Raw genomic sequence first — 48614 nt, 5'->3', positions numbered from 1 at the left:
AACGAATCTGGTCGAGGGAATCAACAACAAGATCAAGGTCATCAAGCGCGTCGCCTACGGATACCGAGACGACGCCTATTTCTTCCTCAAAATCCGTGCAGCCTTCCCCGGAGTTGGGTGAAGAACCCTTTTTTTGCCCGCCATCCAGCGCTATACGCGATGCCGCAGCGCGGCGGCACCTGCCAGGCTGGCAAGTGGCAGCAGCAATCCATAGGCCACCAGCGGCCACACGGTATCGCCAGGTAGCACGAGGGTAACCAGCGTGCCTATGCTTGCCACGATCAGGCTCTGCACCGCGTAGTACAGGGCCACCGCCGTACCCGACGCATCGGCGAAATCACGCAGCGCACCGCTTGCAGCCACCGAAACCACCATCACCAGCCCCACCGCGATGCCCCACATGGGCAGCACCACTCCGATGAACGAGGGAGGCCACGCTGCGGCCAACGCCATCAGCAGCACCCCGGCCACCATCACCCACAGGCCGCGCAGGAAGGTACCGCGCACGCTCCAGCGGGCAATGCACACGTTCGCTATCCGCGCCGTGACGATCATCACCAGCGCCACCGTGGCGAAGGCCAGGCTGAACGACAGCGGCGAATACTGCATGTGCCCGACCAGCAGCCGGGGTGCAACCGAGAAGAACACGAAGAACGTGCCCATGCCTGCACTGAAGCCCAGCGTGTAGATCCAGAACGCGCCGCTGCCGAGGATGCGTCGTACCGCGGGTCGCGACGCGTCCTGGCACTGCGGGCGGGTTTCCTGCCAATGCCATACCGCGCGCATGCCGGCGATCATGCCCAGTACGCCGAGCAGAACGAAGATCGCACGCCAGCCGACGGCGCCTGCCAGCAGTGCGCCGAGGATTGGTCCCAGCGCCGGCACGAAGGCCAGCATCGAGGCGAACAGCCCATACAACGACGCGCCTTCGGGTGTATCGGCATACACATCACGGACCGTGGCAAAGGTCGCCACCAGCGCCGCCGACGCCCCCACCGCCTGCACGGTTCGCCAGGCCAGGAATGCTGCGCCGCTGCTGGAAATGGCCAGCGCAAACGACGCAAGTGCGAACAGCAACGCCCCCAGCAACAGGACCGGCCGCCGCCCGATACGGTCGGACAACGGGCCGAACAGCAACTGGCCCAGGCCGAGCACCAGCAGGTAGATGCTCAACGTCAGCTGCACCAGCGCCGGTGATGTCTGCAGTGCCTGCGGCATCACCGGCACCACAGGAAGATAGATATCCATGGCCAGCGAGGCCAGGAGGTCGAACGGCGCCATCAGCACAATGGCCGATGGCAGCGGGTGGGCCCAACGCGGGGCCTGTCGATTGAACATGGGAAGTCTCCGCCCAGAGTGAATCCGGCGGTGATCCATCCACTTCGCGTGCATCGCAGGGATGACCACCGCAACAACGTCTGCATCGTTGTTGCGGCTCAGCGAACTGTCTGCGGACCGTTCCCGTTGTTCATGATGTCCATCGAATGCGAATGCAGGTGGCGCAAGTGTAGCAATCGTCCATCTGCCGCGCGGCCTTCAGGCCAGGGGCAACATGTCGATGCGCCTGCACGGCGTCTCCTTCACCTGCTCGATCAGCCGTCGCACCACGGGCGAGGTCTCCGCCCGCCGGTACTGCACAGCGATGGTCGAGACGATGGTGGGGCCGGCCAGTGGCAGATAGATCATTCCGGGCAGCACCAGCGTGCGTTGCAGTACCGATGGCACGATCGCCACCGAACCAACGCCGACCGACACCTCGGCCAACACCGCCGCCAGATGCCCGGGCTGGGAACGGATACGTGGAATGAACCCGCCGCGGCGCCCGACTTCCATTGCGCCCACCGGCTGCTCCGGCATGACGAAGCCTTCCCGGGCCAATGATGCCGGCTGTACCGGCGCCCGGGCCTGCGCCAGCGGATGGGTTTCCGGCAGGGCCACGCAGAACTGGTCTTCGACCAGGGTGTGTTCGCCGAAACTGTCGGGCACATCCATCGGAGGCCGGCAGAACACCACATCCACCCGTCCTTCCTGCAGCAGCTGCGGGAGCTCGCCCATCGGCCATTCGCTCACCTGCAGTTCCACGCCCGGGTAGCGGCTGCGGAACCGGCTGAGCTGATCCTGCAACGCACCGGCATACAGCGCCGAGCCGACGTAGCCGATCTCGATCTTGCCGATCTCACCCCGCCCGGCGCGCCGGCCCAGGGTTTCGGCCTGTTCGAACCGGCGCAGCACATCGCGGGCTTCTGCCAGGAACACCTCGCCTGCGGAGGTCAGCAGCACTTCGCGCCGGCTGCGGTCGAACAGGCGCGTGCCGAGGCGACGCTCGATGTCCTGGATCTGCACGCTCAGCGTGGGGGTGGCAATCCCCAGCCGCAGGGCCGCACGACCGAAGTGCAGTTCCTCGGCCAGGGTGACGAAGTACTCCAGGTGACGGCGTTCCATGGGCGGCATTTGGTTAGGTTCAAGCTAACGTAACCAGAAAACACCGAGAATGAAACAAACACCGATCATTGCTGGAATGGCCGTCCTCCCCTTCCTGCGAGTGACCGGTGCCGCACTCCCCTCCCTCTTCGCCTGCACGGCACACGCTGCCTGACGCGGTCCTGCTGGTGGCCTCGCTGGGCTGCACGATGACCGTGCTGGAGACCAATGCCGTAGCGGTCGCACTGCCCAGCATCGCGCGTGACCTGCACGCCGGATTCGCCGATATCGAGTGGGTGATCAGTGCCTACATCCTGTCCTTCACCTCACTGCTGCTGCCCGCCGGTGCTGTCGCCGACCGCTACGGCCGCCGCCGGGTGCTGCTGATCGGCATCAGCCTGTTCGCCCTCACCTCTCTGCTCTGTGCACTGGCGCCCGGTGCCGCCCTGCTCTACCTGGCGCGGGCACTGCAGGGCATCGGTGCTGCGTTCCTGCTGGCACCCTCGCTGTCGATCATCGGCCACACCTACCACCAGGGGACGGCCAAGGACACCGCATGGGCGTTCTGGGGCACCGCCATGGGCGTGATGATGGTGCTCTCGCCACTGATCGGCGGCCTGCTGTCCGCGCTCTGGGGCTGGCGCGCGGTGTTCGTCGCGATCCTGCCGTTCCTGGGTCTGCTCGGCTACGGCACGCTGCGCTGGATACCCGAGTCGTCCGACAGCGTGGTCCGCCCGCTCGATCCGCCCGGCATCATCACCTTCAGCGTTGCCATCTTCGGCATCGTGTTCTTCCTGGTCGAAGGACTGGCAAAAGGATGGTCATCGGCCCCAGCGCTGAGCGGGCTGGCCCTGGCCATCATCATGGCCGCCGCCTTCGTCATCGTTGAACGGGCGCGGTCACATCCCATGGTCGATCTCGGGCTGCTGGCCAGTCCGCGTTTCGTCGGCGCACTCATTGCCATGGTCGGCTATTCGGTCAGCGCACAGGTGATGGCGTCGATGCTGCCGCAGTACCTGCAGAACGGCATCGGCCTGAGCGTACTGGCTGCGGGTGCCGGCATGCTTCCGTTCGCTGCGGCGATGCTGCTGTTTCCCAGCGTGGGCCGGCGGCTCGGTCGCCATCTGACCAGTCCGGCCGTGCTGGCGATCGGGCTGTCGATCACCGCCGCGGGCAATGCCGTGGCCGGACTGGCCGCGTGGCAGCATCTGCCGTGGCTGGCACTCGTCGCAATGGTGGTGATCGGTGCCGGTGGCGGCATCCTCAATGGCGAGACCTCCAAAGCCATCATCGGCGCGGCACCGCGCGAGCGGGCCGGCATGGCCTCCGGCATCAGCGCGACCACGCGCTTTGTCGGCATCCTGCTCGGATTCACCGTGCTGTCCAGTGCCTTGAGCCTGGGCATCCGCAACGCACTGTCGGCTGTGGTTCCCGCGCGCGATGTACTGCCGATGGCCGATGCGATCGCTACCGGCACCTTCGCCGATGCGCGCACCGCCGCCTTCGCACAGGCGATCTACAGCTACGGATTTGCCAGTGCATTGTGGACGTCGGCCGTCGCCGCACTGCTGGCCAGCCTTGCGGTGTTGCTGCTGGGCCGCAGCCGGTCTGCGGCGGACGCACCGTCCCTCCCGCAACACCCGGAATCGCGCGCATGCGACTGAACCTACCCCTGATCCTGTTGCTGTTCGCCATGCCGGCAGCCATCACAGAGGCAGCATCGCCCAATCTCCCCGTCGAGCCGCCACGTGCAGCGCTGCTCAGCCAGATCGACCAGGGCATGGCGAATGCAGTGGCCTGGGAGTACGCATTCAATGCCATCGCCTCCTGCGATGTCGCACGGATCGACCACACCCTGCGCAACCAGCACGACAGCCATCCCGTGCAGGTCCAGCCGCTGCTGGACGCAGGCTACACCGCGACCTTTCGCACGGCCGAACCCTATCCAGCCCTGCAGGACCGGCTGGCCACGCTGCGCGATGCGGAGATCGCCTGCATGGCCGTTGCCGATGGCCGCAGCCACGCCAATGTCATCGACCGTGCTTCCGCACTGCTGGCCTACATCGCCGGGCAACCGCTGTAACCACTGTCTTGATGCCTCATCGGATGCGCACCCCCACCATGGCGCCACGCCGCACGCGTGCCCATGACTTCCGCCGCCGCTACCGCCTGACCTGCGCCGCACTGGCCATACTGGCGGGCCTGCTGCTGGCGCGAGCCGCCGACGTCCAGATCGTCCATCATCACTTCTACCGGCACCAGGCCGAAGCACGGATGCTCCGCCACCATCCGCTGCGCGCGCATCGCGGCACGCTGTACGACCGCCACGGCATCGTCATTGCTGGATCGGCTCCCGTGGCATCGCTGTGGATCGACCCGCGCGCCTTCTTCGACGCATCAGGTTCAGTCGAGCAGCTGGCCTCGGTGCTGGATACCGATGCGACGGCGTTGACCAGACTGCTGGCGCGCAACCGGCAGCGACGCTTCATCTACCTGCCGGGCTTCCGTCGCGGCGATCCAGCCCGCCTTGAAGCACTGCAGGCCAGGGCGCCGATCGGGGTCCACCTGCAGCAGGAGTTCAAACGCTTCTACCCACAGTCGGAACTGTTCGCGCAGACCGTCGGCGTCACCGATATCGAAGGTCATGGCCTTGAAGGCCTTGAGCACCTGTTCGACGCGCGCCTGAGCGGAGAGGCCGGCTACCGTGAGGTCATCGTCGATCGCAAGGGTCGCCCGGTCGAGCTGCGCGACCGTGGCCGTCCGGCGCATCCCGGCGAGGACATCGTGCTGTCGCTGGACAGCCGCATGCAGCACGTCCTCCATGCTGGACTCGGACCGGCAGTACAACGCCACGGCGCTGCTGCCGCCAGCATCGTGGTGCTGGAAGTCGGCACCGGCCAGATCCTGGCGATGGTCAACTGGCCCACCTACAACAGCAATGCGCCCGGCACCGGCGCCGCCGATGCACGCCGCAACCGTGCGGTGACCGATGTGTTCGAGCCCGGCAGCACGGTGAAACCCTTCACGGTGGCTGCGGCGCTCGAGGCCGGCGTGATCACGTCTGCCAGCACGTTCGACACCCACCCCGGCTGGATCCGCAATGGGCGCTTCACCACCCGTGACTATCGGGATCTGGGCGTACTGGATACCACCGGCGTCCTGAAGAAAAGCTCCAACGTGGGCATCTCGTTGATTTCGCGCCGCCTGAGCCGGGAACAGCTGCACGCCATGTTTGCCGCGCTGGGCGCCGGGCATGTCTCGGGGAGCGGATTCCCCGGCGAGCGCAACGGCGTACTGGCCGCTCCCGCTGCATGGAGTGGCACCAGCAAGCAGACCCTGGCCTATGGGTACGGGCTGTCGATGACCACGCTGCAGCTGGCCAATGCCTACGCGACGCTGGCCAACCATGGCCTGCGCGTACAACCGACCTTCGAGCATGGCCGCGCAACAGTGGTGAGCCGTGCCATGCCCGCAGACGTGGCCGACCAGGTGCTGGACATGATTGCCACTACCAGCGAGCCGGGTGGCACCGCGACGCGGGCCCGCATCAACGGCTATGCCATCGCCGGAAAAACCGGGACCGCGCGCAAGGCGGCTGCCGGCGGATATGCGCGCCACTACATGTCCCTGTTTGCCGGGGTCGTACCGGCGCAACATCCACGTTATGCGGTCGCCGTGGTGGTGGACGATCCCGATGCACGGCGCGGAGGCTACGGTGGCGGAGCAGTCGCCGCCCCCATCTTCAGCGAGCTGATGGGGCGGGTGCTGCACCTGCAGGACATCGCGCCCGATGCGCCACGCTGAGTCCTGCACGCCGCCTCGAAGTTGGCCGGGGCAGCCACGCTGCCCCGACCGTGGCGGCCCCGGGGAGAAGGCCGCCGATGATCGTCAGGCCGCCTTCATGGCGTGCTTGCGCGCACGCATCACGTTGTGGCACTCCTGCACTTCAGGCAGCAGCTGGGTGACTTCCTGGCGCACGGCCGGCGGCAGCTCGTTGTCCTTCAGCACGTCCTTGAATGCGCCAAGCAGCCGGTCTTCAGACTCTTCCAGCTCGGCCACGTAACCATAGTTGGTGTCGCCGAATGCAGCGCGCACCTTGCCATAGAACTGCTGCATCGACCCGACCATGGTGCCGTGCTCGGCGGGTTTGCCACCACTGGCGGCGACCGAACTGCTCAACGCGGCGACGATGCGGCCCTTGACGCCGGCAATGCGGGTGAACAGGGCCGACAGTTCGGCATCCTTCACCTTGGTCGCAGCTTCTTCGTAGAACGACTTTCCGTCCCGGGCAATCTCGATCAGGTCGTTGAGGCGATGTTCGATGGTGGACTGGGTGCTCATGGAATCGCTCCTGTGTGCTCGATGGTCTATGGAGAATGACAGCGCGAGTGCGTTGCCTTCGGGACCACTGTGGAGGTTTGGATGTGCCGGTTGGGTGAGTACGAATTGATGCACGCATCACCACCCTCAACGCGTCCTGACTCCTTCATCCGGTCGCATTTCCGCGTTCACGGTGACTGAGCAGAACGCCCACGATTCACCATGGCGCGATGACGATGATCAGCGTCACCAGCAGTGCGATGGCAAGCACCAGCAACAGTACATGCCACTGCTTCCATGTGGGTTTGGGTTTGCCCGGGGTATTCATCGGATGTCTCCTGGAGTCTGTCATCAGCCCGCAGCCAGACTGAAGCAGAGCGCCCTTGGTGCGCGTCGCGGTTTCGTGCATGGCCTGTGCATGAATGCTGTATCCGGCGCGCGACGATAACGCGTCCATAACGTAATCGAGTTGTAAACGGAGTGTTAGGTTCCTTCCGATTCCGCACAGCGGAGTTTCAGATCGGTTTCCACGCAGCGATGCGGAAACCCATTCAACTGGATTTGGAGAGAGCCAAATGCATTACAAGTACACCCTGCTTTCCCTGGCAGTGGGCACGGCCTTGGCCGCCGCCTGGTCACCGGCCGCGCATGCGCAGGATGACAGCGATAAAACACCGAAGAACCTCGATCGCATCCAGGTTACCGGCTCGGCCATCCGCAGCGTGGATATCGAAACGCAGCAGCCGATCATCGCCATCACCCGCGCGATGATCGAGCAGCAGGGCTTCACCACCATCGCCGACCTGCTGCAGAACCTGACCTCCACCGGCGCACCGACCATCTCGCGTGCGCGCGCGTTGGCGTCCGGCGAAAACGTCGGTGGCTACTACGTCAACATCCGCAATCTGGGCGCCACGCGCTCCCTGGTTCTGGTCAACGGCAAGCGCCTTGGCGCCACCACCAGCGGCCTGCAGGATCTGAGCCAGATTCCGATGAGCGCGGTCGAGCGCATCGATGTGCTGAAGGACGGCGCCTCCTCGCTGTACGGCTCGGATGCAATCGCTGGCGTGGTCAACATCATCACCCGCAAGAACTACGAAGGCCTGGAAGTATCCATGCAGCACGGGCAGTTCAGCCAGGGCGATGGCAAGGACAGCACGTTCTCGCTGGTCACCGGTGCCCGTGGGGAGCGTGGCGGATACACCCTCGCACTGGAATACCAGAAGTCGGACCCGGTGTTTGCCCGCGACCGCGAGTTCTCCCGGTACGGCGGCGCCGGCCCCAACTACCCGGGCGCGGACTGGAGCAACATCAGCCAGAACGGTTCGTGGTGCGACCCGGCGCTCTACAAGTGCAATACCGGTGACGCCGTATTCAAGACCCTCAATCGTGGCGGCGATCCGAAGAACCCGAACGACTACCACCCGATCACGCCGGCCGAGTTCGCCAACGGCAACGACCAGATGCACCTGCAGACCGGCATCGAGCGCCGCTCGCTGTTCCTGAGCACGGACTACGCGCTGACCGACCAGATCAAGTTCACCGCCGACATCGGCTACAACGAGCGCACCACCGACCAGCAGATCGCGGGCTACCCGTACCAGTCGACCAAGTTCGGCACGCCCCTGGATGCGGCCAGCGTATTCAACCCGCTCGACCACAGCATCGCGTTCAATCGCCGCCTGTGGGAAGTGCCGCGCACGACGGAAAGCAAGCTGAAGTCGCTGCGGATTGCACCAAGCCTGTCTGGCTACTTCGAGCTGGGCACCAAGACGTACGACTGGGAAGTCGGCGCATTGTTCAACCGCAATGAAGTTACAAAAACGGGCCGTGGCGACATGAGCCTGATCGCTTCCCGGCAGGCATTGGGGCCCTCCTACCTCGATGCCAACGGTGTGGCCCGGTGTGGCACGGCGGCATCGCCGGTCTCGGGTTGCCTGGCCTGGAATCCTTTGCTGCCGTTCGGGGTCGCGGGGGCTGGCTCTCTCTCCGATCCCGAACTGCAGCGCTTCTTGTTCCCGACGTTCAACGATACCGGCATCACCAAGACCCGCAGTTACTTCGCCAACATCTCCGGCCCGGTGATCGAACTGCCTGCCGGTGACCTGTCTGTCGCCCTGGGGTATCAGTACCGCAAGGAAGAAGGCCGCTTCGTGCCCGATGCCTTCGCCCAGTCGCGCCAGAGCACTGCACTGGGCGCCTCCACCACCGCCGGTGACTACAGCCTCAACGAGTTCTTCGCCGAGGTGAACGTGCCGATCCTGCGCGACCTGCCGTTCGCCAAGGAGCTGACCGTGAACCTGGCCACGCGCTACTCCGACTACAGCAACTTCGGCAGCACCACCAACTCCAAGGCGAGCTTCGCCTGGCGTCCGATCGAAGAACTGATGATCCGCGGCACCTTCGCCGAAGGCTTCCGCGCGCCGAGCATCGCCGATCTGTATGGCGGCCTCGGGACCAGCTTCGAAACCTATGTCGACCCGTGCGGCATCGGCGCCACCAACAGCGTCAACGGCAATGCCGCCTGCAACGCCGCCGGCGTCCCGCTGGGCTACCAGCAGCTGAACCAGAGCCTGAAGCCCTGCGCCAGCTATCCGTGCGCCACGCCTGACGAATTCACCACCGGCTCCGACCCGAAGCTGCGCCCGGAAGAGTCCAAGAGCAAGACCGTGGGCGTGGTCTGGAGCCCGCGCTGGGTCGACGGACTGGACATCAACCTCGACTGGTACAGCTACAAGATCACCAACATGATCATCGAGGACAGCGTCGACCGCATCCTGCGTGACTGCTACGTGCTCGGCAACGCCTCGCGCTGTGGCAGCGTCAAGCGCGCTGGCGATGGCCACATCACCAGCATGTTCTACGGCCTGGCCAATCTGGGCTCGATGGAAACCGAAGGTTGGGACCTGGGCATCCGCTACCGCCTGCCCGAGTTCTCGTTCGGCCGCTTCACCATCGACCTGCAGAACAGCTATGTCTCCAAGTACGACGAGGAGAACCAGAACTCGGCCGGCGATACGATCATGATGGGCCGGATCGGCCAGCCGGGCATTTCCCGCCTGCGCTCGAACCTGGGCGTGAACTGGCAGCTCGGCAATTTCAGCACGCAGTACACGGTGCGCTACTACTCCGGCATGGCCGAAAGCTGCGTGCCCAACCGTCCGTGCTCCCTGCCGGACCGCTATGCCTACGGTGAACCGGACGCGCTGCGCAAGGTTGGCTCCAATGCCTTCCACGACATCCAGGTCAGCTACAAGCTGCCGTGGGACGGCACCGTGGCGCTGGGTTCGAACAACGTGTTCAACCACCAGGGCCCGATCATGTTCTCCAAGCCGGCCAGCTCCTTCCCCTACTACGGCGGCTTCGATATCGGCCGCACCGTGTACGTGAAGTACTCGCAGCGCTTCTGACGGTCATGTCCGTGCTCGTGGCCGGCGGAAGGGGAGTCCGCCGGCCACGATGCACACCGCCTCCACCCAATCTCCATCGTTTTTCGACGGAATCTCCAAGGTTCCCGGCAACACTTGATGTCATGACGGCAAAGGAGCAGGACCGCATGGATCGCCACGCGCCCCGACACTGCACACCCGTCTCCAGGTTCACCACTGAATGTGGCGGTGTGGCCGGGTTCCGATCCTCCGGACATGCCGCCGCAAGGGAAGTACGAGATGACGACGGCAGTTCGCACCGGCCTGACCGACCTGGTCGCTGACGCGCAGCGGTACCTGCGCAGGATTCTTCCCGGGCTCGCCTCGGCAGTGCATCCACTTGCTTCATTGCATGCCATTCCCCACGCGATGGCATCGCGCTACCACCTCGCCGGACTGATGCTGTACGGGGAAACCCCCGCCATGCTCGCCGTGGCCCGCGAGCCCGGCGAATCCAGCACCCGCGTGATCCAGGACGTACGCTGCCTGCGCTCCGCAGCGAATGCACTGGTGCTGTACGTTTCGCCCTATCTCACGCCGACCCAGCGCCGCTTCCTGGTCGAGAACCACATCGACTTCGTGGTCCCGCACACGCAGTTGTTCGCACCCAGCCTGGCCATTGAGTTCCGCGACGACCCCGATCATGAGAAGAAGGCCATCTCGCTGCTGCCTTCGGCGCAGGCCGTGCTGATCCACGTGCTGCTGAGCGGCCAGACGCGCTGGTGGTCGGCGCGCGAGATCAGTGCTGCCGCCGGCTACACCTCGATGACAGCGTCGCGCCTGTCTGCCGAACTGGTCGGTCGCGGCCTGGTTGAACGCTCCACCGGTGGCCGCGAGCGCTTCCTGAAGCTGGCCGGCAACCGCGACGAGGTCTGGGCCAGGGCACAGCCGTTCCTGCGTTCTCCCATCCTGAAGGAAGTGGATGTCTGCTGGGGCCCGACCGCCGAGGTGCTCCGCGATGCCGGGCACCCGGCGCCGACCGCAGGCCTGGACGCACTTGCTGAAACGTCACCGCCCGCGATCGGTGGCACCCGTGCGCTGCACATCGATGCGTGGCGGTTGCTGGGCGCCCTTCCCATGCCCGGTCCGGACTGCGTCCAGAGCGCACGGCTGCAGATCTGGGCCTATCCGCCGGCATTCACCAGCGTCGGCGATGTGGTCGACCCGCTTTCGCTGTATCTCAGCCTGCAGGGCAAACGCGGCCATGATGCAGACGCGCTGGAACAGCGGGTGGAACAGGCGCTGAGCGGGGACACCTAGCCCGCATGACCGAAGCCCTATGCGGGTTGCTCGCTGGGCACTGCAGCGGCGCGCCTGGCGCTGTACTCGGCGAACACCACGCCGGACACCGCCAGCAGGCCACCGCCCAGTACCCAGCCACTGAGCGTTTCACCCAGCAGCAGCACGGCCAGCGCGGCGGTCACGATCGGCACCAGGTTGAAGAAGCCTGAGACGCGCGCAGCACCCAGGCGCGACAGGCCGGTCATCCAGGTCAGCGGCGCCAGGATCGAGGCGCACACAGCAGCGAAACCGATACACCCGACCGCCGTCAGGTTGTTGACCCCGGTGCCGATCAACAGCTGCACCGGCAGCAGGATCAGCGACGCAGCCGTGGCCTGCAGGAACAGCGATTCGAGCACCGACAGCGGAATCTTCCAGCGCTGCATCAGCACGTTGTAGGCGGCGAAGGCCAATGCGCCGATCAGCATGATCGCGTCGCCGCGGTTCAGGCCCTGCGCGGCCAGCCGTGCCAGGTCGCCCTGCGATACCACCGCCACCACACCGGCGGTGGAGATCACCGCGCCAAGAATGGAAGTGCCACGCACCGGATGGCCCATGAACACGCGCGACAGCGCCAGCGCGATCAGCGGAATCAGCGCCTGGATCACCCCCATGTTGGTGGCCGAGGTGAAGTGCGCCGCATAGTAGGCCAGGCACTGGTACATCACCCCGCCCAGGCAGCCCAGCACCAGGAAGCGCCCGAGGTTGGCGCGCACGGTCGGCAGATTGCCACGCAGCCGCGGCAGCGCGAATGGCAGCAGGACCACCGCCGCGACCAGCCAACGGAAGAAGCCGATATCGATGGGACCGACCGAGCCCGAAGCAAGCTTGGTAACGATGGTGTTCGCGCCCCACAGCAGGCAGGCGAGGATCGGGAAGAGATAGTTCACGCGTGTAGGTGTACGTAGGGGAATGGCCAGCGTACGCTTGGCGCATATCGAGGACATCCCGAAAATGCGCCACCCCGCCCCCGGCTTGCGGCAACCGATGGAGCCGATTCCCACCTTCCGCCAGCTGCCCGGCCCGATCTACTTCCGGCAGGGCGCAATGGAGCCCACCGACTGGGGCACGCACAGCCATCCGTGGGGTCAGTTCAACTTCGTCGCGCAGGGTGTGATGGAGATGAAGATCGACGGCGAGTGGATGGTGTCCCCGCCGCACTACGCGATCTGGATTCCACCAGGAATGGCCCACTATTCGCGCAACCGCTCGCAACTGGCCTACCGCTCCGCCTATCTGTCGGCGGCACTTTCACGCCGGCTGCCCACGCGTTGCAGTGCGCTGGAAGTCAGCCCGCTGCTGCGCGAACTGCTGCATGAACTGGCACGACAGGGCGTGACCGATCCGCACACACCGGCCCAGCGGCGCATGGCCACCGTGGTGATCGACCAGATCGTCAATGCCGCAGTGCTGCCCAGTTTCCTGCCGATCGCCAGCAGCGATGCGCTGAAGCAGGTGATGGCGTACATGGAGAAACACCTGTCGATGGCCGAATCGGTTGCCGAAATCGCGCAGCGCCACCACATGAGCGTGCGCAAGCTCGAACGCCTGGCACGCAGCGAGCTGGGCATGTCGCTCGGCGACTGGCGTGGACGGGTGAAGTTCGTGCGCGCCACCGAGGCGCTGTGCACCCGCCGGCCGATCAGCCTGATCGCCGAGGAGCTGGGCTATTCCGGCGTCAGCGCCTTCGCCGAGATGTTCAAGCGGCACGCGCAGTGCACGCCGGATCAGTACCGGAAGCTGCATCGGGCGGGGTGAGCGACGCAGCGGGCGCTGTCGATTTCCCGCCTCCCCGTTCGTCGGAACAGGAAAGGCCGCCCCTTCGGCCTGCAGGAGTGCCACGATGTGCCCGATCCTCACCGCCTTCGCCACCTCCCCCGACCGCGGCCAGGGCCTGGCCCGTGACATGCGCGTGCGCTGGGCGCTGGAGGAACTGGCCGTGCCCTATGACGTGCAGCTGCTCAGCTTCGCCGAGCTGAAGCAGCCCGCGCACCTGGCGCGCAACCCTTTCGGGCAGATCCCCACCTGGCAGGACGGCCACCAGGTCCTGTTCGAATCCGGCGCGATCGTCCTGCACCTGGCCGAACAGCATGCCGGCCTGCTCCCCGCTGATCCGGATGCACGCATGCGCGCGATCATGTGGGTGTTCGCTGCGTTGAATACGGTGGAGCCGCCCATCGTCGAGCGCTCGATGGCCTGGGTCCTGGAGCGCGAGCAACCCTGGTATGCACAGCGTCTGGCGATGCTCGATGAGCGCGTGCGTTTGCGGCTGGCGCAGCTGTCAGCGTGGCTGGACAAAGCACCATGGCTTGACGGCGACTTCAGCGTGGGCGACCTGATGATGATCTCGGTGCTGCTGCGCCTGAAGAGCAGCGGCCTCCTCGACGAGTACCCGCAGGTGGTCACCTACGTGGGCCGTGCAACGCAACGCCCCGCCTACCAGCGTGCGTTTGCTGCGCAGCTGCAGGTGTTCCGGCAAAGCGCAGACGCGGCATCACCGGGGGATGACTGAGACAGCCTTCTTCGGCATTCGAAGGTCCCCGGCCGCACGGGAAACCGGAAGGCAGCCGTGCCGTGTATACACGGGCTTCACTGACTGTGAGCTCCGATCGCGTGGGTCGGACTCCCTCAAGGACTTCACTGTGAGCACTTCCTCGCACTCGCTCGCTTTCCTGCTTGCGCGCATCCTGCTGATGGCACTGTTCCTGGTCTCCGGCTTGGGCAAGCTCGGCGACCTCAGTGGTACCCAGGGCTACATGGAAGCAATGGGGGTGCCCGGCATCCTGCTGTGGCCAACCATCGCCTTCGAGATCGGCAGTGGCCTGTGCATCCTGCTCGGCTTCCAGACCCGGCTGGTATCGATCGTCCTGGTGGGCTTCAGCCTGGTCACCGCCTTCATCTTCCACCACAACTTCGGTGACCAGACCCAGCAGATCATGTTCCTGAAGAATCTGGGCCTGGCCGGTGGCTTCCTGCTGCTGGCCTGCACCGGAGCCGGGCGCTACAGCATCGACGGCCGGGGCCGTCGCGCATAGGTACCCGCCAGCAGGCTCCCTACGCTAGCGACGGAGCTCCGCCTCCGGTGCCAGCGTTTGGATCACCCTGCCCTGCGCATCGAGGAACTCGATCGCCCCGTAGCCTTCCGGCGTGACCGTCAGCCGCAGGCGCGGGCGGTCCGCCTTGTCATTCAGTGCAATGGCCGGCGTTCCATCGGCGCCGACCACCAGGCCGATGCGGGTTGGCGCCTGCACACCGGGAATCAACGCATTCCCGAGCGCGGGCTCGCGGATCAGCTTCGGCGCCTGGTTGATCGAGAAGCTCACCTGGCCATCAGGAGATACGCGCCATCCGATCGCATCCATCGCCGGATGATCCAGCGCCAGCACCGCCATGCCGCCGTCGACATCGGCGGTGCCGAAACCACCGCGCTCGCTGCCCTTGTCGTCGTACAGCACCATGCCGGCCACGTTGAAGGCGCGTTTGTACTGGATGCCATCGATGATCGGCGCCGGCGTCTTCCCGGACAGCGTCATGCGGATCACGCCCTGGTCATCGACGATATCGATGCGACGCGCGGTGATGCGTTCGCTGTCGGGCGTCGCGATCCGCGTCTGCGGAGCCTTGTCCACGATCAGGCGCTGCAGGGTTTCCACCGAAGGCCGCTTGGGCGTTCCGGCATCGTCGGCCGCACGTGCCGGATTGCTGTAGAAGGCGATGAGCAGGACCATCGTGCAGGCAGCGCGCATCATGCGGCCTCCTGAGGGGCGTGCACCGGGCGCCGGCAGGCAGCCTGCACCAGCATCAGCTGTGCCACCAGGATCAGCATCGCGCACCCGGACAACAGCCATGGGTCGATGTACCACTGGGCATTGAAGCTGAATTCGCCGGCAGAGATACGCTTCCAGCCGTTGAAGTGCTGCATCGCCGCGACCACGAACGCGAAACCGCCCATCGCGTTCGAAAGCCAGGGCACGACGATGCCGCCCGGCCGTGCAACCATCATCAGCAGACCCAGCACGCCGATGACGGTGCGCTGCACGCGGCAGTAAGGGCAGACATAGGCCAGCCCACTCCATTCCACCGACCAGGCCAACAGGCTGATCAGCACCGCTGCCGCCCCCGCGATGTACAGGACCCTCGGCGCGATCGCCGTGCTGCCGTTGTGTGCCATTGCGTGCCTCCCTCCAGTGCGGACCCATGCAGGGTAGCCTGAAGTGGACGCGGGCGCGGCAGGCGTTGCCTTGCGGGCCTCAGTCCTTCTTGAACAGGGTGCGTTGGCCGATCGGGCTGCCCTTGCGGGCGGTCGGACGGGCCAGGCCGGGAATCAGGAAGTCCGTCACCTTGTGGCCCTTCTGGACCTTGGCGGCCAGCCAGCGTGGCATGCGCCCGCGGCCGGACCAGGTCAGGCGCTTGTATTCCGGATCGCGATATTTGGCAGCAACCTTGCCTGCTTTGCGGCGGCTGGATTTCCTAGGCGTTGCGGGTTCTTCGACGGACGCATCGCCAAAGAGTTCTTCGAGCGTATAGCCCGCTTCGGCGGCCGCCGCCTTCAGCATGCGGCGCACCACGCTGGCCGGACGGCGGCTGGAAATAAGCTGCCTGCGCTGTTCAGCGGCAACCACCAAGGCGCCCAGCTCCCGCAGGCTGAGCGATTCGATATCGATAGTCATGCCGGGAAAGGTCCACTCCGGCAGGGTGGTCTGTCAAGAGCGCTGAACTGCCGACGCAGCTCAACCCGGGAAACGCCGCCTGATCCGGAAGTGATCGCGATACGCGGACGGCGACATGCCGACAACGCTCTGGAATGCCTTGCGGAATGAAGCCGCGTCGTCATAACCCAGGCGCGAGGCCACCTGTGCGATGGGAAGATCACCGAGCTGCAGCGCGTCCCTGGCCTTGGCCATCCTGGCCTGGCGGATGTAGTCGGCGGGATTGAGTTCCGTGGCCTTCTGGAAGCGCCGGATGAATGTTCGTTCGGTCAAATGGGCACGTTGGGCAAGCCCGGCCACGGTGTGGCGCAGCCCAGGTTCTGCAAGGATCAGATGCTGGGTCGCCAGGATGGCGGCATCATCGTGATCGAGCCTGGGCAGGAATCCCTGCAAGGGACGCTGGTCCTGCCGGATGCCGTCACTGAGCATGAAGCGGGCCGTGGCCAGCATGACACTGGGGCCCATGACGCGATCGACGATCAGCAGGCCGAGATCATTCCACGCGAGAATCGCCCCTGACGTAATGACGTCACCGTCATCGATGACGACATTCTCGGTCGTCACCTGGACATCAGGATGCGCGCTGGCGAGCAGCCCTGCAAAGGCCCAGTGGGTGGTAACCCGCCGTCGCGCAAGCAGGCCGGTCTGGGCCAGCACGAACGCCCCTGCGCAGACCGAGCACATGATCGCGCCGCCGGCATGGAGTTCCTTGAGCCACCGCGCCTCGCGCGGCATCGCCGACATCCGCTCGGGCATCGCGACGCTGGGCGGCGAGATCACGAACGTGGGGGCGTTCACCTCGCCTGGATCGCTGTCCCAGCAACATTCCATTTGCGCCGACGCCGGATTCAGCTGCCAATGCGTCACCCGCAGGGAACACCGCCGGTCATCTTCGTGGGGATATGCCGCCCACTCATTTGCAATCCGGAACAGATCCGTCAGGCCATGGATCGCCGCCATCTGGCAATCCGGATAGATCAGCAGAGCCACTTCGACCCGCTTGTCAGTTTCGATACCCATGAATGTCACCTCCGCCAATTTCAATTGATGCAGCGCTTCCTAGAATGGATTCGGACGGAGTGATGGCCGCCTCAGGATAGAAGGAAATGCTGCCCTGGGGCCACTCCTGCAACACGCACTGACAGCGTCCTTCCTCCTGCACCGATGCAAGGTCGCCGGTACGCAGGACGCCCCCCAACCCCAACTGCGAGGAACCCGGAAATGGCTACGGTTACTACGAAAGACGGCGTCGAAATCTTCTACAAGGACTGGGGTCCACGCGACGCCAAGGTCATTCATTTCCATCATGGCTGGCCCCTCAGCGCCGACGACTGGGACGCGCAGATGCTGTTCTTCGTCAACAAGGGATATCGCGTGGTTGCCCACGACCGCCGCGGGCATGGCCGCTCCAGCCAGGTATGGGACGGCCACGACATGGACCACTACGCGGACGATGTTGCGGCGGTGGTCGAGAAGTTGGGCACCCATGGCGCGATGCACGTGGGCCATTCCACCGGCGGTGGACAGGTGGTCCGCTACATCGCTCGCCACGGCGAGAAGAACGTATCCAAGGCAGTGCTGATCAGCTCGGTGCCGCCGCTGATGGTGAAGACCGCGGCAAACCCGCAGGGCACGCCCAAGGAGGTCTTCGACGACTTCCAGGCGCAGCTGGCGGCCAACCGTGCGCAGTTCTATCACGACGTGCCGGCAGGCCCCTTCTACGGTTATAACCGGCCCGGCGCGAAGCCTTCAGACGCGGTGATCTGGAACTGGTGGCGGCAGGGCATGCAGGGTTCGGCCAAGGCGCACTACGATGGCATCGTGGCCTTCTCCCAGACCGACTTCACCGAAGACCTGAAGGGCATCTCCATCCCTGTACTGGTGATCCATGGCGACGATGACCAGGTGGTCCCGTATGCCGACTCGGGTGTTCTTTCCGCGAAGCTGGTAAAGAACGGCACGCTGATCACCTACGAAGGTGCGCCGCACGGCATCCCGACCACGCACGCCGACCGCATCAACGCCGACCTGCTGGCGTTCCTGGAAAGCTGATCGTGAAGGGTCCGGGAAGTGCTTCAGGCATTTCCCGGACCGTCCGGCAAGCGGATTCCATTCGCGGCGGCGAACACACGGGACGCATGCCAGTAGTCCGGTGATGGCATCTGCAGCTCAGGTTTGGACCAGTAGTCATCGATGTGCAGCACGCTCATCACATCGACCCATGCAGCGCGCGCATCGTGGACGCGCATGCGCCAGCGATGATGCGGCGGAAAGTATGCGTAGTGCTCAAGCGCCTGCCGCTGTGCCTGCTCTTCGGCAATGCCCGCCTGCTGCATCAGCGTCCACGCGTGCATGTGACGCGCATGCGCAAGGGCGCCGAGGTACTCGTCCTCATCCAGCAAGGGAACCGACTCACCGCGAGTAAGGCACAGCGCGTCCGATTCGGTGTCGTACTCCAGCGAAGGCTGCGCCAGTTCCGGGTGCTGCTGCCAGTACCCTTCGCCCTTCATGTGCAACATCGCCCAGTGCCAGGGCTCATCGTGGAAGAGCAGTGCGTGCTCGTATTCGTGGCCGGCGGTCTGGTCGGGATAGCGTTGGCGTGCCTGTTCGACTGCCAGCGGCTCGGGAACCTGGCCATAGCGCATCAGGCACCAGGCGAACAGATGCCGGCTGTCTTCGATCTCGGTGGTGAAGTCTTCCACCGGGGCATGAGGGTTGGGCATGTCTGCTCCTTGTACCTGCGAACGCCATTCCGGGCTCCAGACCCGGGAGATTACCGACACCTCCACGTGAAAGCACATGTGCACATTCAGACCGTGCATGAAGACACCTCCGACTCACATGCCGGAGGCACCTTGTCCACGATGTGACTCCAATCAGCCCAGGTACTTCTTGAACCAGGCCAGCATCAGGGAAGGATCACGCTGGAAGTAGAGATAGCCATCCCAGCGGCGGGTGGTGTTGCGGATCCAGTGCAGCTGCTTCTCCTCCGTGGCGATGCCGTCGAAGATCGCCTGCACGTCGGAAGGCGTGGTAAGCAGATCGTCATGCACCTGGTACAGGAACGTCGGCACGTGGTTGCTCTTCACCGCCTCCAGTGGTGTCATCTGATCGAGCTTGAATCCGGTGATGATGAAGATGCGCTGCTCAATCTCCTCGAGGCGATCATGGATTCCCAGGAGCTTGAGCGAGGCATCCATCGTCGCCCGCAACGACACCGGCTGAGGTGCCACCAGGCAACGCACGTCCTGGAAGTACTCCGGGTACTTCTCGATGGCAAAGAAGGTTGCGTTGGCGCCCATGCAACGGCTGAACAGTGCGATGTCCATGCCCTTCAGGTCTTCGCGGGAGCGGACATAGTCCAGGGAGCCGATGACATCGCGGGCTTCAAAGATGCCATTGCTGCCCACGCCTCCATTGGCCGCGCCGCTCCAGCCGAAGTTGCGCAGGTCATACGCCAGCACGTTGTAGCCGGCGTCATGAAGGATCTTGTAGTCCTTGAGGAAGTTGAACTCGAAGTCGTTGCCGGCAACGCCGCCGATCGACTTCCAGGGTTCCAGGTGTGCCGGCATGCCGGTGCGGCTGGACCAGAGCGGATGATTGCAGATCACCACCTTGTCCGATCCTTCGCAGGGGATGAACCAGCCTTCCAGCGGAACACCGTCCTGCGAGGGGAACGTGACCTCTTCGAAGGCGAGGCCGAAGTCGCTGGGGCTTCCGATGACCGGTGCGCGGAACGGACGGCCAAACGTATTCACGATGCCTTCGACGATGGCATCGGCTTCTTCACGGGACGGCTTGATTGCTTGAGTCGACATGTTCAGGGGCCTTTTGAATGCTGTGGGTAGAGAGGGATTCACAAGCGGCGTGGGTAGCCACCGCTTGGAAGCCAATCTATCCAGCTGCCCCCGATCGATCAGGACCACACAATCGAACGCATCGTTACCACCCGGAAGAACAATCGCCCGCCGCTGTCCGCAGATGGCCCAGCGGGCAACGTACGGATCTAGCGTTGGTCGCGGATCAGATGTGGCTCGAACAACGCCTCCACCCACGCCATGAACGCCCGCACGCGACGTGACAGGTTATGCCGATGAGCGACGACCAGCCAAAGATCAATCGGCTCAGGCCTGGAATCGGGCAGGATTTCGATCAGGCGTCCACTCTGTAAATGCTCGGCCAGGCCAATCAGTGGCGCCTGCATGAGACCAGCCCCCGCCAGCCCCGCCGCGAGATAGGCCTGCACGCTGTTCACGGTGATCGCCCCTGCCATCGGCAGGAACGCATATCCACTGCCCTGCGGATACTCCCAGCCAAACGGCGCATTACCCAGGTGGGAGACGTAATGGATCATCCTGTGCCCCTGGCTCTGGAGATCTTCCAGTGACATCGGCGTTCTGGCGCTTTGCAGATAGGCGGGACTGGCAAAATTGGAAACCGGCATTTTTCCGAGATGCCGCGCGATGAGCGTGTCATCGCCCAGGACTCCTGCACGGAGCACGCAGTCAAACCCCTCCTGCACGAGGTCCACGCGCCTGTCCGTGCACGAGATCTGCAGCTCAAGGCCGGGGTGCGAGGCCAGGAACTCCGGCACGGCAGGCATCACGATGCTGCTGGCAAGTTCAGTTGGCAGATCTACCCTCAAGCGCCCCTGAAGTGACGCTTCACTGTCGGAGAACATGGTTTGCAGTTCACCGAAGGCACCGAGCAGTTCATGCGCCCTGTCGTAGAGTGCACGCCCTTCTTCCGTCATCTGCACCGCCCGCGTTGTCCGGTGCAGCAGCCGTGCACCGAGGCTGGTCTCCAGATTTCGTATGACCAGCGACACCCGGCCCTTGCGCAGGCCCAGATCGTCGGCAGCACGCGTGAAACTGGCCGTCTCGGCCACGCGAAGGAAAACCCGCAGGGTGTCCAGATCATGCATGTGGAGGCGCCGGTGCCGTGGAAGCGTGGGCTATTAGAGCGCCGGGAAGGAAGCTCTGGTCAAGTCGACGGCAATGGAGCACTCAGCGTGACGAGCGGTCTCCGGGGTCTCATGAGGAGTTGGACCCAAGAACCGCAGCCGGGTCCATGACGTGCGCGACTGCCTGGGCGCCAATGTGGTGGCCCACCAGGATTCGAACCTGGAACCAAGGGATTATGAGGCTCCACATTCATGCTTGGAAATCAACGGGATACATGACGTATTTTTCCCGGCGCATCCCCGTGAAACTCGCATTGCAGCGCGGCCCCTGAGGCAATTTTCCCGGCGATCCTTCGCCTTCGCCGGCACCACTCCCATCGATCGACAGCGCTGCAGCCGTTAGCACCCGGCTACCCCTCCCAGCCGAACGGTGGCTTGATGTGCAGCTTGGCCAACCTGTTCGCACGTACCGCCTCCCGGTATGCCTCGATCTTGGCCACATCCTCGCGCAGGCGAGCCTCATGCCTGGTCACCCACATCTCGGCGCCGGCACGGCCCTGCACGTAGCTGGTACACCAGCGGAACGGCCCGCCAGGGCCATGCCGATGTCGGTCAAGATTGGCGATCCAGATCCCGTCGCCTACCCGTTGTGTCATCGCTACTATCCACACGCCGCTGCAAGCGATGACCGTCGATGCATCGTTGGGGAGGCTGGCAGAACGTGTCGTCCAGTAGAAGTCGGCGGGCAGCGGCATGGCCGGCAGGATACGGCTGGACGTCGCAATAGCTGCGACGGGTCGATGGTGGCCAGGCAGCTGAGAAGAAGAGCGACGGCGGAGCGAGGGCAGGACTCGGGTTGCCGTCCTCCCCTTAACTAGGAATTTATGCCGCGCCCATCGGAACACCGCAATTTCTGCAACCAGACGTTTCAGGCTAAAATTAATTCAATAAAAACAATCACTTAAGTAAATTTCCCAATAGCAACAATAGGGCAACCTTAGAGCAACCAGATTGCACAATCCGACCGCAACCGGGCGGCAGAAAAATGTCCTTATAAATCAATTACATTGCATTACGCCCTCCAGAAAATTGCCCTAAATTATCATCCACTGCAATCTCTCTTTTCATATAAATTCAAACACTTACACAGCATGCAAAGGTGGGGTCGCAGAAATTGCCATTCTCCGGACACCCCGCTTCCCCTAAACGGGAAGCACGGGTAACACAACGCCCTCACGGCGCTGCGGAATCGGCCCTTTACGCGCAGGGAACCGCAGGGCCAGCCAGTGCCTGGGAGCCCGGGAGAACGCTATACAGGGCCGAGGCTGGGCCGTTCCGCAGGGAGTGCAGAAAAGGCGCCCTATGAAGTGCGCAGGCGTGGCGGGGAGACGAGTGCGCTCGCGAGGGCCATAGCCACGATTACGTACGCAACCTGACGAAATCGTACGGAGTGACCGACACTGTACAATTTCGCCCCGCAATGACCATGTAGGTCGACCACATCGCAAGGAATGCTAGATGGCAACCCAATCAGACATCGCGGAAGTAATCTCTCGGATCAATGATCGTTGGGCGATTCCGAAGGCCAGGAACGGGCATTTCGGCAATGTCTTGAAGTCGCTGACTATCAACAACGTCCGCGGTGTGACCGAGAAGATCGAGTTCACCTGGCCGGTCACCGCGATAGCCGGGACCAACGGCAGCGGAAAAACAACGTTGCTGCAACTCTGTTCCGCCGCCTACGTGAAGGAAACAGGCGGGCGCGTCTACAAGATCGGAGACTGGGTGCGCAACGCGCTCGGTGACGAGACGCCGGCGTTCGACGAAAAGTCCTCAGTGAGCTTCACGTTCTGGGATGATTCTCCGCAAGTCGAGATCCCTTATCAGAAGGCCCGCACTCGCTGGGGCTACCCACGTACCAATCCGAAACGCAATGTGGCGTTTATTGGTATCGGCCTGTTCGCTCCCCGCATCGAACGCCGCGACCGCCTCCATGTTTATCGTGCGCAGGTCAAGGTAAAGGCGACCTCCTCCCTCCCAAAGGAGGTCGTGCAGGCAATCTCATCGATCCTCAATGCGGGATACACGGCTGGCTCAATTCACACTGTCGGACCGGCTTCCGATCAGTGGAGCGAGAACCTTCCTCAGCTGGTAAGGAATGGCAAGCGGTACGGCGAACACCACATGGGCGCCGGAGAGCAGAAGATTGTCGCACTGATTCGGCAATTGGAGGCCATTCCTGCCCGGTCGCTCATTCTTCTGGAAGAGCCGGAAATCACACTACATCCCGACGCCCAGCGAGGGTTGGCCTGGTACCTGATGAGCCTGTCGCATCGCAAGGGGCATCAGATCATCGTCTCTACTCATTCAGGCGAGCTTTTCGAGACGTTACCTCTTGATGGCCGACTGCTGATGATTAGAGCGAACGATGCTGTCACAGCGGTACCACGCGCTCCGTACATTGCGGCCGCACGCCAATTGAATGGCGTGGTGAAGTCGAATCAAGATCTCATCTTGGTCGAGGATGCCGTTGCACAGGCGTTCTTGAGAGAACTGCTGCGCCAGAAGAACAAACAGCTGCTGGACAACTGCGCCATTGTCCCGGTAGGAAACACCGACGACGTCTACCGCCTCGTTCAGAGTTTCCGGCAGATGAAGGTGCGAGCAATTGGAGTGAGAGACCCAGACATCGGCGCTTCGCCATCGTCTGGACTGTTCTCACTGCCGGGAGACCTGGCGCCGGAATCTCTGCTTCTAACTGACGACAACATTGCTGCTACCGAAGATTACTTGAACGGCATCACGACTTGTTTCTCGAAGGCGCGGGTAGCAGGAATTGGGCATACGGGTAGTAGCTGGGCGAAGAAGGTATTCCCCTCCCTCGCCCATCAGATGGACCTATCCCGCGACGCTCTCGCAGATCGACTTACGATAAGTTGGCTCAGATCGAATAGTGCTGCCGCAAGCACACTAGCCGGCGACATCGATGCGGCATTTCTTGCAGCGTAGGCGCTCTCAGCGACAGCGAAACCTTCCGCACCTCAAGCGGACGGACACATGGGATGCCGGCAGCTTCTGCCGGCCAGTAATTACGCAGCCGCTCCCAGCTCGAAGGGGTTGAAGCGGATCACCTCATCGCCCAGCCATTCGTTGAGCGCGGTCAGCCGCGTCTGCAGAGGCGACAGTTCCATCGCAGTCCAAACGGTCGCCGCCTCGCGGATCGAGCCAAACCCGCCACTGTTCTGCGGGACGATGCCCAGCAGCTGGGGCGGTGTGCGCAGGGAGGCCAGCATGTCATCACGGGTCACGCTCTTGATGCCGGTGAATTCATCCTTCGCCGCAACCTCGCTTACGGGAATCAGCTTTAGGCCATCCTTACTCCCGCCCGGCGAATGCAGGAACAGGTTGCGGAAATTGCCCGGTCCGCGTGACTCGCGCAGCGCGTTTCGGATCCCATCCACGTCGTCTTTCTCGGTCAGGGAGTCGGTCAGGTACAGGATGAACCCGGCATGCGAGCCGTTGTTGTAATACTTCCGGCGGAACAACGTCGCCGATTCATTCAGCAGGGCCGACTGAACTGCCGGCATCCATTCCGGTAGCCCGTAAATCTCCTGGTCAACATCTGCCTCGCGCAGCTGGAACACATCGCCGCGAGCAAACTCATGCTCGATCTTGCCGGCCCTGATCTGGAAGAACTCGCCCGACTCCACGCCTCGGCGCACGTACTTGGCCAGCGGCACCGCCAGGGAGTGATTGACACCGGACATAGCGCGGCGGCGCTCAACGTAGACCATGCCAAAGGTGATGTAGTCCAGTGCCAGCTGTGCGAACGCCTCACGGCTCAGCAGCTTGTGCGGCTTGAACGTGCTCACCAGCATGTTGCGCTTGAACGTCAGCCCGCTGTGGAGATACGGGTTTGCGCGGGTGGTGCGCGACAGCCCGTGCAGATCCACCGGTGGTTCGAAGTACCGCCCGTTGCGCCAGCATTCGAGGTAGTCGAGGATGCCGCGAGAGTCCAGCACGGGCGTGGGGTCGCCGAAGGTGAACGCCTCAATGCCGGCAGGCGCGGTCACGGGAGTGCCCTGGTCGGGGTCAGTCATCAGCAAATCTCCATGGTGCTGCGTGCAGCGGTACCGCCTTCCAGCGGTTCATTCTGCAGTGCGTGCATGAGTGCCCACGCCAGATCGGCGTGGCCTGTGGTGCGCGAGCGCCCAGCCGTGTAGGTGACCTGGCGCCCGCTCGGGGTAATGGTCTTTTGGATCGCCAACAGCGACTGCGTGAGGTCGGTCCAACCCGCGTCGTATTCCAGTCGCTCGTTCTTGATGACATCGAACGCCTTCAACACCAGCCGGGTCTTCACCTCGGGGGAGTAGTTGAAGATCGTCACGCCAGGGAAGAACTGGCGCACCAGCTGGGCCACGCCGGTGCCCATGCCGGTTGCGTCGATGCCGATATAGGTCACCCAATACCGCAGGGTGATCTGTTGGATGAAAGCGGCCTGAGCTGCGAAGTCCATACCCTTGAACTGATGGCGTTCCAGTACCCGGAACTTGCCACCGGGCACCAGCGGCGGAGCCACCACCACGATGCCGGCGCTATCGCCTGTCTCGGCCGGGTCATACCCGATCCACACCGCGCGGTCGCCGTATGGGCGAATGGCAAGCGGTTTGAAGTCGTCGGCCCAATCCACCCAGCTATCGACCTGGCACGTCTGTAGCATCGTGAGCGGGAAGATGCTCGCGCTGTCGTCTACGAACTCGCACATCAGCAGATTGGCGAATTCCTCTGCGCTGTAGTCGCGGCGCAGTTCCTCGATATCGAACAGGTCGCAGCCCCGACCAGCCGCATCGAGCACAGTCACGATCTGGCGCCACATGGCGTCTTCACAGCGGCGCCCGCCCATCAGCCGCGCGTGGCTCACATCCATCTGGATCTGCTGGGACACCGAACGTCCCTTGTTGAAACGCTCGCCCGTCCAGAAGTCGAACGCCTCACCCGACTGGACCAGCTGCGCGAGCAGCGCATCGCGCGCTTGGGCAACAACACCGACACCGCCCGCGCCACGGCCAGCCGCGACAGGTTGCGCCAGGCATCGGCCGGATTCGCGCTGGGCGCCGCTGCGCTGCCCGTGATGGCCGCAGCTGCCCCGGTGGTTGCCCCGGCAGCTGCGCAGCCCGCAGCGGGCAGCACAGGCGCTTCCAGCTACGCCATCAACATCCAACCGCCGTCCGGCGCCGACTCCCGCGAAATCGCGGATCTGGTGCGGCAGGCCATTGAACAGATCGAGCGCGACAAGGCCACCCGACGTGGCGCCCGGCTCAGCGACTGAGGACCACCGCCATGATGATGACCTGGGGCACATTCGTGTTTTCCCTTTCCACCGCCGCTTACGGCGAACTGCAGCGCCAGATGACCTGGCGCCACGCCAGCAGCGACCGCGTGGGCGCCCGCGCCGCCCGGCAATACGTCGGGCCGGGCGATGACACCATCAGCCTGCAGGGCACCATCGCCGGCGAACTGGCCACCGACCTGCAGGTGCTGGACAAGCTGCGCGAGCTGGCCGACCAGGGCAAGCCGCAGGCGCTGGTGGAGGGCACTGGCCGCGTCTATGGCGCCTACCTGCTGACCAGCCTCAGCGAGACGCGACGCGAGCTGTTCAGCGACGGCACCCCGCGCCTGATCGACTTCCAGATGCAGCTGGAACGCGACGACGACGGCGCAAGCGAGGCCATCGCATGAGGGCCAGCCCGTACCCGATCCCCGCGTGGCGGGTTGTCCTCGACGGCGTGGATCTGACCGAACGGCTGGCCCCGCGTCTGCTGGATCTGTCGCTGACCGAAAGCCGTGGCGACGAAGCCGACCAGGTCGATCTGCGCGTGCACGACCATGACGGCAGGCTGGCCCTGCCCCGCCGGGGCGTCACCCTGCAGGTGGCCATTGGCTACGAGGGTAGCGGCCTGTTCGACAAGGGCACCTTCAAGGTCGATGACGTAGAACATAGCGGCTCGCCCGACATCATCACGATTCGGGCGCGTTCGGCGGATCTGACCGGCGCGGTTCGCCGCCGGCGCGAGCGCAGCTGGCACGACACCACCCTGCCCACACGCGGAGCATCACCGCTTCGCGCAGAACGAAACAGACAGGGCGCCCACGGAAACGGGGCGCCCTTTGTCCACTGCGCTGATCGCGCTGGCAATCTGGCAAGCGACTTATCCAGTGCAAGCGGTCGCCGACGTATGCGGCTCGTCGCTAGGGCACGCGGCACTGTTCTTTGCCGCTGGCGCGCTGACTCGTTATGTGAAGCCCAGATTGACCGGGTGGGTTCAACGCACAATCAAACGGACTTGCAAGGGCAGTTCATCCCCCCAGCGCAAAATGCGTGACGGCAACTGTGCACTACCGATCGATACGCCTCAGCGCTAGTATCCGTGCAATCGATAAGACGGTGGAATTCAGCGATGAAAGGAAGATTCCCAGGCTACTACCGGCCCACTCAGGCTGAGCTCGACGCGCTCTGGCAGGAAGGGACGTTGGTCGTGCTTGATACAAACATTCTCCTCCACCTCTATCGTGTTCCCGCATCAACGCGAACCCTTCTTCTGTCCATCCTTGAAAGCCTGAAAGATCGTCTCTGGATTCCCCACCAGGTTGGCATCGAGTACCAACGCCGTCGCCTAGGTGTCATTCGCGATGCCTTCTCTGCGTCAAGGCGGTTGCTTAGCGACATTGAGAAAGCCCACGAACAGTTTGAGCGGGCCGTCCTGGCTGCGCAGCCAGAGAAGCGAGGACTACGGCGGATACCAGCTGCATTGACCGAGATTCAAACACAGGTGAAGCGGATTCGTGACGACGTGCACGACGCTATCGCTGATCAGCTCTCCCCTGCGGCCGATGACTTCATTAGGGAAGCGATCGACGCGCTCATCGGGGACAAGGTAGGAGCCCCACCCGAAAGTCAAGAAGTGCTTACAGGATGGTACAAGCAGGGCGCCTCACGATTTGCGCTGCAGATGGGGCCGGGCTACAAGGACGCGAAGAAGGCTAACTCACCCTCCCCAAAATTCTTCGCAGGAGGTCTCACCTTTGAGAGTGAGTACGGAGATCTCGTCCTCTGGAAGCAGATCATCCAGCACGCGGCAAAGGAGGGCATAAAGAAGGTGGTCTTCGTCACCCAAGACAACAAGGAGGATTGGTGGTGCCGCGTATCCGATCCGGCGAGCAGCGAGGCGATTACTCAAGGACCGCTACAGGAGCTTGCCGAAGAGATCCGTCGGGACGGACAAGTAGATCTGTTCTGGATGTATCACCTGCAGGAGTTCATGGAGGTGGCAAGCGAACGATTGGGGATCAATGTCTCGGAGGAGGCGATCACGGACGTATCAATGGCCGACAAGGCGGCAGCGGCTCTTTCCGCTACTGTGCTGCCTGGACCGATATCGGTACTGAGCAAGCTGAGGCCTCCGTTCGATGTTTCGACCCACCTCCTTGTGCTCGCCGAGATGGATTTGACCCCTTACACAGTCCTAGACGGATTCTCTGTTGGAACAGCTTCGGATCGGCCAGAGCACGCTGTAATTCTTACTTCCCACGACGCGATATGGAGGAATCCATTCTTAGCCAGTTCGGCTATCGCTGAGATTCTGCAAGATCTGAACAAGCGTCTTGAATTGAGAACTCTAGATGTCTATGTAATGTACGCTGATCGGCCAAATCTCATGGAAACGGATCGCTCACTGCATTTTATCAAGGACGCTCTACGCAGAACGCGTAATTTTGACGAGGTCACGATCTGGACATGCCTTCTCGCACCGGACGGTGAAGGACTCGAGCTGATGGCAAGTTTCTCTTTTTAAGAGCCACGTTCAAGCTCTAGCGCAGTAGTGAAACCGCCGCTGGCGTCGATGGTGTGCGTGGCCTTGGCCACCAGCCAGTCGGTGCCATCAATTTCGGGTTTGAAGCCACTGACGTTAACCGTCTGCTCCGGGTAGATATCGGCGCGTCCAACGGCGAGCCGATAACTCAGTTGCGCGGTGCCACGGTCCAGTCGCTTGAACTCAGCCTCGGCGTGCTGCCGCGCTTCCTGCGCGGTGGCATAGGTCGGCTGCAGCTTCTTTTCGTTGTCCGCCTTGCCCACCAGCACGCCTGTGCGGCGTGCCGACTTGCGGTCGCCCCAATAGGCGCGCACGCCGGTGAACTTCTCGCGGTCGGCGACGCTGTAGCGGTGCTGGTCACCCGAAGCCCGCGTGATCTGCACGCCAGGCAGTGGCTGGCCGCTGGCTGTGGTGCCTGCACCGATGGGCGCGAAGATCAGCGTGCCGGCCTTCACCGTGGCCACGGCGTCGAAGCGTTTACCCAGGCGTGTGAGCAGGTTGATATCGCTCTCGTTGGCTTGATCGAGGTGGGCAATGGCAACGCCGGCCAGATCCGCGGCTACGGATGTGCGCAGCGAATGCTCGCCGGCAATGGCGCCGAGAATGTCGCCCAACCACCAGTTCCGCTACCTGCGTCGCACCTTGGCGTGGGGAGTCCGGCACGGCTACTGCAAGAGCAACCCGGCACAAGGCGTTAGACAGGCGAAGGAAGCACGCGAGCACAAGATGCCAACCCCGGATGCTTTCGCGAAGGTGCTTGCCTTCGCGCGTGAGCGTGGCGCCCGGCGCCCTCATACAAAGGGCAGCTGCCCGGCATACATCGCCCCGGCGATGGTGCTGGCTTTCAGTGCGCGTCTGCGCGGCATCGAAGTCTGCCCCCTTACCGACGCCCACCGCCTGGACCAGGGCGTACACGGCGAACGACGGAAGGGATCGCGCGCATCAGTCACGGAATGGAACGAGGAAATGATCGAGGCATGGGAGGCGCTGGTCACTCGACGTAACGCGATCTGGAACCGCAAGGGTCGCAACTTCCCTGTGCCCATCAGGCCGGAGCAGCGCTTCCTCTTGGTGGAACAGACAGGCAACCCTATCGCCCGGTCTTCAATGTCCAGTGCCTGGCAACGCTTCATTCGCATGGCAATGAGCGAGGGAGTGATTGAGGAAGACGAGCGGTTCTCGATGCACGGTCTCAAGCACCGGGGCATTACCGACACCGAGGGCAACCGTGGCGACAAGCAGGACGCGGCCGGGCACAAATCACCGACCACGACGGGGCGCTACGATCACGACGTGCCAGTCGTGAAACCACCGCGCAAGCGCTGAATTTTCCCGGGCATTTTCCCGGCGGCGCAAAAAAGGCACTTAGGCAGAAGCCTAAGTGCCTGTTTTTTATGGTGGGCCCACCAGGATTCGAACCTGGAACCAAGGGATTATGAGTCCCCTGCTCTAACCGTTGAGCTATAGGCCCGGCGCAGCGTCACAGTGTAGTTGAGCGCGCCCCTAGCCCGCTACTCAGGCACCAACAGCCAGCGCCTTGGCCACCTGCTCCAGTCGCACCTCGGCAATCTCCGCGAAGTACTGCATCTGCCGCAGATGCGCCTGGAACAGGGCCACAGTCCTTCTCGCTGCTTCCAGTCCCGGCTGGTTGCTGCCGCCAAATCCCTCGACCAATCCCGGGCCAGACAGCGTCAGCAACGCATACGTCGTACGTCGGGCAAACCCCAGCCGATCCTCGCGCTCATCCTGCAGCACCTCATGCGTCACTCGATATCACCCGAACCGCGCCCCCATCGCCCTGACCCGCCCGGCATTCTCCCTCGCCAGCGCGCGCAATCCGTCCGACCGCACCCGCGCATCGCCCGCAACGCGCTCCCAGAACTCACTGGCCAGCGGCGCCGCCCAGCGCAGATGCTCCAGTTCGCCGCTCTCACGCGGCGCCACAGCCTCCAGCACCACATCCTGCCGCAGCACACCCAACCGCGACGGTGCCAACGACATCGGCAACATGTCGTAGGCCGGCGCCAACGGCAGCGGGCCACGATCGACTAAATGGAAACCGATGTTGCCCTGGTGCATGTCGCTGTTGCCGATCAACCGACCAAACGCATGCAGCCGCGCCATGGCCCGCACGGTCTCGGCAGACAGCCAGCCCAACGCCTGCAGCTGCGCCCCCGCGCGCGGCCATTCCAGCGTCGCTTCGCCGGTAAACGCGGCCGAGATCGACAGCAGCGAAACGAAGCCACGGCGACCGAGCGCATCGGTGCTGCGGTCGAAGCGCGTCACTTCCAGGAAGGTATGCGTGGGCGTCTGCAGCAACTCACTACTGGCGGCATCCGCACCAGCGGCGCGCAGGGTTTCCAGTGCGAGGTGTTCGCACACCAGCAGGTCGGCCCAGCGCTGCGCAGCCTCGCCGCCATCGGGCTGGGCAAACTTCACGATCACCGCGCGACGCCCGCCTTCGCTTTCCACCGTGGCGGTGAACTTGGGCTGCTCGCCCCCAGGCGATGAACCCACGTCTTCGCCGGCCAGCGCGGCGCGTGCGCGTTGCGGGTACTGCTGCGGCCGGTCGCGTGCAGCCACGCGATCAGGCGGTGCATCCAGCGCGGCCAGGGCCGCCTGCACGGCATCAGCGCCCAGCAGCAGGTCGCCGATCTCGGTTCCGCCGCCCTGCACCAGCGCCACCAGCACGTCGTCGCGCTGCCAGCGGGTCAGATCCGAAGGCAGGCCCAAGCCGCGCGCACGGCCATGCGCGAAGCTGCGGCCGAGGAAGCCCTGCGGGCACAGGTCATCGAGATACCACGGCAGACCGGGGAAGAAGGCGGCTATATCGCCGTCGGGCGCGCGCAGCAGGTTGGACCGGGCACGGCTGGCGTCCACGTGGAAGGTGTCGCCACTGAGCGCGATCAGCCGGCCCAGCTCTTCCAGCGTGGCGTCTTCGCGCAGGCGGTACAGCGGCCATTCGCTGCCCACGCGCGAGGGCTGGCGCAGCGCATAGGCGGTGGCGCGCGTCTGCCCCAGCCGCACGACCTGATCGCCACTGGCCGCGACCAGGCGGCTGAGGGCCATGCGGTTCACGCCCAGGCGCTCGGCCAACGCGGCCGCCGGCTGTGGGTGGCCGGGGGGAAGCTGGGCGATCAGGTCCTGGGGTCTCAGGAGCGCGTGGCGGGCCATGGGCGGGCCTTGGAGACAAATAGTGTTACGTATTTATCGCAAAAGAGCGCGGACAGCAAGCCGAAATAAGATTCAAACTCACTGTTTCTCAAGGATTTTTGTGAAGAATGCAGGGAGAGACATCAAGAATAATGTTACGTAAAAATTGCGAATTCCTCATAAATTCCACCGGCCACGGCCCGGCGCTACCCAAAGAAAAACCCCGCCGAAGCGGGGTTTCTCTCAACGCTTCAACAGCCGCTGGAAATCAATCGATATCCAGGAAGCTGCGCAGCTGCTCCGAGCGGCTCGGGTGACGCAGCTTGCGCAGGGCCTTCGCTTCGATCTGGCGGATGCGCTCGCGGGTCACGTCGAACTGCTTGCCGACCTCTTCCAGCGTGTGGTCGGTGTTCATGTCGATGCCGAAGCGCATGCGCAGCACCTTGGCTTCCCTCGGTGTGAGGCCGGCCAGCACGTCGCGCACGGTTTCAGACAGATTGATGTTGGTGGTGTTCTCGATCGGGGACTCCACGTTGGTGTCCTCGATGAAGTCGCCCAGATGGGAATCCTCGTCGTCGCCGATCGGGGTTTCCATCGAGATCGGCTCCTTGGCGATCTTCATCACCTTGCGGATCTTGTCTTCCGGCATGTCCATTTCCTTGGCCAGCTCCTCCGGCGTAGCCTCGCGGCCGTACTGCTGGAGCATCTGGCGGGAAATGCGGTTCAACTTGTTGATCGTCTCGATCATGTGCACCGGAATACGGATGGTGCGTGCCTGGTCGGCAATCGAGCGGGTGATCGCCTGGCGGATCCACCAGGTGGCGTAGGTCGAGAACTTGTAACCGCGGCGGTACTCGAACTTGTCCACGGCCTTCATCAGGCCGATGTTGCCTTCCTGGATCAGGTCGAGGAACTGCAGGCCGCGGTTGGTGTACTTCTTGGCGATCGAGATCACCAGGCGCAGGTTGGCCTCGACCATTTCCTTCTTGGCCTTGCGCGCCTTGGCTTCACCGTAGGCCATGGCACGGCTGATTTCCTTCAGCTCTTCCAGGTCCAGCTGGGTCAGCTTCTCGATGTCGATCGTCGCCTGCTGTTCGGCGATGATCTGGTCCTTCACTTCGCGCAGGGCCGAAGACCACTTCTGCTTGCGCTTCAGTGCGTCTTCCACCCACTCCAGGTTGGTCTGGTTGCCTTCCCAGGAACGGATGAAGTCCTTGCGCGGCATGCGGGCGGTGACGGTGGCCAGGTTCAGCACGCGGCGCTCATGGGCCTTGATGCCGGCCATGGTGTCGCGCAGCTGCTTGGTCAGCACGTCGGTCAGCGGCAGCGGCAGCTTCAGGGTGACAAACACCGCCGACATCTCCTCGCGGAGCTTCAGCAGATTCTTCTTGTCACCCTTGGCCGCAGCCTTCTTGAAGGCATTGAAGGCATCGCTCAGCGCCTGCATGCGCGCAGCGACTTCCTCCGGGTCCGGACCGGTCGGTGCGGCTTCTTCCTCGCCACCCTCGACATCATCGTCCTCGTCCTCGTCGCCATCGGCGTCGGCATCGTCGCTGTCATCAGTGGCAGCTGCGGCCGGCGCAGGCACTTCATCGGCCAGGTCGTTGAAGCCGACGATCACTTCGGCCAGGCGCTTCTTGCCTTCCTTGTGGGCTTCGTAGTCGGTCAGCAGCGACTCGACCGAGACCGGGAACTGGCCCAGGGCAGCCTGGACCTGCGAAAGGCCTTCCTCGATGCGCTTGGCGATGGCGATTTCGCCTTCGCGGGTCAGCAGCTCGACGGTGCCCATTTCGCGCATGTACATGCGCACCGGGTCGGTGGTACGGCCACCTTCGGTGTCGAGCGCGCTCAGCGCGGCGGCAGCTTCTTCGGCCGCGGTGTCATCGACTTCGCGGTTACCGGTGTTGCCGTCGTTGAGAAGCAGGGTTTCCACATCCGGCGCAACTTCATGGACATCAATGCCCATGCCGTTGATCATGCCGATGATGTCTTCGATCTGTTCCGGGTCGACCATGTCGTCCGGCAGATGGTCATTGACTTCGGCGTAGGTCAGGTAGCCCTGTTCCAGGCCCTTGCTGATCAGTTGCTTGATTTCGGATTGGGCAGGACGTTCGTTGGCCATGTAGTGCTCGCGCCACCGGCTAGGGAGAAATAGGGAACGTAGCATTATACCAGCCCGGGGCCCCGCCTGCCGGGCGGTGGTCCCGGCGGCCTAGGGCCTGAGAAGGAAGGTCACGGGACCGTCATTGACCAGGCTGACGACCATATGGGCACCAAATCGGCCCGTTTCCACCCCTGGCGCGTGATTTTCACGACAGATCTCGACAAACCGATTGAACCCGCGTTCAGCCTCGTCCGGCGGTGCGGCGCTGGTGAAGCTGGGCCGCATGCCCGAGCGGGTATCCGCCGCCAGGGTGAACTGGCTGACCAGCAGCAGGCCGCCTCCGGTGTCGCGCAGCGACCGGTTCATCTTCCCGGCCTCGTCGGCGAACACCCGGTAGCCCAGCAGGCGCTCGGCCATGCGCCGCAGCTGGGCCTCGGTATCGCCCGGCTCCATGCCCACCAGCGCCAGCAGACCCGGGCCGATCTGGCCGACCGCTTCATCATCGACGTGGACGGCAGCCTGGCTGACACGCTGGATCAGGACGAGCATCGTGGGCTCCTAATGAACGGGGCCGGCCACGATAGCAGCGCCCTTGGCTAAACTGGCGCCGATGAATCCGCAACGCAAAGCCCGGCTGGTCTACCGCGCCACCACCCTGTTCGCCCGCCTGCCCTGGCCGCTGCTGCGGGGAATCGCCCGTGCCCTGTCCTGGACCTGGATCAGTCTCAACGCCCGTGAGAGCCGCGTCACCCGGCGCAACCTGGAACTGGCCTACCCGCACCTGGACGGCGCCGCGCGTGACCGCCTGCACCGGGAGCTGCTGCGCTCCACCGCCCTGCAGGCCATCGAGACCCTGCGACTGTGGAGCCAGGCGCCGGCCGACAACCTGCGCCTGCACCTGAAGCAGCGCCACGGCGAGGCCCTGTACGACGCGGCGCTGGCCAGCGGCAAGGGCGTGATCGTGGCGGCGCCGCACTTCGGCAACTGGGAGCTGCTGAACCAGTGGCTGGCCTCGCGCGGGCAGATCGCCATCGTCTACAAGCCACCGGAGGACGAGGCCAGCGATGCCTTCCTGCAGCTGGTGCGGGGCGGCCAGAACGTACAGCAGGTGCGTGCCGAGGGCCCGGCCGTACGCCAGCTGTTCAAGGTGCTCAAGGACGGCGGTGCCACCGGCATCCTGCCCGACCAGCAGCCCAAGGCCGGCGATGGCGTGTTCGTGCCGTTCTTCGGCGTGCCGGCGCTGACCATGACCCTGGTCAACCGGCTGGCCGAGCGCACCGGCGCCACCGTGCTGTATGGCTGGTGCGAGCGCATCGGGCCGGACATGGAGTTCGCCCTGCACATAGAGCCGACCGACCCGGCCGTGGCCGACCCGGACCCGCAGGTGGCCGCCACCGCGCTCAATGCCGGCATCGAGCGCATCGCCCGTCGCGACCCGGCGCAGTACCAGTGGACCTACAAGCGCTATACGCTGCGGCCACCGGGCAGTGGCGAGGAAGACCCCTACGCGACCGAAGAACATCCCCACTGACGGCCGCTCCACTCAGGCCGCCGGCCCCTGCGACCGGCGGCCGCACCACGTTGAATACGGCGCCGGCGCCCCCATAGAGACTGCGATGTCCGCCTCCCCCGGTCCTGCCATGTCTGCTTCTTCCCTGTTCGGCGATCCGGCCGCGATCCGCTGCGAGCGCGCGGTTGCCGAACTGCGTGCCGGTCGCCCGGTGCTGCTCCACGATGACCAGGGCCAGCGCCTGGCGGTGATCGCGCTGGACAGCGCCACGGCCAGCAGCTTCGCCGCCTTCGCCAATGCCGCCCGCGAGCGGCATTACCTGTTCCTGACCACCACCCGCGCCCGCGTGCTTGGCGTGGAGGCCCCGCAAGGTGCGCGCCTGCCATTGGCCGGTGTTGCCTTCGATGCCCTGCCCTCGCTGGGCTACCTGCGCGAACCGGGCCCGATGCCGGACGGCTGGAGCGCCGGTGACGCCTTCGATGCAGGCGCGGTGGAACTGGCCCGCCTCGGCCTGTTGCTGCCGGCCATGGTGGCGGTGCGCCTGGACGCCGAAGACCGCACCTTCGAGGGCGCGGCCGAGGTGGCGCTGTGCGACCTCGCCGAGGGCGCAGCACATGCCGCGCATGATTACGAACTGGTGGCGCGTTCGCCGGTACCGCTGCGCGATGTTGGCATGACCACGTTCGCGGTGTTCCGTGGTGGCGTCGCCCAGCGTGACCAGGTCGCGATCATCGTCGGCGAACCGGACCTGTCGGCGGTGGTGCCGGTGCGCGTGCACTCCTCGTGCCTGACCGGTGACCTGTTCGGCTCGCTCAAGTGCGACTGCGGTGACCAGCTGCGGCGTGGCCTGCGCAAGCTGAAGGAGCTGGGCGGTGGCGTGCTGCTGTACCTGGACCAGGAAGGCCGTGGCACCGGCATTGCCGCCAAGATGCGCGCCTACGGCTACCAGCACGACGGCCTGGACACCATCGACGCCGACGCACAGCTGGGCTTCGGTGCCGACGAGCGCCGCTACGGCAGCGCGGTGGCCATGCTGCGTGGCCTCGGCATTTCGCGCGTGGCCCTGCTCAGCAACAACCCGACCAAGGCGCAGCGCCTGCGCAATGCCGGCATCGAAGTGCTGGACTGCATTCCGGTCACCGGCGAGATCACCGCCGAGAACGAACACTACCTGCGTACCAAGGCCGATCGTGCCGGCCATATGCTGGATGTGGACGCGCTGATCCAGGCTGCCCAGTAACGCAGCCGACCTGCTACCGTCTGCGCGGTGCGGCCACGGCCGCCACCGCCCGCCCTGCCACCTGACGGAGCCCGCGTGACCGACGTTCCCCTTACTGCTCCGCCCACCGATGCCTGGCAGTCGCTGCCGCGCCGCGCCGCGCGGCTGGCCGCACTGGAAGGCGCCTTCGGCGGCCTGTTTGTGCCGGGCCTGCCGCTGGCCGCTGCATGGTGGTTCTTCGATCTGCCCGGCGGTGTGTGGGTCGCAGCCCTCGGGCTGCTGGTGGGGGCTGCATGTGGCGCATGGCTCGGCCACCGCCGCCTGGTTCGCACCCGTTGGCGGCTGGACGCACAGGGCCTGGGCCTGCGCCGTGACCTGATGTGGCAGCTGGAAACACGCATTCCCCTGTCGCGCGTGCAGCACCTGGACCTGCGCCGCGGACCACTGGAACGCCGCGCCGGGCTGGCCACGCTGATCGTGCACACCGCCGGCACCCGCATGAGCGCAGTGACCGTGAGCGGCCTGGACGAGGCGGACGCCGAGCGCCTGCGCGATACCCTGTCCCACCAGCTCGACCAGGACGCCGACGCCCTGTGAGCCTGCCACCGCCTCTGCCTGCAGCACTGCCCGCCGGTGGCGAGGACCACCGACTGCATCCGTGGTCGTGGCTGTTCGTACTCTTGATGCAGTTGCGCCATTATTTCCTGCCGCTGGTCGCGCTGCTGGTGTTCGGCCAGCGCGGCGACCGCGACCCGATGTGGGCCCAGCTGATTCCGCTGACGGCGATTGCCGCACTGGTACTGGTCTCGGTGCTGCAGTACCTCAGCTACCGCTACCGTATCGGCAGTGATGCGATCACCGTGCGCAGCGGCCTGCTCGCGCGCAACCGGCGCGAGATTCCATTCGCGCGCATCCACAACGTGGAGGTCAGGCAGAACCCGCTGCACCGCCTGTTCGGTGTGGCCGAGCTGCGCCTGGAATCGGCCGGTGGCGTGCGCCCGGAAGCGGAAATGCGGGTGCTGAAGCTGGACCAGGCGCTGGCGCTGGAACGGCTGGTCCGCCAGCGCGGGCAGGCGCCGCAGGCCGCCGACGTTGTCGCCGCCCCCTCGATCACCGATGCCGACACCGAACAGGTGCTGCTGCACCTGTCGAGCTGGGACGTGGTGCGCATGGGCCTGCTCTCCAACCGTGGCTGGGCGCTGGCGATCGCCGCCTTCGGTGTGCTGTTCCAGACCGTGCCGCGACCGGTGATGGACGATGCCATCCAGCGTGGCGGCCGGGAAGCCTTCGGCTATGCAAGCCACCTGCATCCCGGCGTGGCCGGCGCCTTCCTGCTGCTGGCCGCAGCCTTGCTGCTGGGATGGCTGGCGCTGCGTGCGCTGTCGGTGGTGCTGACCCTGCTGCGCTACCACGGCTTCACCCTCAGCGAGCAGGACCGCCGCCTGACCGTCTCGGCCGGCCTGCTCAGCCGCACCCGCAGCAGTGTCGCGCGTCGCCGCATCCAGGCCTGGACCCTGCGCGAAACCACCCTGCATCGCTGGTTCGGGCTGCGCCAGCTGCGCATCGACAGCGCCGCCGGTGGCCCTGCGCGCGATGAGGACCGCGCCCTGCGCGAACTCGCGCCACTGGCGTCGAGCGAGCGCTGCACGCAGCTGGTGCAGCATTTATTGCCTCAACTGCAATGGCCGCCGGCACAGTGGCAGTCCATTCCGCAGCGCGGCTGGTGGCGGCTGTGCCTGGGCGCACTGGTGCTGGTGCCGCTGCTGGCTGCGGCCGCGTACTGGCGGTGGGGGCCATGGGGCCTGCTGGTGCTGGCGTGGCTGCCAGTGGCGCTGCTGGTCGCGCACCGGCAGATGGCACGCATGGGCTGGTACCTGGACGAACACTATGTGGCGGTGCGCGGCGGCTGGTGGAAGCGCTGGTGGCGCTGGGCCGAGCTGGACAAGGTGCAGGGCCTGCGCCTGCAGCGCTCGCCGCTGGACAGGCTGCTGGGCACCAGCAGCCTGCAGCTGGATACCGCCGGCGCGCATGGCGATGTGGCGCTGACCCTGCACCATCTGCCGCAGGCACAGGCGCAACAGGTGATGGAACAGCTGGCGGCAGCGCTGGCGCGGCGCAAGCTGCGCTGGTAAGCACTACCGCGAGCGGGGTCACGCATCCACGCATGGCGTGGATCTACTGTAGAGCCGAGCCGATGCTCGGCTTACCGCTGCGAGGGGCCCCAATAGCCCAGGTCCTTGCGGATCTGCAGATCACGCATCCAGCTGCCGAACGGCTTGCGCCGCAGCGCGCCCATCTCGCCTGACAGGAAATCCTCGGTGGCCGTGATCACGCGCTCGCTGGACAGGCCATCGCGGTACGGGTGGATGGCGTCGGCGTAGCGCACGATCTCGGCCTGCAACGCTGCATCCGGGTGCAGCGCGCGCTGCAGCATCGCCTGCAGCTGCGCAGGATCATCGAAGTCGATCATGTGCGGCTTGGGCACGCGGTTGCGGAAGGTCACTACCGGCTTGTGCTGGACGATGAACTCCGAAACGATCGACGAGGTATCCGACACCAGCACATCGGCGGCGCGCTGCGCGGCCATCACCTGCTCCGGCTCGATGAAGCGGGCATTGGCACCGGCCAGCGCGCGGTAGCGTTCGAACAGTTCCAGCGGGCACTTCGGGTGCAGGGTCAGCAGCCAGTAGTGGTCACCGGCGGCGATATCGGCGGCGATCTGCGCGTGCAGGTGCGGGGCCGCACTCAGCCGTTCAGTGAAGGTCGAGCCGAACAGGATCACCGGGCGATCGCCGGCGGGTGCGCGCAACGCGGAGCCCTCGCCGCCGTCATCGCGGAACAGCGGGTCCAGCTTCGGCCAGCCGGTCTCGGCCACGGCGAAGTGGCCCTGCAGGCTGGCGATCTCGCGGAACGGCGCGGTGGTGGCCGGGCCCTGCGTGCAGTACAGGTCGAACATGCCGCGCACCCGGAAGTGGCCGCGCGCACTGTCCCGCTTCTCCACGTTGAAGCCATGGAACAGCTGCACCTTGGCCCCCGAAAGGAAGGTCGGCACCCAGTTGGCCGCGCTGAACACCGCCCGCGGACGCATTGCCAGGGCCTGCTTCAGGCCCACGTTGGGCACCCCCGGCAGGCTGCTGCCGGCCGCGCCGTCCACGAACCAGGCCGCCACCTCCTGCCCGGACGCGTGCAAGGCCTGCGCCAACGGGGCGAGAATAGGCAGCGCATAGCGCTCCGTCGCAAACAACAGGTACCCGGCCATCATGTCCTCCACGACCGCTCCCATCGAACGGCCTCGCATCTCGGCGTGCATTATCGCGTTCAACGAGGCTGGGCGCATCGGCGACTGCCTGGCCTCGCTGGCCTTCTGCGATGAGATCGTGGTGGTGGACTCGCAGTCCACCGATGCCACGGTGGCCATCGCCGAGGCCGCCGGCGCCCGCGTGCTGCAGCGCGCGTTCGAGGGTTTCCGCAGCCAGAAGGCGTTCTGCGTGGAGCAGGCCAGCCACGACTGGGTGCTGTGCCTGGATGCCGACGAGCGCATCAGCCCGGAGCTGCGCGCGGCCATCGAGCAGGCCCGTGACGGCGGCTTCAGCGGCCACGCCGGCTTCCGCTTCGCCCGCCTGTCGGAGTATTTCGGCAAGTTCCTGCGCCACGGCAACGCCTACCCGGACCGGGTAATGCGCCTGTTCGACCGCCGCCAGGGCGGCTGGCGCGGCAAGCGCGAGATCCACGAGGCGGCCAGTGTCGACGGCAGTGTGGGCACCCTGCGCGGTGACCTGATCCACTTCCCGTACCGGTCATTGCAGCAGCAGCTGGCCAAGACCGAGAAATACGCGCGGATGATGGCCGAGCACGAGTTCGCACGCGGCAAGCGGGCCACGCTGGGCAAGCTGGTGCTGGCGCCGGCCTGGCGGTTCTGGCGCGGCTTCCTGTTCCGTGGCGGCTTCCGCGACGGCTGGCATGGCCTGGTCTACGCCTACGTACGCGCCAACTACGTGCGGCAGAAGACCATCATGCTGTGGATGCTGGGCAATGGACAGGCAGTGGCCGACCCGGCGCCTTCCGCGGACCGGCCGTGACCACGCTGTGTCACACTGCGCGGGCGTTGCCTGAAGACCCCCCATGAAAATCCTGTACACCAACTTCCACTATGGCGACGGTGGCGGCCACACCACGTACATCGTCTCGCTGGCGCGTGCACTGCACGGCCAGCACACGCTCCATGTCGCCGCGCCGGCCGACAGCCGCCTGCTGCGGACCATGGCCGATGAAGGCATTGCCCGCACACTGCCGATTGCGTTCGGCAGCGGCCTGCCAACACTGCCCCGGCAGTTGGCCGAACAGCGCGCGCTGCGCAGGCTGGTGCGCGATGAAGGCATCGACCTGATCCACGTCAACGGTGCACGCGACCACCGCTTCGTGATGCAGGGGCTGCTCGGCATGCGCCGCCCGCCGATCGTGCTGACCAAGCACAACAGCAAACCCACCAACACCTTCGGCAATGCGCTGCGCGCACGCTGGGCCACCGATCGGCTGATCGCGGTCTCGGCCGACACCAAGCGCCTGCTGGAACAGGGCCCTTACCGTCACTGCCCGATCGACGTGGTCCGCAACGGCGTCGACCTGGAGCGCTACTCGCCACAGCCGGACGGCACCGGCAGCGCGCTGCGCCAGCAATGGACGCAGGATCCACAGGCGCTGGTGCTGGTCAGCAATGCCGGCACCGACGATTACAAGGGCTGGATCGACCTGGCCCAGGCCATCGCGCGGCTGCCCGATGCCGTGCGTCCGCACGTGCACATGGCCGTGGCCGGCCACCTGCCCAGCGCACAGCAGCGCGACCAGGTGCAGGCGCTGGGCGAGGTGGCCGCGCAGGTGCACTTCACCGGCCTGCTGGCCGATACCCGCGTACTGATCGCGGCCGGCGACGCTGGCTTCGTGCTGTCCCATGACGTCGAGACGATCTCCTTCGCCTGCCGCGAGATGATGGCCAGCGCCAAGCCGATGCTGGTCAGCGACTACGCGGGCCTGCCGGAGAACATCGAACAAGGCGTCGATGGCTGGGTGGTTGCCACCCGCGACATCGACGCCATCGCCGCACAGGTGCAGGCGCTGTACGCGCAGCGCGATGCGCTGCCGGAACATGGCCGGGCAGCACGCCGCCATGCACAGCGGGAGTTCGGCCTGCAGACATTCGCCGACGCCACGCTGGCCAGCTACCACGCCGCCCTGGCCAGCACCTGAGCCAGGTTCCCCGAACGCTCAATCGGTGATGCCGGGCCCCTGCAGGCGGCGCTCGTGCTCGAGTTCCGCCGCCGACGGCCGGCAGGTGCCGGCGACCGCGTCGGCAGGCACCAGCCACCAGCGGCGACGATTGGAAATGCCCGCCATTTCGGCCTGCGCACGATCAATGCAGGCCTGCATCGCATCCTCGTTCACCAGCAGCCAGCGGTGCTGCGGAACCAGCCGCTGCCAGCGCACGGCCGCCTGCAGCTGTTGATGCCAACGTGCTTCGAATCCAAAGGTGGCCACCGGGCGATCGGCCATCAGCAGGTTCTGCTCTTTCCATGCCACCAGTCCCAGCTCGGCCTGCGGACCGATGCGTGCGCTGACCTCACGCATCAGGCCACGGGCCGAGCTGGAATCGTTCAACACCGGATAACCGACCAGGCTGTACAGCACCCAGACCCCGGCCAGGGTAGCGACCAGGGCAACGTGCCGACGCCGACGCCCGCACACCCACAGGCTCAAGGCCGACCAGATCGCCATCGCCAGCGCCGCCCAGGCCAGTGCATCGGTGGCACCGGGAAGCAACCCGCGCCCATGGGTGAGGCGCACTTCGAGATCCGGATCACCCAGCAGCGCCAGCGCACCGGCCAGGCCCAGTGCCAGTGCCAGCAACGCGGTGAATGCGCCCAGCACGCGCTGCACATCGCGCCGCCTCAGCAGCCCCGGCAGCAACGGCGCCAACGCCAGGCAGAACATCGGCAATGCCGGCAGGATGTAGACATCGCGCTTGCCGTGCGGAATGGAGAAGAACAGCACGACCAGCAGCCACCAGGCCAACGGCAGCAGGTAGCGCGCATCGCGCCGGCGCAGCCGCCGGAACCAGGCCGGAAGCGCCCACGGCAGCAGCAGGAACGCGGGGATCCACATCGACGGCATGATCGCCAGGAAGTACCACCACGGCTGGTGATGGTCCCAGGACTGCGTATAGCGCCGTGCGGTCTGCCGGAACAGGATGTCGTCCATGTAGGCGCGGTACGGCTCCGAGCCGGTGGCCAGGCCGGCCAGCAGCATCGGCGCCAGCCACAACGACACCGCCAGCAGGAAGGCCAGCGGTGCCAGCCAGAAGCGCAGGTCGCGCACGTGCAGGCCCACCCGCGGCCAGTGCAGCACGGATGCAACTGCGGCCGGCGCGATCATCATCAGCGCCAGCACGCCTACGCCCTTGGTGATCACCCCGATGCCGGCGAAGAACCAGCCCAGCCACCACCAGCGCCAGGCCGGGCCCAGCAGCAGATGGCGCAGCAGGCCGTAGTTGGCCAGGGTGATGAACAGCACCACCAGCGGATCGATCTGCGCCTTCTTCGCCTGGAAGGTGAAGTGCACTGCGAACAGCAGCGCCCAGCCCGCGTACAGCCCCACCTGCCGCGTCCACAGGCGGCGGCCGAGATCGACCACGCACCACAGCGTGCCCAGCGCGGCCAGCAGCGAGGGCAGCAGGAACGCCACCCGCCAGTGGCCGACCAGGCTGTACAGCGCGGCCTGCCACCACATCAGCATCGGCGGCTTGTCCGAATACAGTTCGGGGCCGCGATGCGGGAACAACCAGTAACCGCTGTCGACCATCTGCTTGGCCACCAGCGCGAAACGTGGCTCATCCGATGGCCACGGATCACGGAGGCCCAGGCCGGCCCCCAGCACCAGCAGGGCCATCACCACCAACAACCACGTCTGGCGCGACGCGTGGGTTTTCAGCATGGGACTCGAAACGGCAGCGGGGGTCAGGCTGCTTTTAACAGACGCGCGTAGAAGAAACCGTCAGCATCGTTTTCACCCGGCAGCCGCTGGCGTGCCACCCCTTCGCAATCCACGCCGAACGCGTCGCCCAGCGGCTGCGCCACGGCATCCGGATGCCATTTCAGGAACGCACGCACCTGATCGATGTTCTCGGCGCGCAGGATCGAGCAGGTGGCATACAGCAGCACGCCACCCGGGCGCAGCATCGACCAGCAGGCTTCCAGCAGGCGCGCCTGCACACCGACCAGTGCATCGATGTCTTCAGCGCGACGGTGGAACATCACATCCGGCTGGCGGCGGATCACGCCGGTCGCCGAGCACGGCGCATCGAGCAGGATCGCGTCGAACGGCACGCCATCCCACCAGGCACCGGGATCACTGGCATCGGCAGCCAGGGTCTGCACATGTTCGCCCACGCCGGTGCGGGTGTAGGTATCGCGTGCGCGGGCCAGACGGCGCGCGTCGATATCCAGCGCCAGCAGGCGCAGGCTGGGGTCGCGCTCAAGCAGGTGCGCCGACTTGCCGCCGGGTGCCGCGCAGGCGTCCAGCACGCGGGCACCGGCCGCCGGGGCCAGCGCATCGGCCGCACACTGCGCCGACAGGTCCTGCACCGAGATCGCGCCTTCGGCAAAACCCGGCAGCTGATTCACGGCAACCGGAGAGGCCAGGCGCAACGCGTCGGCACTGAGCGGACTGGCTTCTGCGGCAATACCGGCTTCGGCCAGCGCTGCCAGTGCCTTGTCACGGCCGCCCTGCTGGCGGTTGGCGCGCAACCACAGTGGTGCCGGTTGCAGGCTGGCGCTGAAGATCGCGTCGGCCTGTGCCGGCCAATCGCGTTCCACCGCATCGGCCAGCCATTCCGGGAAGGCATCGCGCGCCGGCTGTTCCGGGAAACCTTCGCGCTGCGCGCGGCGCAGGATCGCATTGACCAGGCCCGCCTGGCGCTCACGGCCAAGTGCACGCGCTGCGTCGACCGTGGCCGACAGTGCCGCGTGCGCCGGCAGCTCCAGCACGTCCAGCTGGGCAAACCCGACCATCAGCAGCGTGCGCAGGTCGGCATCACGCGCCGACAGCGGCTTCTGCATCCACGACTGCAGCGCCGCGTCATAGGTGCTGCGGCGACGCAGGACGGCAAAACACAGGGCTTCCAGCAGCGCGCGGTCGCGGCTGTCGGCCAGCTTCGGCAGCGCCCAGGCCAGTTCGGCCTTCAGCGAACGGCCACGGGTGAATACCTGTGCCAGCACACGTGCGGCCAGCATGCGCGTGGCCGCGCCCGGCGCCGCCTTGGCGACGGAGAAATCGTTCTGCTTCGACACCGCTTATGCCCCCACGCGCAGATCGCGGCGGGCGTTGAGGTAGTCGGCCGCAGTAATCGCCTTGCCACCTTCCCGCTGCAGCACACGCAGGCGCAGTGCGCCCTGGCCACAGGCGATGTCGATGCCATCGCGGCTGGCCGCCAGCACCGTGCCCGGTACCTGCCCGTGGGCCTCATCCAGCGCCACCGCGCCATGGATGCGCACGCGCTCGCCAGCCAGCGTCGCCTCGGCGATCGGCCACGGATTGAAGGCGCGCACGGTGCGTGCCAGCGCCCCTGCATCCAGCGCCCAGTCCAGACGCGCCTCGGCCTTGTCCAGCTTGTGCGCGTAGGTCACGCCCTGCTCCGGCTGCGCCCGCGCGATCGGCTTGATGCCGGCCCGCAGCAGGCCCAGGCCATCGGACAGCACCTGCGCACCCAGTTCGGCCAGCTTGTCATGCAGCTGGCCACCGGTATCGGTGGCGGCAATCGGCAGTTCCTGATGCAGCAGCACCGGGCCGGTATCCAGGCCGGCCTCCATCTGCATCAGGCAGACGCCGGTCTTTGCATCGCCGGCCTGGATCGCACGCTGGATCGGCGCGGCACCGCGCCAGCGCGGCAGCAGCGAGGCATGCACGTTCCAGCAGCCGTGGGTTGGAATGGCCAGCACCGCCTTGGGCAGGATCAGGCCATAGGCCACCACCACCATCAGGTCCGGCTGCAGGTCGCGCAGCTGCTGCTGGGCGGCCTCGTCCTTCAACGACTCGGGCTGGTAGACCGGAATGCCACGGGCCACGGCTTCAAGCTTGACCGGCGACGGCGCCAGGCCACGGCCACGGCCGGCCGGACGATCAGGCTGGGTGTAGACGGCCACGACCTCATGGTGGCGCGCAGCCGCGCGCAGCGATGACACCGCGAATTCCGGCGTACCGGCAAAGACAATCCTCATGGCTACCCCACTTGCAGGATGGATTCGTGCAGGAAAGAAAACGGCGCCGTCGGCCGGCGCCGTACAGCCCGCGCGCGTCGCGCAGGCGCGGGCCACCCGAAGGGCGGCCCGGATTGGCGATCACGCCACGTGCTTGCGCTGCTTGGCCAGCTTCTTGCGCACCATCTCGCGCTTGAGCGGCGACAGATAGTCGATGAACAGCTTGCCGTCCAGGTGATCCATCTCGTGCTGGATGCAGGTGGCCAGCACTTCGCCGGCTTCCAGCTGCTGTTCCTGGCCGTTGCGGTCCAGGTACTTCACGGTGATGGTATCGGCACGGGTCACGTCGGCGAAGATGCCCGGAACCGACAGGCAGCCTTCCTGGTACACCCGGCCCCCGTCCTTGGCGACGATTTCCGGGTTGATGAACACATGCGGTTCATTCTTTTCTTCGCTGACATCGATGACCATGAAGCGCTTGTGCACGTCCACCTGGGTGGCGGCCAGGCCGATGCCCGGGGCGTCGTACATGGTCAGGAACATGTTGTCGATCAGTTCCTGGAAGGCCGGCGTGGTGACTTCGGCAGCTTCGATCAACGCAGCCTTGGTACGCAGGCGCGGATCGGGGAACTCGAGAATGGGGAGAAGGGCCATGGCTGTTTCCGGATAGGGGGCCGGCACGCCGGCATACGTCGCAGATTCTAGCTCCAACGCTTGCCTTGCGCCCCGGTTTCTGGACTATAGTGCGCGGACCTGTTGGGGAATCAGGGCTTCACACCTATGTTGCTTCGTTTTCGTACGGTCGTCGCCGCGGCGATGCTGACCGTGGCTGCCTATGCTACCGCCGTGGAAGTGAATGGCGGGCACCCGGACACCTATGTGGTCCGAAAAGGGGATACGTTGTGGGATATCGCCGCACGTTTCCTGCAGAAGCCGTGGCTGTGGCCGGAGATCTGGCAGGCCAATCCGCAGATCGCCAATCCGCACCTGATCTATCCCGGTGACGTGCTCAGCCTGGCCTATCTGGACCGGGTGACCGTTGCTGCCACGCCCGGCCCGCGCCAGGAAGCCCCGATCGATGCCATTCCGCTGGCCCAGGTCGAGCCGTTCCTGAAGCAGCTGAGCGTGGTCGACAGCATCGAGCAGCTGCCCTACGTGGCCGGCCTGGAAGAAGAACGCCTGCGCGTCACCAGCGGCAGTGCGGTCTACGTGCGCCTGGCTGACGCCCAGCTGGGCCAGCGCTGGGCCGTGGTCCGCCCGACCGTGCGCTACGCCCAGCCCAAGCCGACCGAGGACCTGACCGCCAACGGCGACGTCACCCCGGGCAGCGGCAACCTGTGGCGGGCCTACAACGCCCCCAACCACCGCCGCGGCGTGCTCGGCTACGAGCTGGCCCAGGTCGCCACCGGCACCATCACCCGTGTCGCCAGCGGCAAGGTCGAGGCATCCACCCTGGTGCTGGACAAGAACGAAGGCGGCCGCGAGGTACGTGCCGGCGACCGCCTGGTCCCGGTCGAGGCCAAGCCGTACGACCTGCAGTTCGTCCCCCATGTCCCGGCCGCCGGTGTCGAGGGCGTCGACGTGCGCGTGCTGGCCGTCACCGACATGTTCACCGCCGCTGGTCCGCGCGATGTGATTGCGATCTCGGCAGGCCACGCGCAGGGCGTGGACAACGGCACCGTGTTCTCGCTGTGGCGCCCGGGCCGCCACGTGGCGCACCGCATGAAGTACCCGACCTCGTCGCGCATGGACGATTCGCTCAGCACCGGCGCCGGCCGCGTCTCGCTGCCGGACGAATACGCCGCGCACGCCATGGTGTTCCGTACCTTCGACAACGTCAGCTATGCGCTGGTGATGCAGGGCGTGAAGCCGGTGCGCGTGGGGTTCAACGCACTGCACCCGGACGCGAAGTAACCAGTCCCGGGTTGCCCGGCCACTGCAGGTCGTGCCGGCCGCTGGCCGGCAGGCACCTCCGGCAAAGTCTGACAGCCACATGCGAAGGCGCCCTAGGGCGCCTTTGTTGTATGCGCTCGATAGTGGGGGGATGACCAACCAAGCTGACGAGGCGCTGCTGCGCCTGTTGATGGCAGGCGGCGCGCTGGCGCCACGGCGGGCCCTGCTGCAGGCCGCGGGCAGCGCGGAAATCGCGATCGCGCAGGGCACCGCGAACTGGCGCGCGCACGGCTGCACGCCAGAGCAGTGCGCCGCACTGGAACGCCCGGACGCCAGGGCCTGGGCCGTGGCACGGCGCTGGCTGGAAGACGACAGCCGGCACCTGCTGGCCTTCACCGATCCGGCATTCCGGTCCCTTATACAAATCTCCGAGCCCACGAGCCGGACTCCCAATCCTCTTGCCCCCTTCCCCCCGACCCCCCCTAACCCGGTATGACACACACGCACATGCAATGGTACAGCAGTGAGAGATAGTGGGGAGTAGGCATGCGTATATA

At 65.3% G+C, this 48614-nt stretch carries 46 protein-coding genes, 1 tRNA gene and 2 pseudogenes; 24 read left to right on the top strand and 25 right to left on the bottom strand.

The annotated features are described in order from the left end of the window. The coding region (locus EKL94_RS14495) for a transposase (protein WP_148105806.1) at positions 1-121 on the top strand (121 nt) is incomplete at its 5' end. Between the two features lie 29 nt (positions 122-150). Here EKL94_RS14495 and cml read toward each other — a convergent pair. Both cml and EKL94_RS14485 read right to left on the bottom strand, forming a co-directional pair. Further along, the gene (gene cml, locus EKL94_RS14490) at positions 151-1338 is read right to left on the bottom strand and encodes a CmlA/FloR family chloramphenicol efflux MFS transporter (RefSeq protein WP_126929610.1); all 1188 of its coding nucleotides are present in this window, start codon (positions 1336-1338) and stop codon (positions 151-153) included. Between the two features lie 198 nt (positions 1339-1536). Further along, positions 1537-2442, bottom strand: a complete 906-nt coding sequence (locus EKL94_RS14485; RefSeq protein ID WP_126929609.1) for a LysR family transcriptional regulator — start codon at positions 2440-2442, stop codon at positions 1537-1539. A gap of 107 nt (positions 2443-2549) precedes the next feature. Here EKL94_RS14485 and EKL94_RS14480 point away from each other — a divergent pair, with 107 nt between their 5' ends. From EKL94_RS14480 to EKL94_RS14470, 3 genes are read left to right on the top strand one after another with little or no spacing between them, the layout of a single operon-like run. Beyond that, positions 2550-4085 (top strand): MFS transporter, encoded by a 1536-nt coding sequence (locus EKL94_RS14480; RefSeq protein WP_260473435.1) that lies wholly within the window; start codon positions 2550-2552, stop codon positions 4083-4085. Next, complete coding sequence (locus EKL94_RS14475; protein ID WP_126929608.1) at positions 4076-4504, top strand: hypothetical protein; 429 nt, start codon at positions 4076-4078, stop codon at positions 4502-4504. The genes EKL94_RS14480 and EKL94_RS14475 overlap by 10 nt, the downstream gene beginning before the upstream one ends. Positions 4505-4527: 23 nt before the next feature. Then, positions 4528-6225 carry a peptidoglycan D,D-transpeptidase FtsI family protein gene (locus EKL94_RS14470; protein ID WP_260473434.1) on the top strand — a complete coding sequence of 566 codons (1698 nt, stop codon included), beginning with the start codon at positions 4528-4530 and terminating at the stop codon, positions 6223-6225. Between the two features lie 84 nt (positions 6226-6309). Here the strand turns inward: EKL94_RS14470 and EKL94_RS14465 are convergent, their stop codons facing one another. Further along, positions 6310-6762 carry a PA2169 family four-helix-bundle protein gene (locus tag EKL94_RS14465; protein ID WP_010481259.1) on the bottom strand — a complete coding sequence of 151 codons (453 nt, stop codon included), beginning with the start codon at positions 6760-6762 and terminating at the stop codon, positions 6310-6312. 554 nt (positions 6763-7316) lie between these two features. On the opposite strand from EKL94_RS14465, the gene EKL94_RS14460 reads away from it, so the two are divergent. Then, positions 7317-10151, top strand: a complete 2835-nt coding sequence (locus EKL94_RS14460; protein WP_126929606.1) for a TonB-dependent receptor — start codon at positions 7317-7319, stop codon at positions 10149-10151. Positions 10152-10409: 258 nt separating this feature from the next. Next, positions 10410-11429 carry an IclR family transcriptional regulator gene (locus tag EKL94_RS14455; RefSeq protein WP_126929605.1) on the top strand — a complete coding sequence of 340 codons (1020 nt, stop codon included), beginning with the start codon at positions 10410-10412 and terminating at the stop codon, positions 11427-11429. Between the two features lie 17 nt (positions 11430-11446). Here EKL94_RS14455 and EKL94_RS14450 read toward each other — a convergent pair whose 3' ends face one another. After that, positions 11447-12397, bottom strand: a complete 951-nt coding sequence (locus EKL94_RS14450) for a DMT family transporter (protein ID WP_185830037.1) — start codon at positions 12395-12397, stop codon at positions 11447-11449. Between the two features lie 7 nt (positions 12398-12404). Here EKL94_RS14450 and EKL94_RS14445 point away from each other — a divergent pair, with 7 nt between their 5' ends. The 3 genes from EKL94_RS14445 (at position 12405) to EKL94_RS14435 (ending at position 14485) form a co-directional block, all read left to right on the top strand. Then, positions 12405-13208: an AraC family transcriptional regulator gene (locus EKL94_RS14445; protein WP_126929603.1), complete on the top strand. Its 804-nt coding sequence runs from the start codon at positions 12405-12407 to the stop codon at positions 13206-13208. Between the two features lie 85 nt (positions 13209-13293). Continuing rightward, positions 13294-13962 (top strand): glutathione S-transferase family protein, encoded by a 669-nt coding sequence (locus EKL94_RS14440; RefSeq protein ID WP_126929602.1) that lies wholly within the window; start codon positions 13294-13296, stop codon positions 13960-13962. 130 nt (positions 13963-14092) lie between these two features. Then, entirely contained in the window at positions 14093-14485 is a 393-nt protein-coding gene (locus EKL94_RS14435; RefSeq protein ID WP_049436918.1) for a DoxX family protein, read from the top strand. 24 nt (positions 14486-14509) lie between these two features. Here the strand turns inward: EKL94_RS14435 and EKL94_RS14430 are convergent, their stop codons facing one another. The 4 genes from EKL94_RS14430 to EKL94_RS14415 all read right to left on the bottom strand — a co-directional run bounded on the left by EKL94_RS14430 (position 14510) and on the right by EKL94_RS14415 (position 17179). Further along, entirely contained in the window at positions 14510-15199 is a 690-nt protein-coding gene (locus EKL94_RS14430; RefSeq protein WP_260473433.1) for a hypothetical protein, read from the bottom strand. After that, positions 15196-15621 (bottom strand): hypothetical protein, encoded by a 426-nt coding sequence (locus EKL94_RS14425; RefSeq protein WP_126929601.1) that lies wholly within the window; start codon positions 15619-15621, stop codon positions 15196-15198. The genes EKL94_RS14430 and EKL94_RS14425 overlap by 4 nt, the downstream gene beginning before the upstream one ends. Before the next feature lie 79 nt (positions 15622-15700). Further along, positions 15701-16120: an H-NS histone family protein gene (locus EKL94_RS14420; protein WP_126929600.1), complete on the bottom strand. Its 420-nt coding sequence runs from the start codon at positions 16118-16120 to the stop codon at positions 15701-15703. A gap of 60 nt (positions 16121-16180) precedes the next feature. Then, positions 16181-17179 (bottom strand): GlxA family transcriptional regulator, encoded by a 999-nt coding sequence (locus EKL94_RS14415; protein ID WP_221767987.1) that lies wholly within the window; start codon positions 17177-17179, stop codon positions 16181-16183. Positions 17180-17380: 201 nt separating this feature from the next. Between EKL94_RS14415 and EKL94_RS14410 the strand changes: the two genes are divergently transcribed. Continuing rightward, entirely contained in the window at positions 17381-18211 is an 831-nt protein-coding gene (locus EKL94_RS14410) for an alpha/beta fold hydrolase (RefSeq protein ID WP_126929598.1), read from the top strand. A gap of 23 nt (positions 18212-18234) precedes the next feature. Here the strand turns inward: EKL94_RS14410 and EKL94_RS14405 are convergent, their stop codons facing one another. The 4 genes from EKL94_RS14405 to EKL94_RS14390 form a co-directional block, all read right to left on the bottom strand. After that, a complete protein-coding gene (locus EKL94_RS14405) occupies positions 18235-18882 on the bottom strand; it encodes a hypothetical protein (RefSeq protein ID WP_126929597.1) in 648 nt (215 codons plus the stop codon). 153 nt (positions 18883-19035) lie between these two features. Next, positions 19036-19977, bottom strand: coding sequence for an alpha/beta hydrolase (locus EKL94_RS14400; RefSeq protein ID WP_126929596.1), 942 nt, complete (start codon positions 19975-19977; stop codon positions 19036-19038). A gap of 188 nt (positions 19978-20165) precedes the next feature. After that, a complete protein-coding gene (locus EKL94_RS14395) occupies positions 20166-21083 on the bottom strand; it encodes a LysR family transcriptional regulator (protein WP_126929595.1) in 918 nt (305 codons plus the stop codon). 389 nt (positions 21084-21472) lie between these two features. Continuing rightward, positions 21473-21817: a hypothetical protein gene (locus tag EKL94_RS14390; protein WP_126929594.1), complete on the bottom strand. Its 345-nt coding sequence runs from the start codon at positions 21815-21817 to the stop codon at positions 21473-21475. Between the two features lie 763 nt (positions 21818-22580). On the opposite strand from EKL94_RS14390, the gene EKL94_RS14385 reads away from it, so the two are divergent. Beyond that, complete coding sequence (locus EKL94_RS14385; RefSeq protein ID WP_126929593.1) at positions 22581-24071, top strand: ATP-dependent nuclease; 1491 nt, start codon at positions 22581-22583, stop codon at positions 24069-24071. Between the two features lie 80 nt (positions 24072-24151). On the opposite strand, the gene EKL94_RS14380 is transcribed toward EKL94_RS14385, so the two are convergent. Both EKL94_RS14380 and EKL94_RS14375 read right to left on the bottom strand, forming a co-directional pair. Further along, the gene (locus EKL94_RS14380) at positions 24152-25162 is read right to left on the bottom strand and encodes a phage portal protein (RefSeq protein WP_126929592.1); all 1011 of its coding nucleotides are present in this window, start codon (positions 25160-25162) and stop codon (positions 24152-24154) included. Then, entirely contained in the window at positions 25162-26007 is an 846-nt protein-coding gene (locus EKL94_RS14375; protein WP_126929591.1) for a phage terminase large subunit family protein, read from the bottom strand. The genes EKL94_RS14380 and EKL94_RS14375 overlap by 1 nt, the downstream gene beginning before the upstream one ends. Between EKL94_RS14375 and EKL94_RS14370 the strand changes: the two genes are divergently transcribed. The 4 genes and pseudogenes from EKL94_RS14370 (at position 25975) to EKL94_RS14355 (ending at position 28915) form a co-directional block, all read left to right on the top strand. Beyond that, on the top strand, positions 25975-26391 hold the full coding sequence (locus tag EKL94_RS14370) for a hypothetical protein (RefSeq protein WP_260473432.1): 417 nt from the start codon (positions 25975-25977) through the stop codon (positions 26389-26391). The genes EKL94_RS14375 and EKL94_RS14370 overlap by 33 nt on opposite strands. An 11-nt stretch (positions 26392-26402) precedes the next feature. After that, the gene (locus EKL94_RS14365; RefSeq protein WP_049401031.1) at positions 26403-26801 is read left to right on the top strand and encodes a phage tail protein; all 399 of its coding nucleotides are present in this window, start codon (positions 26403-26405) and stop codon (positions 26799-26801) included. After that, positions 26798-27160, top strand: a pseudogene (locus tag EKL94_RS14360) (phage late control D family protein); the annotation flags it as partial. The gene EKL94_RS14365 and the pseudogene EKL94_RS14360, both read left to right, overlap by 4 nt. Before the next feature lie 360 nt (positions 27161-27520). Next, positions 27521-28915, top strand: a complete 1395-nt coding sequence (locus EKL94_RS14355) for a PIN-like domain-containing protein (RefSeq protein WP_126929590.1) — start codon at positions 27521-27523, stop codon at positions 28913-28915. Here EKL94_RS14355 and EKL94_RS14350 read toward each other — a convergent pair. Continuing rightward, a pseudogene (locus EKL94_RS14350) lies at positions 28912-29550 on the bottom strand (contractile injection system protein, VgrG/Pvc8 family); the annotation flags it as partial. The gene EKL94_RS14355 and the pseudogene EKL94_RS14350 overlap by 4 nt on opposite strands. On the opposite strand from EKL94_RS14350, the gene EKL94_RS14345 reads away from it, so the two are divergent. Next, a complete protein-coding gene (locus EKL94_RS14345) occupies positions 29537-30259 on the top strand; it encodes a site-specific integrase (RefSeq protein ID WP_440086710.1) in 723 nt (240 codons plus the stop codon). The pseudogene EKL94_RS14350 and the gene EKL94_RS14345 overlap by 14 nt on opposite strands. A gap of 69 nt (positions 30260-30328) precedes the next feature. Here the strand turns inward: EKL94_RS14345 and EKL94_RS14340 are convergent. The 5 genes from EKL94_RS14340 to dtd form a co-directional block, all read right to left on the bottom strand. Then, positions 30329-30404: transfer RNA gene (locus EKL94_RS14340), tRNA-Ile, on the bottom strand. A gap of 44 nt (positions 30405-30448) precedes the next feature. Continuing rightward, a complete protein-coding gene (locus EKL94_RS14335) occupies positions 30449-30700 on the bottom strand; it encodes a hypothetical protein (protein ID WP_185830036.1) in 252 nt (83 codons plus the stop codon). 6 nt (positions 30701-30706) lie between these two features. Further along, positions 30707-32107, bottom strand: a complete 1401-nt coding sequence (gene yjjJ, locus EKL94_RS14330) for a type II toxin-antitoxin system HipA family toxin YjjJ (RefSeq protein ID WP_126929588.1) — start codon at positions 32105-32107, stop codon at positions 30707-30709. A gap of 247 nt (positions 32108-32354) precedes the next feature. Next, positions 32355-34208 carry an RNA polymerase sigma factor RpoD gene (rpoD, locus tag EKL94_RS14325; protein ID WP_126929587.1) on the bottom strand — a complete coding sequence of 618 codons (1854 nt, stop codon included), beginning with the start codon at positions 34206-34208 and terminating at the stop codon, positions 32355-32357. Positions 34209-34298: 90 nt separating this feature from the next. Beyond that, entirely contained in the window at positions 34299-34739 is a 441-nt protein-coding gene (gene dtd / locus EKL94_RS14320) for a D-aminoacyl-tRNA deacylase (RefSeq protein WP_049401012.1), read from the bottom strand. A 61-nt stretch (positions 34740-34800) separates the two neighbouring features. On the opposite strand from dtd, the gene EKL94_RS14315 reads away from it, so the two are divergent. From EKL94_RS14315 to EKL94_RS14300, 4 genes are all read left to right on the top strand, one after another. Beyond that, the gene (locus EKL94_RS14315; RefSeq protein WP_126929586.1) at positions 34801-35721 is read left to right on the top strand and encodes a lauroyl acyltransferase; all 921 of its coding nucleotides are present in this window, start codon (positions 34801-34803) and stop codon (positions 35719-35721) included. Positions 35722-35806: 85 nt separating this feature from the next. Next, the gene (ribA, locus tag EKL94_RS14310; RefSeq protein WP_126929585.1) at positions 35807-36940 is read left to right on the top strand and encodes a GTP cyclohydrolase II RibA; all 1134 of its coding nucleotides are present in this window, start codon (positions 35807-35809) and stop codon (positions 36938-36940) included. A gap of 75 nt (positions 36941-37015) precedes the next feature. Next, a complete protein-coding gene (locus EKL94_RS14305; RefSeq protein ID WP_010481194.1) occupies positions 37016-37516 on the top strand; it encodes a PH domain-containing protein in 501 nt (166 codons plus the stop codon). Continuing rightward, positions 37513-39051, top strand: a complete 1539-nt coding sequence (locus EKL94_RS14300; protein ID WP_126929584.1) for a PH domain-containing protein — start codon at positions 37513-37515, stop codon at positions 39049-39051. The genes EKL94_RS14305 and EKL94_RS14300 overlap by 4 nt, the downstream gene beginning before the upstream one ends. Positions 39052-39122: 71 nt before the next feature. Here the strand turns inward: EKL94_RS14300 and EKL94_RS14295 are convergent, their stop codons facing one another. Further along, on the bottom strand, positions 39123-40181 hold the full coding sequence (locus EKL94_RS14295; protein ID WP_126929583.1) for a CDP-glycerol glycerophosphotransferase family protein: 1059 nt from the start codon (positions 40179-40181) through the stop codon (positions 39123-39125). Here EKL94_RS14295 and EKL94_RS14290 point away from each other — a divergent pair. Next, positions 40180-40998 (top strand): glycosyltransferase family 2 protein, encoded by an 819-nt coding sequence (locus EKL94_RS14290; protein WP_126929582.1) that lies wholly within the window; start codon positions 40180-40182, stop codon positions 40996-40998. The two genes, EKL94_RS14295 and EKL94_RS14290, sit on opposite strands and share 2 nt — an antisense overlap. Before the next feature lie 43 nt (positions 40999-41041). Beyond that, positions 41042-42163 carry a glycosyltransferase family 4 protein gene (locus EKL94_RS14285; protein ID WP_126929581.1) on the top strand — a complete coding sequence of 374 codons (1122 nt, stop codon included), beginning with the start codon at positions 41042-41044 and terminating at the stop codon, positions 42161-42163. An 18-nt stretch (positions 42164-42181) separates the two neighbouring features. On the opposite strand, the gene EKL94_RS14280 is transcribed toward EKL94_RS14285, so the two are convergent. The 4 genes from EKL94_RS14280 to def all read right to left on the bottom strand — a co-directional run bounded on the left by EKL94_RS14280 (position 42182) and on the right by def (position 46818). After that, on the bottom strand, positions 42182-43903 hold the full coding sequence (locus EKL94_RS14280) for an ArnT family glycosyltransferase (RefSeq protein WP_126929580.1): 1722 nt from the start codon (positions 43901-43903) through the stop codon (positions 42182-42184). Positions 43904-43926: 23 nt separating this feature from the next. Beyond that, on the bottom strand, positions 43927-45258 hold the full coding sequence (rsmB, locus tag EKL94_RS14275) for a 16S rRNA (cytosine(967)-C(5))-methyltransferase RsmB (protein ID WP_126929579.1): 1332 nt from the start codon (positions 45256-45258) through the stop codon (positions 43927-43929). Between the two features lie 3 nt (positions 45259-45261). Beyond that, positions 45262-46185: a methionyl-tRNA formyltransferase gene (fmt, locus tag EKL94_RS14270; protein ID WP_126929578.1), complete on the bottom strand. Its 924-nt coding sequence runs from the start codon at positions 46183-46185 to the stop codon at positions 45262-45264. A 120-nt stretch (positions 46186-46305) separates the two neighbouring features. After that, a complete protein-coding gene (gene def / locus EKL94_RS14265) occupies positions 46306-46818 on the bottom strand; it encodes a peptide deformylase (protein ID WP_008267110.1) in 513 nt (170 codons plus the stop codon). 126 nt (positions 46819-46944) lie between these two features. Here def and EKL94_RS14260 point away from each other — a divergent pair, with 126 nt between their 5' ends. Both EKL94_RS14260 and EKL94_RS14255 read left to right on the top strand, forming a co-directional pair. Continuing rightward, positions 46945-48078, top strand: coding sequence for a LysM peptidoglycan-binding domain-containing protein (locus EKL94_RS14260; RefSeq protein ID WP_126929577.1), 1134 nt, complete (start codon positions 46945-46947; stop codon positions 48076-48078). Positions 48079-48208: 130 nt separating this feature from the next. Then, positions 48209-48553 carry a hypothetical protein gene (locus EKL94_RS14255; RefSeq protein WP_260473431.1) on the top strand — a complete coding sequence of 115 codons (345 nt, stop codon included), beginning with the start codon at positions 48209-48211 and terminating at the stop codon, positions 48551-48553. The last annotated feature ends 61 nt before the right edge of the window (positions 48554-48614 follow it).

It is taken from the genome of Stenotrophomonas maltophilia (assembly GCF_003970865.1).
Classification (GTDB): Bacteria; Pseudomonadota; Gammaproteobacteria; order Xanthomonadales; family Xanthomonadaceae; genus Stenotrophomonas; species Stenotrophomonas maltophilia_AR.
The sequence above is the reverse complement of the archived record's forward strand: the minus strand, read 5'-3'. Positions and strand labels throughout refer to the sequence as shown.

Bases quoted from the DNA above. Each gene is read 5' to 3' on its own strand.
- ribA (WP_126929585.1), top strand. From the start codon at position 35,807: ATGTCCGCCTCCCCCGGTCCTGCCATGTCTGCTTCTTCCCTGTTCGGC.
- EKL94_RS14465 (WP_010481259.1), bottom strand. From the start codon at position 6,762: ATGAGCACCCAGTCCACCATCGAACATCGCCTCAACGACCTGATCGAG.
- EKL94_RS14280 (WP_126929580.1), bottom strand. From the start codon at position 43,903: ATGCTGAAAACCCACGCGTCGCGCCAGACGTGGTTGTTGGTGGTGATG.
- EKL94_RS14380 (WP_126929592.1), bottom strand. From the start codon at position 25,162: ATGACTGACCCCGACCAGGGCACTCCCGTGACCGCGCCTGCCGGCATT.
- EKL94_RS14415 (WP_221767987.1), bottom strand. From the start codon at position 17,179: ATGGGTATCGAAACTGACAAGCGGGTCGAAGTGGCTCTGCTGATCTAT.
- cml (WP_126929610.1), bottom strand. From the start codon at position 1,338: ATGTTCAATCGACAGGCCCCGCGTTGGGCCCACCCGCTGCCATCGGCC.
- def (WP_008267110.1), bottom strand. From the start codon at position 46,818: ATGGCCCTTCTCCCCATTCTCGAGTTCCCCGATCCGCGCCTGCGTACC.
- EKL94_RS14470 (WP_260473434.1), top strand. From the start codon at position 4,528: ATGCGCACCCCCACCATGGCGCCACGCCGCACGCGTGCCCATGACTTC.
- EKL94_RS14450 (WP_185830037.1), bottom strand. From the start codon at position 12,397: ATGTCCTCGATATGCGCCAAGCGTACGCTGGCCATTCCCCTACGTACA.
- rpoD (WP_126929587.1), bottom strand. From the start codon at position 34,208: ATGGCCAACGAACGTCCTGCCCAATCCGAAATCAAGCAACTGATCAGC.
- EKL94_RS14440 (WP_126929602.1), top strand. From the start codon at position 13,294: ATGTGCCCGATCCTCACCGCCTTCGCCACCTCCCCCGACCGCGGCCAG.
- EKL94_RS14255 (WP_260473431.1), top strand. From the start codon at position 48,209: ATGACCAACCAAGCTGACGAGGCGCTGCTGCGCCTGTTGATGGCAGGC.
- fmt (WP_126929578.1), bottom strand. From the start codon at position 46,185: ATGAGGATTGTCTTTGCCGGTACGCCGGAATTCGCGGTGTCATCGCTG.
- EKL94_RS14385 (WP_126929593.1), top strand. From the start codon at position 22,581: ATGGCAACCCAATCAGACATCGCGGAAGTAATCTCTCGGATCAATGAT.
- EKL94_RS14355 (WP_126929590.1), top strand. From the start codon at position 27,521: ATGAAAGGAAGATTCCCAGGCTACTACCGGCCCACTCAGGCTGAGCTC.
- yjjJ (WP_126929588.1), bottom strand. From the start codon at position 32,107: ATGGCCCGCCACGCGCTCCTGAGACCCCAGGACCTGATCGCCCAGCTT.
- EKL94_RS14290 (WP_126929582.1), top strand. From the start codon at position 40,180: ATGTCCTCCACGACCGCTCCCATCGAACGGCCTCGCATCTCGGCGTGC.
- EKL94_RS14395 (WP_126929595.1), bottom strand. From the start codon at position 21,083: ATGCATGATCTGGACACCCTGCGGGTTTTCCTTCGCGTGGCCGAGACG.
- EKL94_RS14345 (WP_440086710.1), top strand. From the start codon at position 29,537: ATGTCGCCCAACCACCAGTTCCGCTACCTGCGTCGCACCTTGGCGTGG.
- EKL94_RS14485 (WP_126929609.1), bottom strand. From the start codon at position 2,442: ATGGAACGCCGTCACCTGGAGTACTTCGTCACCCTGGCCGAGGAACTG.
- EKL94_RS14460 (WP_126929606.1), top strand. From the start codon at position 7,317: ATGCATTACAAGTACACCCTGCTTTCCCTGGCAGTGGGCACGGCCTTG.
- EKL94_RS14285 (WP_126929581.1), top strand. From the start codon at position 41,042: ATGAAAATCCTGTACACCAACTTCCACTATGGCGACGGTGGCGGCCAC.
- dtd (WP_049401012.1), bottom strand. From the start codon at position 34,739: ATGCTCGTCCTGATCCAGCGTGTCAGCCAGGCTGCCGTCCACGTCGAT.
- EKL94_RS14405 (WP_126929597.1), bottom strand. From the start codon at position 18,882: ATGCCCAACCCTCATGCCCCGGTGGAAGACTTCACCACCGAGATCGAA.
- EKL94_RS14445 (WP_126929603.1), top strand. From the start codon at position 12,405: ATGCGCCACCCCGCCCCCGGCTTGCGGCAACCGATGGAGCCGATTCCC.
- EKL94_RS14455 (WP_126929605.1), top strand. From the start codon at position 10,410: ATGACGACGGCAGTTCGCACCGGCCTGACCGACCTGGTCGCTGACGCG.
- EKL94_RS14425 (WP_126929601.1), bottom strand. From the start codon at position 15,621: ATGGCACACAACGGCAGCACGGCGATCGCGCCGAGGGTCCTGTACATC.
- EKL94_RS14315 (WP_126929586.1), top strand. From the start codon at position 34,801: ATGAATCCGCAACGCAAAGCCCGGCTGGTCTACCGCGCCACCACCCTG.
- EKL94_RS14410 (WP_126929598.1), top strand. From the start codon at position 17,381: ATGGCTACGGTTACTACGAAAGACGGCGTCGAAATCTTCTACAAGGAC.
- EKL94_RS14260 (WP_126929577.1), top strand. From the start codon at position 46,945: ATGTTGCTTCGTTTTCGTACGGTCGTCGCCGCGGCGATGCTGACCGTG.
- EKL94_RS14430 (WP_260473433.1), bottom strand. From the start codon at position 15,199: ATGATGCGCGCTGCCTGCACGATGGTCCTGCTCATCGCCTTCTACAGC.
- EKL94_RS14475 (WP_126929608.1), top strand. From the start codon at position 4,076: ATGCGACTGAACCTACCCCTGATCCTGTTGCTGTTCGCCATGCCGGCA.
- EKL94_RS14295 (WP_126929583.1), bottom strand. From the start codon at position 40,181: ATGATGGCCGGGTACCTGTTGTTTGCGACGGAGCGCTATGCGCTGCCT.
- EKL94_RS14390 (WP_126929594.1), bottom strand. From the start codon at position 21,817: ATGCCGCTGCCCGCCGACTTCTACTGGACGACACGTTCTGCCAGCCTC.
- EKL94_RS14365 (WP_049401031.1), top strand. From the start codon at position 26,403: ATGATGATGACCTGGGGCACATTCGTGTTTTCCCTTTCCACCGCCGCT.
- EKL94_RS14420 (WP_126929600.1), bottom strand. From the start codon at position 16,120: ATGACTATCGATATCGAATCGCTCAGCCTGCGGGAGCTGGGCGCCTTG.
- EKL94_RS14400 (WP_126929596.1), bottom strand. From the start codon at position 19,977: ATGTCGACTCAAGCAATCAAGCCGTCCCGTGAAGAAGCCGATGCCATC.